Origin of the sequence: [Eubacterium] eligens ATCC 27750 (assembly GCF_000146185.1) — a bacterium.
In the GTDB taxonomy this organism is placed as follows: domain Bacteria; phylum Bacillota; class Clostridia; order Lachnospirales; family Lachnospiraceae; genus Lachnospira; species Lachnospira eligens.
Window position 1 is genome coordinate 1,048,014 of record NC_012778.1, and the last position, 57,671, is coordinate 1,105,684.

61 protein-coding genes and 1 tRNA gene (2 of these 62 cut by a window edge) are annotated in these 57,671 nt (G+C 36.3%); 3 read left to right on the forward strand and 59 right to left on the reverse strand.

Annotated elements, in window-relative coordinates:
* The 6 genes in view from coaD to der are tightly spaced (at most 42 nt apart) and all read right to left on the reverse strand, a layout consistent with a single transcriptional unit that may run on beyond the window.
* A protein-coding gene (coaD, locus tag EUBELI_RS04995; RefSeq protein WP_012739271.1) for a pantetheine-phosphate adenylyltransferase crosses the window boundary here: on the reverse strand, positions 1-343 show its 5' portion. 143 nt of this gene lie to the left of the window's left edge; 343 of the gene's 486 nt are visible here — the first part of the coding sequence; the start codon lies at positions 341-343; its stop codon lies beyond the left edge, outside the window.
* A gap of 2 nt (positions 344-345) precedes the next feature.
* Entirely contained in the window at positions 346-927 is a 582-nt protein-coding gene (gene rsmD, locus EUBELI_RS05000) for a 16S rRNA (guanine(966)-N(2))-methyltransferase RsmD (RefSeq protein WP_228003431.1), read from the reverse strand.
* A gap of 4 nt (positions 928-931) precedes the next feature.
* A complete protein-coding gene (locus EUBELI_RS05005) occupies positions 932-3,415 on the reverse strand; it encodes a LuxR C-terminal-related transcriptional regulator (protein ID WP_012739273.1) in 2,484 nt (827 codons plus the stop codon).
* 42 nt (positions 3,416-3,457) lie between these two features.
* Positions 3,458-4,468 carry an NAD(P)H-dependent glycerol-3-phosphate dehydrogenase gene (locus EUBELI_RS05010; protein WP_041688090.1) on the reverse strand — a complete coding sequence of 337 codons (1,011 nt, stop codon included), beginning with the start codon at positions 4,466-4,468 and terminating at the stop codon, positions 3,458-3,460.
* Positions 4,469-4,504: 36 nt separating this feature from the next.
* Complete coding sequence (gene plsY, locus EUBELI_RS05015) at positions 4,505-5,167, reverse strand: glycerol-3-phosphate 1-O-acyltransferase PlsY (protein ID WP_012739275.1); 663 nt, start codon at positions 5,165-5,167, stop codon at positions 4,505-4,507.
* Complete coding sequence (gene der, locus EUBELI_RS05020; RefSeq protein WP_012739276.1) at positions 5,167-6,492, reverse strand: ribosome biogenesis GTPase Der; 1,326 nt, start codon at positions 6,490-6,492, stop codon at positions 5,167-5,169. The genes plsY and der overlap by 1 nt, the downstream gene beginning before the upstream one ends.
* 139 nt (positions 6,493-6,631) lie before the next feature.
* Between der and EUBELI_RS05025 the strand changes: the two genes are divergently transcribed.
* Positions 6,632-7,465: a hypothetical protein gene (locus EUBELI_RS05025; RefSeq protein ID WP_012739277.1), complete on the forward strand. Its 834-nt coding sequence runs from the start codon at positions 6,632-6,634 to the stop codon at positions 7,463-7,465.
* Between the two features lie 52 nt (positions 7,466-7,517).
* Here the strand turns inward: EUBELI_RS05025 and pgeF are convergent, their stop codons facing one another.
* The 25 genes from pgeF to pta all read right to left on the reverse strand — a co-directional run bounded on the left by pgeF (position 7,518) and on the right by pta (position 29,207).
* Positions 7,518-8,402, reverse strand: a complete 885-nt coding sequence (pgeF, locus tag EUBELI_RS05030; RefSeq protein ID WP_012739278.1) for a peptidoglycan editing factor PgeF — start codon at positions 8,400-8,402, stop codon at positions 7,518-7,520.
* A 14-nt stretch (positions 8,403-8,416) separates the two neighbouring features.
* Positions 8,417-8,764, reverse strand: a complete 348-nt coding sequence (locus EUBELI_RS05035) for a YraN family protein (RefSeq protein WP_012739279.1) — start codon at positions 8,762-8,764, stop codon at positions 8,417-8,419.
* Entirely contained in the window at positions 8,764-9,054 is a 291-nt protein-coding gene (locus EUBELI_RS05040) for an EscU/YscU/HrcU family type III secretion system export apparatus switch protein (RefSeq protein WP_012739280.1), read from the reverse strand. Before EUBELI_RS05040 ends, EUBELI_RS05035 begins: the two co-directional genes overlap by 1 nt.
* Positions 9,055-9,081: 27 nt before the next feature.
* Entirely contained in the window at positions 9,082-10,623 is a 1,542-nt protein-coding gene (locus EUBELI_RS05045) for a flagellar hook-length control protein FliK (RefSeq protein ID WP_012739281.1), read from the reverse strand.
* Between the two features lie 10 nt (positions 10,624-10,633).
* A complete protein-coding gene (locus tag EUBELI_RS05050) occupies positions 10,634-11,290 on the reverse strand; it encodes a ribonuclease HII (protein ID WP_012739282.1) in 657 nt (218 codons plus the stop codon).
* Positions 11,291-11,310: 20 nt separating this feature from the next.
* Entirely contained in the window at positions 11,311-12,210 is a 900-nt protein-coding gene (gene ylqF / locus EUBELI_RS05055; protein ID WP_041688092.1) for a ribosome biogenesis GTPase YlqF, read from the reverse strand.
* Between the two features lie 11 nt (positions 12,211-12,221).
* The gene (lepB, locus tag EUBELI_RS05060; protein ID WP_012739284.1) at positions 12,222-12,779 is read right to left on the reverse strand and encodes a signal peptidase I; all 558 of its coding nucleotides are present in this window, start codon (positions 12,777-12,779) and stop codon (positions 12,222-12,224) included.
* A gap of 78 nt (positions 12,780-12,857) precedes the next feature.
* Positions 12,858-13,205, reverse strand: a complete 348-nt coding sequence (gene rplS, locus EUBELI_RS05065) for a 50S ribosomal protein L19 (RefSeq protein ID WP_012739285.1) — start codon at positions 13,203-13,205, stop codon at positions 12,858-12,860.
* Between the two features lie 130 nt (positions 13,206-13,335).
* The gene (gene rimM, locus EUBELI_RS05070) at positions 13,336-13,854 is read right to left on the reverse strand and encodes a ribosome maturation factor RimM (protein ID WP_012739286.1); all 519 of its coding nucleotides are present in this window, start codon (positions 13,852-13,854) and stop codon (positions 13,336-13,338) included.
* An 84-nt stretch (positions 13,855-13,938) separates the two neighbouring features.
* Positions 13,939-14,169 carry a KH domain-containing protein gene (locus EUBELI_RS05075; protein WP_012739287.1) on the reverse strand — a complete coding sequence of 77 codons (231 nt, stop codon included), beginning with the start codon at positions 14,167-14,169 and terminating at the stop codon, positions 13,939-13,941.
* Between the two features lie 23 nt (positions 14,170-14,192).
* Entirely contained in the window at positions 14,193-14,438 is a 246-nt protein-coding gene (rpsP, locus tag EUBELI_RS05080; protein ID WP_012739288.1) for a 30S ribosomal protein S16, read from the reverse strand.
* Between the two features lie 40 nt (positions 14,439-14,478).
* Positions 14,479-15,825, reverse strand: a complete 1,347-nt coding sequence (gene ffh / locus EUBELI_RS05085; protein ID WP_012739289.1) for a signal recognition particle protein — start codon at positions 15,823-15,825, stop codon at positions 14,479-14,481.
* Positions 15,826-15,836: 11 nt separating this feature from the next.
* Complete coding sequence (gene ylxM, locus EUBELI_RS05090; RefSeq protein ID WP_181990434.1) at positions 15,837-16,181, reverse strand: YlxM family DNA-binding protein; 345 nt, start codon at positions 16,179-16,181, stop codon at positions 15,837-15,839.
* A 123-nt stretch (positions 16,182-16,304) separates the two neighbouring features.
* Positions 16,305-17,555, reverse strand: coding sequence for an AI-2E family transporter (locus tag EUBELI_RS05095; protein ID WP_012739291.1), 1,251 nt, complete (start codon positions 17,553-17,555; stop codon positions 16,305-16,307).
* A gap of 26 nt (positions 17,556-17,581) precedes the next feature.
* The gene (ilvA, locus tag EUBELI_RS05100; protein WP_012739292.1) at positions 17,582-18,799 is read right to left on the reverse strand and encodes a threonine ammonia-lyase; all 1,218 of its coding nucleotides are present in this window, start codon (positions 18,797-18,799) and stop codon (positions 17,582-17,584) included.
* A gap of 31 nt (positions 18,800-18,830) precedes the next feature.
* Complete coding sequence (gene ftsY / locus EUBELI_RS05105; RefSeq protein ID WP_012739293.1) at positions 18,831-19,766, reverse strand: signal recognition particle-docking protein FtsY; 936 nt, start codon at positions 19,764-19,766, stop codon at positions 18,831-18,833.
* A 2-nt stretch (positions 19,767-19,768) separates the two neighbouring features.
* A complete protein-coding gene (gene smc, locus EUBELI_RS05110; protein WP_012739294.1) occupies positions 19,769-23,338 on the reverse strand; it encodes a chromosome segregation protein SMC in 3,570 nt (1,189 codons plus the stop codon).
* A gap of 13 nt (positions 23,339-23,351) precedes the next feature.
* Positions 23,352-24,065 (reverse strand): ribonuclease III, encoded by a 714-nt coding sequence (gene rnc, locus EUBELI_RS05115; protein WP_012739295.1) that lies wholly within the window; start codon positions 24,063-24,065, stop codon positions 23,352-23,354.
* Positions 24,066-24,167: 102 nt separating this feature from the next.
* Positions 24,168-24,401, reverse strand: coding sequence for an acyl carrier protein (acpP, locus tag EUBELI_RS05120; RefSeq protein ID WP_012739296.1), 234 nt, complete (start codon positions 24,399-24,401; stop codon positions 24,168-24,170).
* 20 nt (positions 24,402-24,421) lie between these two features.
* Positions 24,422-25,435 carry a phosphate acyltransferase PlsX gene (gene plsX / locus EUBELI_RS05125; RefSeq protein ID WP_012739297.1) on the reverse strand — a complete coding sequence of 338 codons (1,014 nt, stop codon included), beginning with the start codon at positions 25,433-25,435 and terminating at the stop codon, positions 24,422-24,424.
* Between the two features lie 75 nt (positions 25,436-25,510).
* Positions 25,511-26,032 (reverse strand): hypothetical protein, encoded by a 522-nt coding sequence (locus EUBELI_RS05130; RefSeq protein ID WP_012739298.1) that lies wholly within the window; start codon positions 26,030-26,032, stop codon positions 25,511-25,513.
* A 111-nt stretch (positions 26,033-26,143) separates the two neighbouring features.
* Complete coding sequence (rpmF, locus tag EUBELI_RS05135; RefSeq protein ID WP_022098626.1) at positions 26,144-26,323, reverse strand: 50S ribosomal protein L32; 180 nt, start codon at positions 26,321-26,323, stop codon at positions 26,144-26,146.
* 3 nt (positions 26,324-26,326) lie between these two features.
* On the reverse strand, positions 26,327-26,851 hold the full coding sequence (locus tag EUBELI_RS05140; protein ID WP_012739299.1) for a YceD family protein: 525 nt from the start codon (positions 26,849-26,851) through the stop codon (positions 26,327-26,329).
* A 133-nt stretch (positions 26,852-26,984) separates the two neighbouring features.
* Positions 26,985-28,184, reverse strand: a complete 1,200-nt coding sequence (locus EUBELI_RS05145; protein WP_022098628.1) for an acetate/propionate family kinase — start codon at positions 28,182-28,184, stop codon at positions 26,985-26,987.
* A gap of 27 nt (positions 28,185-28,211) precedes the next feature.
* On the reverse strand, positions 28,212-29,207 hold the full coding sequence (pta, locus tag EUBELI_RS05150; RefSeq protein WP_012739301.1) for a phosphate acetyltransferase: 996 nt from the start codon (positions 29,205-29,207) through the stop codon (positions 28,212-28,214).
* Between the two features lie 207 nt (positions 29,208-29,414).
* On the opposite strand from pta, the gene EUBELI_RS05155 reads away from it, so the two are divergent.
* Positions 29,415-30,626: a nucleotidyltransferase gene (locus tag EUBELI_RS05155; protein ID WP_012739302.1), complete on the forward strand. Its 1,212-nt coding sequence runs from the start codon at positions 29,415-29,417 to the stop codon at positions 30,624-30,626.
* Between the two features lie 58 nt (positions 30,627-30,684).
* Here EUBELI_RS05155 and EUBELI_RS05160 read toward each other — a convergent pair whose 3' ends face one another.
* From EUBELI_RS05160 to EUBELI_RS05190, 7 genes are read right to left on the reverse strand one after another with little or no spacing between them, the layout of a single operon-like run.
* Complete coding sequence (locus EUBELI_RS05160; protein WP_012739303.1) at positions 30,685-32,049, reverse strand: PFL family protein; 1,365 nt, start codon at positions 32,047-32,049, stop codon at positions 30,685-30,687.
* A 23-nt stretch (positions 32,050-32,072) separates the two neighbouring features.
* A complete protein-coding gene (locus tag EUBELI_RS05165; RefSeq protein WP_012739304.1) occupies positions 32,073-32,345 on the reverse strand; it encodes an ACT domain-containing protein in 273 nt (90 codons plus the stop codon).
* A gap of 33 nt (positions 32,346-32,378) precedes the next feature.
* A complete protein-coding gene (locus EUBELI_RS05170; protein WP_012739305.1) occupies positions 32,379-33,188 on the reverse strand; it encodes an MBL fold metallo-hydrolase in 810 nt (269 codons plus the stop codon).
* A gap of 2 nt (positions 33,189-33,190) precedes the next feature.
* Entirely contained in the window at positions 33,191-35,245 is a 2,055-nt protein-coding gene (locus EUBELI_RS05175) for a cell division FtsA domain-containing protein (RefSeq protein ID WP_012739306.1), read from the reverse strand.
* A 38-nt stretch (positions 35,246-35,283) separates the two neighbouring features.
* On the reverse strand, positions 35,284-35,874 hold the full coding sequence (gene coaE / locus EUBELI_RS05180) for a dephospho-CoA kinase (RefSeq protein ID WP_012739307.1): 591 nt from the start codon (positions 35,872-35,874) through the stop codon (positions 35,284-35,286).
* Complete coding sequence (gene polA / locus EUBELI_RS05185) at positions 35,874-38,558, reverse strand: DNA polymerase I (protein WP_012739308.1); 2,685 nt, start codon at positions 38,556-38,558, stop codon at positions 35,874-35,876. The genes coaE and polA overlap by 1 nt, the downstream gene beginning before the upstream one ends.
* 15 nt (positions 38,559-38,573) lie before the next feature.
* Positions 38,574-38,942: a zf-HC2 domain-containing protein gene (locus EUBELI_RS05190; protein WP_041688094.1), complete on the reverse strand. Its 369-nt coding sequence runs from the start codon at positions 38,940-38,942 to the stop codon at positions 38,574-38,576.
* Positions 38,943-39,059: 117 nt separating this feature from the next.
* Here EUBELI_RS05190 and EUBELI_RS05195 point away from each other — a divergent pair.
* Positions 39,060-39,142: transfer RNA gene (locus tag EUBELI_RS05195), tRNA-Leu, on the forward strand.
* An 80-nt stretch (positions 39,143-39,222) separates the two neighbouring features.
* Here EUBELI_RS05195 and glgA read toward each other — a convergent pair.
* The 21 genes from glgA to spoIIIAC all read right to left on the reverse strand — a co-directional run.
* Positions 39,223-40,659, reverse strand: coding sequence for a glycogen synthase GlgA (glgA, locus tag EUBELI_RS05200; RefSeq protein WP_012739310.1), 1,437 nt, complete (start codon positions 40,657-40,659; stop codon positions 39,223-39,225).
* 111 nt (positions 40,660-40,770) lie between these two features.
* Positions 40,771-41,820 carry a C40 family peptidase gene (locus EUBELI_RS05205; RefSeq protein ID WP_012739311.1) on the reverse strand — a complete coding sequence of 350 codons (1,050 nt, stop codon included), beginning with the start codon at positions 41,818-41,820 and terminating at the stop codon, positions 40,771-40,773.
* Between the two features lie 124 nt (positions 41,821-41,944).
* Positions 41,945-42,730 carry a sporulation transcription factor Spo0A gene (gene spo0A, locus EUBELI_RS05210; protein ID WP_041688096.1) on the reverse strand — a complete coding sequence of 262 codons (786 nt, stop codon included), beginning with the start codon at positions 42,728-42,730 and terminating at the stop codon, positions 41,945-41,947.
* Between the two features lie 152 nt (positions 42,731-42,882).
* Positions 42,883-44,232: a sodium-dependent transporter gene (locus EUBELI_RS05215; protein ID WP_012739313.1), complete on the reverse strand. Its 1,350-nt coding sequence runs from the start codon at positions 44,230-44,232 to the stop codon at positions 42,883-42,885.
* 18 nt (positions 44,233-44,250) lie between these two features.
* A complete protein-coding gene (gene spoIVB / locus EUBELI_RS05220; RefSeq protein ID WP_012739314.1) occupies positions 44,251-45,501 on the reverse strand; it encodes a SpoIVB peptidase in 1,251 nt (416 codons plus the stop codon).
* An 86-nt stretch (positions 45,502-45,587) separates the two neighbouring features.
* The gene (recN, locus tag EUBELI_RS05225) at positions 45,588-47,261 is read right to left on the reverse strand and encodes a DNA repair protein RecN (protein ID WP_012739315.1); all 1,674 of its coding nucleotides are present in this window, start codon (positions 47,259-47,261) and stop codon (positions 45,588-45,590) included.
* Positions 47,262-47,284: 23 nt separating this feature from the next.
* On the reverse strand, positions 47,285-47,740 hold the full coding sequence (gene argR, locus EUBELI_RS05230) for an arginine repressor (protein ID WP_012739316.1): 456 nt from the start codon (positions 47,738-47,740) through the stop codon (positions 47,285-47,287).
* Positions 47,741-47,752: 12 nt separating this feature from the next.
* Positions 47,753-48,634 carry an NAD(+)/NADH kinase gene (locus tag EUBELI_RS05235; RefSeq protein WP_012739317.1) on the reverse strand — a complete coding sequence of 294 codons (882 nt, stop codon included), beginning with the start codon at positions 48,632-48,634 and terminating at the stop codon, positions 47,753-47,755.
* A 40-nt stretch (positions 48,635-48,674) separates the two neighbouring features.
* A complete protein-coding gene (locus EUBELI_RS05240; RefSeq protein WP_012739318.1) occupies positions 48,675-49,478 on the reverse strand; it encodes a TlyA family RNA methyltransferase in 804 nt (267 codons plus the stop codon).
* Positions 49,471-51,360 (reverse strand): 1-deoxy-D-xylulose-5-phosphate synthase, encoded by a 1,890-nt coding sequence (gene dxs / locus EUBELI_RS05245; protein WP_012739319.1) that lies wholly within the window; start codon positions 51,358-51,360, stop codon positions 49,471-49,473. The genes EUBELI_RS05240 and dxs overlap by 8 nt, the downstream gene beginning before the upstream one ends.
* 12 nt (positions 51,361-51,372) lie before the next feature.
* Positions 51,373-52,266: a polyprenyl synthetase family protein gene (locus EUBELI_RS05250; protein ID WP_012739320.1), complete on the reverse strand. Its 894-nt coding sequence runs from the start codon at positions 52,264-52,266 to the stop codon at positions 51,373-51,375.
* The gene (gene xseB / locus EUBELI_RS05255; RefSeq protein ID WP_012739321.1) at positions 52,259-52,459 is read right to left on the reverse strand and encodes an exodeoxyribonuclease VII small subunit; all 201 of its coding nucleotides are present in this window, start codon (positions 52,457-52,459) and stop codon (positions 52,259-52,261) included. The genes EUBELI_RS05250 and xseB overlap by 8 nt, the downstream gene beginning before the upstream one ends.
* Positions 52,444-53,655, reverse strand: a complete 1,212-nt coding sequence (xseA, locus tag EUBELI_RS05260; RefSeq protein ID WP_012739322.1) for an exodeoxyribonuclease VII large subunit — start codon at positions 53,653-53,655, stop codon at positions 52,444-52,446. The genes xseB and xseA overlap by 16 nt, the downstream gene beginning before the upstream one ends.
* Before the next feature lie 30 nt (positions 53,656-53,685).
* Complete coding sequence (nusB, locus tag EUBELI_RS05265) at positions 53,686-54,108, reverse strand: transcription antitermination factor NusB (RefSeq protein WP_022098648.1); 423 nt, start codon at positions 54,106-54,108, stop codon at positions 53,686-53,688.
* Positions 54,109-54,124: 16 nt separating this feature from the next.
* Positions 54,125-54,511, reverse strand: coding sequence for an Asp23/Gls24 family envelope stress response protein (locus EUBELI_RS05270; protein WP_041688098.1), 387 nt, complete (start codon positions 54,509-54,511; stop codon positions 54,125-54,127).
* 57 nt (positions 54,512-54,568) lie between these two features.
* On the reverse strand, positions 54,569-55,156 hold the full coding sequence (locus EUBELI_RS05275) for a SpoIIIAH-like family protein (protein WP_022098650.1): 588 nt from the start codon (positions 55,154-55,156) through the stop codon (positions 54,569-54,571).
* Between the two features lie 17 nt (positions 55,157-55,173).
* Positions 55,174-55,581, reverse strand: coding sequence for a hypothetical protein (locus EUBELI_RS05280; RefSeq protein WP_012739326.1), 408 nt, complete (start codon positions 55,579-55,581; stop codon positions 55,174-55,176).
* Positions 55,574-56,083: a stage III sporulation protein AF gene (locus tag EUBELI_RS05285; protein WP_012739327.1), complete on the reverse strand. Its 510-nt coding sequence runs from the start codon at positions 56,081-56,083 to the stop codon at positions 55,574-55,576. Before EUBELI_RS05285 ends, EUBELI_RS05280 begins: the two co-directional genes overlap by 8 nt.
* Positions 56,084-56,098: 15 nt before the next feature.
* The gene (locus tag EUBELI_RS05290) at positions 56,099-57,196 is read right to left on the reverse strand and encodes a stage III sporulation protein AE (RefSeq protein ID WP_012739328.1); all 1,098 of its coding nucleotides are present in this window, start codon (positions 57,194-57,196) and stop codon (positions 56,099-56,101) included.
* 20 nt (positions 57,197-57,216) lie between these two features.
* Entirely contained in the window at positions 57,217-57,606 is a 390-nt protein-coding gene (locus EUBELI_RS05295; protein WP_147345962.1) for a SpoIIIAC/SpoIIIAD family protein, read from the reverse strand.
* 6 nt (positions 57,607-57,612) lie between these two features.
* A protein-coding gene (spoIIIAC, locus tag EUBELI_RS05300; RefSeq protein WP_012739330.1) for a stage III sporulation protein AC crosses the window boundary here: on the reverse strand, positions 57,613-57,671 show its end. 136 nt of this gene lie beyond the right edge of the window; only the last 59 of its 195 coding nucleotides appear in the window; the start codon falls outside the window, past its right edge — the gene reads right to left on this strand; the stop codon is at positions 57,613-57,615.

Genomic DNA, 57,671 nt, shown 5'->3' on the forward strand with positions numbered 1-57,671 from the left:
TAGTGTCAATTCCAGGAGCTGCAACTCTGTTTGTCTGTGACATGGCAAGTTCATATTCAAAATCAGTAACAGCTCTTAATCCCCTTATAATAACAGATACATTATGTTCTGCAGCGAAATCAACCAAAAGACCACTGAAGCTTAATACTTCAACATTAGACAAGTCCTTAGTGACTTCCCTTAACATATTAACACGCTCTTCTACTGAAAACAATGGTGTTTTGGTACTGTTATTAAGTACACCAACTATTAAATGATCGACAAGACTTGCTGAACGCCTTATTATATCCAAATGTCCTAATGTTACCGGGTCAAAGCTTCCTGGATAAATTGCTTTCTTCACAGTTATTCACTCTCCTTTAGTCTTATAAATATGTGCTTGTTTGTTTTATAATTTTTGACTTTTATTGTCTCAAAACCACACTCATTAATATAATCTAAAGGAACATGCAGAGCTTCCTCTATTATGATTATTGTATATTTATCAATTATATCTGAATGTGATAATGCATTTAAAACATCATATTCGTAATCTTTCCCATATGGAGGATCCATAAATATAATGTCAAATACTCCTTTTCCTGCAAGTCTGTTTATAGCTGATAAAACATCCTGTTCCATTATAACAGCTTTTGAATCAAGCTTTGTAAATGCAAGATTGTCTTTAATAACAGCTAATGCTGCTCTTGCATTTTCGACGAGAACGGCTTCTTTAGCACCGCGGCTTAATGCTTCAATGCCAATAGCACCGCTTCCTGCGTATAAATCAAGAAATCTACATCCAGCAATATCTGACTGTAACATATTAAAAAGAGTTTCTTTAATTCTATCTGTAGTAGGTCTTGTGTTGTCCCCCTCTGCTGCTTTAAGAGGCAGACTGCGGGCTGTACCGGCTATTACTCTCATATTAATAATTCCTTTTCCTATATTCTTATTCGAAAAAATTCTTTAATTCAGCGCGTGAATTGATTTGCAGCTTATTAAATATAACCTTCATATTAGATTTGACAGTGCTTTCTGCAATGAATAACTGAGCTGCAATTTCTTTGTTAGAAAGCCGTTGCGCTGCAAGCTTGGCAACATCAGCTTCTCTTACTGTAAGTCCATAATCAGCAAGTACATGACCTGCTTTTTTTATGCTTTTAATACCCTTTTCATAATTTTTTGAAATTTTTACTATGTGTTTTATAAAGCTTGAAAAATCACGGCTTACAACTGTTTCTGCAATAAGATCAGATATTAAGCTGTAATTATGTACGAAAGGCATATATATATTGTCCGGCTCGGCAAGTTTTATTGCTTCTAATAAAAACTTATGTGCTTTTTCAGTTTCACCTGTTTGATAGTTAGCAACAGCAAGATATATATATGTGTAAATCTGTGGTAGAACATATGAAAAAAGGTTGTTCAGCCCTAATAACTGTCCGCTTATTCCTAAGAAATGATGATATTCACCATTAAGAATAAGGTATTTACCAAACAGTACATTTACAAAGCTGAGTGAATAAAAACTGACAGTATCTTCAATTTTTTTCTGATCTTTAAGCCATGCGGCAATTTCATCCTGATGTTCTATATTACTGAGCATACATGCATTACATATATCTGCAAGCTTGACAAGAGAACCGGTTTTATTATCATCTTTTCTTGCAGCCTGTTCAATTTTGTTCATGTTTTCTTTATATTGATCGTTAAGACCTCTGTATAAAGAGATATTTGCTAAAATATAACAGGCTGCAATATATATACCATACTGGTTACGGCTGTCAGCCATATAGATTGTTTTCTGGCATAATATTTCAGCACTGTCAAAATCGCCTCTATTATATAAAGCATCTGCTTTCATAACAGCTTCAAAGCCTTTTCCATGCCCATTTGTTATGCGGTAATAATCAGGCGCACACTTCTCTAATGCATTTATCTCTTCATCAAGTGCACCAGCCTGTCTGTGATATAACATCATAACCGAAGGGCACTCAAAATTAAACGGAAAACCATTGGCAATTATATTAACAGGTGATTTTGAAAGAGTCGGAATAATATTGAACGCCTCTCTCATTTTATTAAAATCATTATATCCCGTATATGCTTTAATATATTGGAGCTCTGCAAGATATAAAATTTTCTGGCTCTCATTAAGAATCGAATCATTGTTAATGTCATTGCCTATATCTGAAAGAAGTGTTTCAACCATATGCTTTTCATTAAATAAAAGCATAGAAAAACATATTATAATTGAAAATGTGTACTGACCATTCTTTTCGACATTCCAGTAATGGTTGGCAATATCAGAAAAAACATCCTTATTCTGTTTGATAACAAAAGGATATATATGCACAAAATCGCAAGTGCACTGATATATTTCACTATATTCCTTAGACTGACTGAAAAGTTTCATTGCCTCAAAATAATTGCCAGCCTCAAGATTAGTTCTTGCAGCACGCAGAGTAATATTTCTTAATTCTTTAGCAGGCTTTTCTTTGAGCATCTGTTCAATAAATCTTTTGAACATAGGATTAAAACTGTATTTTCGAGTATGCTCATTATAATCAACAAATGCAATACCATTAAGCATATCAAGACATTCTTTTTCTTTTAACAGTGTCTGTTTAATACATTGGTTTAATGTGAAAGAACTGAATACACCCATATCTGACAAAAATTCTCTTTCATCATGGTTTAATTCCAGCCATATATTATTTTCAATGAATGTATTGCATTTATCGTTTACAAATTCTACCATTCCATTCTTATGAGCTTCCGCACATAAATGTACAACATAAGGCCATCCTGATGTTGTTTCATATATTGTTTTGGCAGTTTCTTTATCAAGAATAACTTCATTAAGACGGAAATAATCTTCTATATCTTCAAGAGAAAATGAGAGTTCATTTTTTCCAATGCCTAATGCTTCATCCTTTGATATCAGGTTAATTATATTCTGGCTTGTGATTTTCCTTAATATAAATATATACTTAAAACCAATAGCAGTTGATGAATATGAAGATGCAAATATTTTACATATATTATCATCCAGTATATTATCAAAATTATCAATTATAAGCAGAGCTGAAGATTTGTCAGAATTCATAATTGAAAGGATATTAATAATCGCATTTACATCTTCCGGAGAATCAGGAAAGCCTATTTTCTTAAAGGATTCAGCAAAAGATGGGTTAAGAATCTTTATTGCATTGCATAAGTTCTCCCAGAATATATCCCGCGAACTATCTGCATCTATCCAAAGAACGGTGTAACCTGAATAATTCTTAAAAAAAGTTTTGCAGACTTTGGATTTTCCGTAGCCTGTTGGTGCATATATAAAACTATATCTGTACATCTCAAAACGGCCAAGTGATTCTTTCAGACTGTTGGATATATATGCCCTGTTAGTTAAATTACGGATATGAGCCATTGGTATCCCCCTCTTTTAATCAGGCTCAGATAAAACTGATTATTATTTCCATTCAGAATTATCTATTTCAATTTTCTTGTCTCTTAACATAAGTTCTTTAACAGCTTCAGCAGCAGGCTTGTCTTCAAAAAGCACCTTATTAACCTGCTCTACAATCGGCATCTCAATATTATATTTCTTAGAAAGTTCTAACGCTGCCTTTGCAGAGAACACACCTTCTACTACCATCTGCACTTCTTTCATAGCCTCGTCTTTGGTGTATCCTTTACCTATGAGGATTCCTGCACGTCTGTTACGGCTGTGCATACTTGCACATGTAACGATTAAGTCACCAATACCTGAAAGACCAGCAAAAGTATGAGGATTAGCTCCCATCGCAACACCAAGTCTTGTTATCTCAGCATTACCCCTTGTTATAAGAGCAGCTTTAGTATTATCACCATAGCCAAGCCCATCCGCAATACCTGCAGCAAGCGCGATAACATTCTTTAATGCACCACCTATGCATATTCCAAGCATATCAGGACTTGTATATACCCTGAATACATCACTCATAAAAATGTTCTGTAAATATTCAGCGGTTGCCTTTTCATGTGCACCTATGACACATGTTGTAGGAATACCACGGCTTACCTCTTCAGCGTGGCTTGGTCCTGATAAAACAGCAACCTTGGCACAAGGAATCTCCTCTTCTACAATCTGGCAGAGTGTTAATAAAGTATGCTCCTCAACACCTTTTGCCACATTTACAATAATCTGTCCTTCCTTTACGAAAGGTGCAATCAGCTTTGCAGTAGAACGTGTATAAGGAGATGCAACTGCAAGTACAAGTACATCTGCACTGTTAATTACATTCTCTGTATCTCCTGAAATAGTAATACTATCAGGAATCTTTACACCCGGAAGGCATCTTTTATGTTCTCTTTCAGTCTGAAGCATGTCAACTTCATCCTTTAAAACTGACCATACTGTTACATTGTGTCCGTTGTTATTAAGAAGTAAAGCCAGACCTAAGCCCCAGCTTCCTGCTCCTAAAACACTTACATTTGCCATAATTATACTCCAATCTGCGCATAAGCGCATCAAAAATTAATTCTTTTTTTCACCGATTTTTCGTTCTGTTCCCTGAACCAGTCTTACAATATTACTGCGGTGTCTGATAAATGCAAGCGCTGCAAGAGCGAAAACAATAACAGTACCTTCAACAAGGTCTGTTCCATTTAATGGAAGCCAGCCTAAGAATCCCCATATAAGAAATTCTACAAAAAACATTGCCATGCCTATAAGTGAGGCCAGTGAAACATAACGGCTTATCCTGGCTACAAGTGCAAAAAAGACAATACCAAAAACTGTAAACATGAAACAGTATTTAGGGAAAAGCATAAGACTTATAACAACACCTGAAGATGCTGCTATTCCCTTTCCACCCTTAAACTTAAGGTAGAACGGAAAATTATGTCCAAGCACGATTCCAAGTCCACAATACAGAAACAGAAGCATTTCCGGAATTGCAGTATGTGGTACTATAAGAAAATGTATCAATATATCAGCAATAACTGCTTTAAATGCATCTAAAAGATAAGTTGCAATTCCGGCTTTCTTGCCAAGAGTTCTCATAACATTGGTAGTTCCCGCATTGCCACTGCCATAATCCCTGATGTCAATCTTATTGAACTTTCCCATCCAGTATCCTGCCTGAATGAGTGCTCCGGCAAAATATCCATATATAAGAACACCTATTTTAAATAACATTACTCTTTCTCCTTACGTTCTCTGTTGATGAATCTGATAGATGTACCTCTGAATCCAAAGGATTCTCTTATTCTGTTTTCTATATATCTTGTATAAGAAAAATGTGTGAGTGCTACATCATTAACAAACATAACAAATGTCGGTGGTTTTACCGAAACCTGAGTCATGTAATAGATTTTAAGTCTCTTACCCTTATCTGAAGGTGGCTGCTTCATTGCAACTGCTTCTGTAAGAATTTCATTAAGCACACCGGTAGGAATACGCATAGTCTGTGCATCAACAATGTGATCAACTAATTCATATATTTTATTAAGTCTCTGACCTGTCTTGGCAGAAACAAATATAATCTCAGCATATGACATAAATGCAAGAGTATCTTTAATCTTATTCGTAAACTCATAGATAGTCTTGTCATTCTTCTCTATATCATCCCATTTGTTAACAGCAATAATAATACCCTTGCCTCTTTCATGCGCTATTCCGGCTATCTTGGCATCCTGCTCTGTAACACCTTCCGTAGCATCAATAACAAGAATTGCAATATCAGCTCTTTCAACTGCTGCAACAGTTCTTATGATACTAAAACGCTCCAGATCTTCTTTAATCTTACTCTTACGGCGTAGTCCCGCTGTATCAATAAATACATATTCTTTACCATTATATTTGATAGCTGTGTCAATAGCATCTCTTGTTGTACCGGCAATATCAGATACAATAACTCTGTTCTTGCCTACAAGCTTATTGATTATAGATGACTTACCAACATTAGGCTTACCTATTATAGCCACCTTAGGTCTGTCATCTTCTTTATCAGTATCTGAACCCTCTGGGAAATGACTTACCACTTCATCAAGTACTTCACCAAAACCTAACTTATTAACGGCTGATATAGGAAATGGTTCTCCAATTCCAAGATTATAGAATTCATATACATCAGGCATCATCTTCTCAAAGCTGTCAACTTTATTGACAACAAGAATAACAGGCTTGTGTGAGCGTCTTAACATATCAGCAACCTTAGAATCTGAATCTACAAGTCCCTGCTTAACATCAGTCATAAATATAATTACATCCGCAGTTTCAATGGCAATCTCAGCCTGTTCACGCATCTGCGAAAGGATAATATCACCTGTATCCGGCTCTATACCACCGGTATCTATAAGTGTAAAATTGTGGTTTAACCAGCTTACCTCTGCATAAATTCTGTCTCTTGTAACACCCGGTGTATCTTTAACTATTGAAATCTGTTGTCCGCACAGACTGTTGAATAATGTTGATTTTCCAACATTAGGTCTTCCGACAACAGCAACTATTGGTTTACTCATAATTCCTCCTTGCTCTTATAGCAAATTTACAAAAAATTAATACACGCAATCTATAATATAATATCAGTTTAATTGCTTTTTGTAAAGCACTGTGATATCATACAGAATATTGATTTTAAGCACTTTAGGAGGTGTTTTTGTGAAATTATCACGCAAAAAATTAACATTTATTCCGGTATTGGTTCTTATATCGGCAATTATTTTTCCATCTTTTACTGCACTGGCAGCAGATACATCTTATAAGTTCTCTGCAATTGATTTAAAATTAAAAGTTCCTGAGGAACTGATATGCTTTACGCAGACAACAACAGGCAATAATGCATATCTTAAGGATATTGGCGCACAGGATGCCAATGAAGTACAGAACTCAATGAAAGCATCTAATATATATCTTGAAGCATTTTCAAAAGATATTTCTTACGAAATTGCTGTTGTCGGAATGAAAGCAGGCGCATCACTTTCCAACCTTGATGAACTGGATGAGAATCAGTTAAGTGGCATGTTCCTGCAATATATTGACTCAGAGAATGCCAAGCAGGAAGATGGCCTGACAGAGACAATGACAGGCAAGGCTATAGATATAATTAACGACCGTCCATATTTCAGGACAGAGGTTACATCTGTATCAGACGAAAAGCAGACAATTTATACAAGAAAATACTACACTGTAGCACGCGGATATATATATATGTATTCTCTTCAGTCGAAGGATAATGAAATCACTGATGAGATGATTAATAACATCAGATATATAATCAATTCAGCCCAGTATACAAGTGTTAAAAAATCTGTATTTGAAAATGGTGTATTTACAGAGACTTTATCGACAATACTTACAGCAGCTATTCCTATCGCAATACTTGCAGCAATATATCTGCTTATAACCAGGGTTGGCAAAAAAGGCCGGGCAAAGCTTTCTTCTGAGGAAGCTGAATTAAGAGCCAGATACAAACAGGAACATAACAAAAAATAAAAAAAGCCAGAACAGATTATCATCAAAACATCTGTTCTGGCTTTTTAATATATTATCTGCATATACTCATGAATCCACACAAAACGCCACGTTTTCCATGTGAAGCCCTGTGTGAAAAGAGCCAGTCACTGTTACAGCTTGTGCATATGTCAGATATACCTATGTTATCAGGTTTTATTCCGGCATGAATCATATTAAAATAATTAGCTGCCTGAAGATTAAGCTGGTATTTATCTCCTGTCGTATGATAAAGTATCATACAGATTTCATTCTGGCTGTAAGCACTTCTGAACTTTTCTGCAACTGATTCATCAACCTCATAACAGTCCTGACATATTGATGGTCCTATGAATGCATGAATATCCTCTGGCTTTGCCCCATAAGTTCTGTTCATAAGCTGTACCGTTTCATGTGTTATATCTGCAACCGTTCCACGCCATCCTGAATGTGATGCACCTATGCATCTGTTTACAGGATCAATAAAATATACAGGTACACAGTCTGCAAAATATGTAATAAGACACAGACCGGCTTCATTAGTTACAAGTCCGTCAACATTATCAAAATCTCTTGCTCTTGTAAGTCCCATTCCTGCCATATTATAATCAACAGCAATCACATTGGTAGTATGTGTCTGTTTTGTACAAACACAGTTTTCAGGCTTAATATTCATTGTATCTAGAAATAACTCATAATTCTTATATACATTTTCATAATCATCGCCCCTGTCAAAAGAAAAGTTCATGCTTGAATATATCCCTTTGCTCACTCCACCATCTCTTGTTGAAAAATGAAGAGTGACCCAGTCAAATTCATCAAATGGTGTAAACTCAATATAAGGAATTCCATTCTTCTGTGATATTCTTGTGGAATTATTAACCACAGCTCCTTTTAATCCTTCATAAAGTGTTCCTGTATCAATATATTTAATGTTCATGATTATAATCCTTATTAAAATGCATTTTTAATATGTGTTACTGTTTCGCCATCTATTCCTATGACATCAAAACGGCATGGTATATCACAGCTTTTATATCTTGTTGTTATATAGAATTGTGCAACCCGCCTTATTATCTGCTGCTTTCTGTAATTTACAGCTTCGACTGCATATCCATATTTGTTATTACTTCTGTATTTGACCTCTACAAATACAATATAATTATCTTTCTTTGCGATAATATCTATCTCACCTGTTTTATTGCGGAAATTCCGTTCAAGAACAGTATACCCATTATCAACAAGATATCTGGCAGCAAGCTGTTCTTTATCTGCGCCGGTAGCTCTTTTATTAACAGCCATTATTTACCCACTTTCCCTTTAATCTTATCGCATTCATCTACAAATACAAGAATTTCTGCAACTACGGTATATAGTTCTGGAGGAATCATTTCTCCTATTTCAAGTTTTGATAAAGTATCAGCAAGCTTAGAATCCGCATATATAGGAACATCAGCCTCTCCGGCCTTTTCAATAATTGATTCAGCAATATATCCACGTCCTGTTGCAAGTATCTTTGGTGCCTGTTCCCCCGGAGTGTATTCAAGTGCAACAGCTATTTTAGGCTTATCATCATTATTTTTTTTCTCCATATGCTGCTCCTTCTTTAGATAAAGCTGTCATGCTTTTGCATCGAATATGTATTGTCCACCTGCAGCTGGTCTTGCCTCTGCTTCTATAAAATCCTTAACAAAATCAAGACGGTCTGAAGAATCAGCTGCTACCTTCATTTCAAAATGTGTATTATATCCAAGTTTTTCAAGGCGGGCATTAAGTCTGTCTATATGCTGATACACAAAATCAAGCAGTTCTTCTGTCTCGAGAACAAAATTAGTTGATACATTGTTACCCCCAGACAGATTGACATATATATCCATTGATTTAAGATTATCCATATCCAGATGAAGCATTGCGCTTATGTTATCTGTTTTTCCGGTAAGATTCTTTTTATTAGTGAATACATACAGTTCCCCATTACCTTCACTTTCCGAGAATTTAAGCGGCATCTGAAAATATGTCATATTCTTATTAAGATCATTCATGAAATCAATATTACTTTTTATGTCAGAAAGACTCTTCGAAAGTTCAGGAGCTGAATTGCCTGCTGATTTCAGTGAATTTTCAATATTTACCACATTTTTTCTTATACGCTTATAATATGAGCTTACAGCTTCCTCCCCTTCCTGTATATCCTTAGGAGTAAGCTTCATTGTATCATTAATTACAGCATGAAGAATCTCTCTGAAACTTCCTGAATTGATAATTTTCTGAAAATTATGAGAATTAAGACTATTATTTTCAACAAGCTGGTTAATAAGTTCCTTCACAGAAGTTTCTGCGATATCATTATTAAGTTTCACTCCTGAATCAGACAGCATATTATTTAATTCATCAATTGTCTGTTGCGATAGGACATCGCCAGCGGCTGATGAACTGACTTCTTCCCCATCAAGCCCCTCATACATGCCTGTAATAACATTTTGAAAATCCATAATATCCTGATTGTTCTTTAACAGGTCATTAACTATGCCATTCTCCATATCTGACAAGAGATTTTCAATATGTCCGTTAAACTGAACATACATCTGGAACTCGCGGATATTCTGTTCATTAACAGGAATCTCAAGTCTCATAAGATTGGCAACGGTATTAAGTGAGGCTTCTGGAAATTTCATGGAATATTTAACCATATTCCCTAATGTCTGTGCATCAACCGGCATGCCAAGTCCCAAAAGTTCTTTGACAATATTAATATTATCATCAGTAGCACCGAGACCTGCAGCCTCCAATGCTTTATCAATAAGAACTGCCTGCTGTTCATTAGCTAAAAACGGTTTGATTGAAATTTTATTATCAGAGTTATCCTCCACCATAAAAGTCACATTCTGTCCGATATTAATTAAAGCACCCTGCATAAGCTTAGCCTGAATCTGTGCTCCATTGTTCATTGTAATATATGCATTATTCCCATTTAACTGACTGACATACCCTGTAAATGTGTCACCTGACATAAGAGAATTTAATATTTTAATGCCAGCAGCCTGTGCAGCATTATTGCTTCCAGACGGTTCATGTGATACATTTTCCGACACATTAACATCTGTGGTCTGGCTGCCTGATGATATATTATTTTTGAAAAAATCGGACATATTAATATTCATATACGTTCACCTATATAAAATTCTTAATAAATGTTCTTCTGTGTATAGGACATGGACCGTACTCTTTTATTGCTTCAATATGAACTTTAGTTCCATAACCTTTGTGCCTGGCAAATCCATATTCCGGATACAAAGAATCATATTCGGTCATAAGTCTGTCCCTTGTTACTTTCGCAAGAATACTTGCAGATGCAATTGACAGACTCTTGGCATCACCTTTAATAATTGGAATCTGTTTAATGTCTATTCCTGGAATTGTAACTGCATCATTAAGAAGTATATCGGGTTTTACAGATAATTTATTAACTGCTTCGTGCATTGCTTCATAAGTTGCCTGCAATATATTAATCTCATCAATTCTTTCAGGAGATACAATTCCAATTCCGTATGAAAGTGCTTCTTCTTTTATAACATCAAAAAGTTCATCTCTTTTTTTCTCACTTAATTTCTTGGAATCATTTACATAAAGAATCCTTTTTCCTTTAGGAAGAATTACTGCACCTGCAACAACAGGACCTGCAAGCGGTCCTCTTCCAGCCTCATCTATTCCACATATATAAGAAAATGTATCATACATTTCTTCATATTCACGCATAGCTTCAATACGCTGTTTCTCAGCCTCCAGCTTTGCTGCTTTTTTAAGTTCACGTTCCTCTTTAAGTGTCATAGCTTTCCTTTCCGGTATCTTTAAGGTCTTTCAAGTGAGATTGTACCAATCTTTCCTTCTCTGAAATCATCAAGAATACATGCAGCACATTTTTCATAATCAATATCTGAGCCTTTCTTAATACAGCCACGTTTTCTGGCAATATGTTCCATAATACAGAGTGCAGCAGCATTTTCAGGATTCATCATTGTTTCAGTATCAACATTATCAAATATATCTTCTGTTATATCATAACGGCTATAAAGCTGCGGCTGATAATTCTTCTTAAGAAACTTTATAGTTTCTAATGCAAGCTCCTCAATATTAAGAATCTGGTCATTAATTGAACCAATCATCGCAAGTCTTTCACCGACATTTCTGTCTTCTATCTTAGGCCAGAGTATACCCGGTGTGTCAAGCAGCTCAACACTTCCATTAATTCTTATCCATTGCTTTCCTTTTGTAACACCCGGCTTATTACCTGTCTTGGCACTCTTTCTTCCGGTGAATGAATTAATAAATGTTGATTTACCAACATTAGGTATTCCAACAATCATAGCTTTGATGGAACGGTTCTTAATTCCTCTTGCTCTGTCTCTTTCAATCTTAGCAGAACATGCAACAGTTATAAGATTATTAACTGCACGGTTGCTTACATTGAGTCTTGAGTTAAGCTTGAGGCAGTAAAAGCCTTTATCTTTAAAATATGTTATCCATTCATCCGTTACTGTGTCATCTGCAAGGTCCGATTTATTCAATAATACAATACGTGCCTTATTTTTAGCCAGCTTATCAATATCCGGATTACGGCTGCTTAACGGTATTCTTGCATCCACAATCTCAATAACAAGATCAACAAGCTTTATATCTTCTTCCATCATTCTTCTGGCCTTAGTCATATGACCAGGATACCAGTTAATGGCTCTTTTCTTCTCTTCCATATATATCTCCATTATTTAACAAAACCAAATGAATCAAACGGTTCTATTACCATCCATACTTTTCCTACAACATTCTTACGTTTAACCATTCCAACACTGGCAAAACGGCTATCCTCACTATTATTACGATTATCTCCAAGTACAAAGTATTCATCATCAGCAAGTTTATAAGGATTGGCAGCTACACCTGGAGTAAGTATTGTCGTATCAACATAATCATCAAGCTGTACATCATTAATATATACCCTGCCATCCTTTATCTGGACTGTTTCCCCTGGAAGTCCAACTACTCTCTTTATGTATATCTTAGAGGAATCAACAGAATCCTGTTCGAAAGCTATACAGTCAAATCGCTTAGGTCCATTAAATGCATATGATATTCTGTTTATAAGAACAGTGTTATCATTAGACAGCGTTTCCTCCATAGAATTACCAACAACTGTAGAACGGCAGCATATGAATGTAACCAGAACATAAGCAAGTACTATTACAACACATACATCTGCTATATATTTGCATATATTAAGCAATGTAGTATTTTCCTGATATCTTCTCTGAAAAAATCTCATAATATTCCGACCTTTCCTGTCGCTTATATATAAGTAAAGGGACATTTTTTCAAATGTCCCTTACCGTGAATAACAAAATTATCTAACTAATTCCTTAACCTTAGCAGCCTTACCTGTTCTCTGTCTTAAGTAGTTAAGCTTAGCTCTTCTAGCCTTACCGCGTCTTACAACTTCAACCTTCTCAACGATAGGTGAATGTAATGGCCATGTCTTCTCAACGCCAACGCCGTTAGAAATCTTTCTTACTGTAAATGTAGCTCTGACGCCAGTTCCCTGCTTCTTTAATACTGTTCCCTCGAAAACCTGGATTCTTTCACGGTTTCCTTCCTTAATCTTAGCTGATACTCTTACAGTATCACCAACTCTGAACTCAGGAGCCTGAGCCTTAAGCTGAGCATCTTCGATGTTCTTAATAATTGTATTCATGTGTGACCTCCTTAATATTATGATGTTCTTAATACAGGTTCTGTAACAGAGGACCATCCCTTTTTCTCACAACTTGTTTAGATTATCATAATCAAGCAAATAATGCAAGACTAAAAATACATTTTCTTTATTATTTATTAATATCCAGAAGCCCTGGTAAGATATGGACTGTTATAGTCTTCTTATCAAGGTCATGATCTAATATACACTGGTCAATAACCGGTATTAAATAGCTTTCGCCATTATCTGCCTCTACTTCATATACATTGTTAGCGCCTGTCTCTAATACATCTTTTAGTACGCCCAAATGCTTTCCTTCATCTGTTATAACATCAAGTCCGATAAGATCGCATATAAAATACTCTCCCGGCTCAAGTTTAACAGCATCTTCTCTTGAAACGAGCAAGTCACATTTTGTGTATTTCTCTATATCATTGATGTCATCAAACTCTTTAAACTTAAGTATTACGAACTGCTTAAAGAATTTAACTGAAGATACAGTGACAGCTACCTGTTCTCTTTTTCCATCGATAACACATTTCTTAAGTTTTTTAAAACGAAGAGGATCATCTGTTGTAGGAAAGACCTTAACTTCACCTCTGATTCCGTGGGTCGATGTAATGACCCCTACTCTTAACATATCTTCCACTTAAATTCTCCATTCTGGCATAAATGTATATATAAATAACAAAACAGACAGCCCCGAAAGGCTGCCTTAGACAGTAGTGTTTGCTTAATTATCTATTTCAACAATCACTTTCTTGTCGCTCTTAGAAGCTGCAGCTGAAACAACTGCTCTTATTGACTTGGCAATTCTACCAGACTTGCCGATAACCTTGCCCATATCCGAAGGAGCAACCTTAAGATTGACTACAAGAGCCTTATCTTTTTCAGTTTCTGTTACTACAACCTCATCCGGATTATCAACTAGTGCCTTAGCGATAATTTCCACTAATTCTTTCATAGCCAATTACACCTCCACTAGTCTTATTTTTCGATACCAGCCATCTTGAAAAGCTTTCCAACAACCTCTGTAGGCTGAGCTCCGTTTGATAACCACTTCTTAGCAGCCTCAGCATCAATATTGAGCTTGCAAGGATCGTAATTAGGATCATAAGTACCGATTTCATCGATGAATCTACCATTTCTTGGAGATCTTGAGTCTGCTACGATAATTCTATAGAAAGGATTTTTCTTCTCACCTAATCTCTTTAATCTAATCTTTACTGCCATTACATTCACCTCCTGTATTATTCTTAAAAATTAATCTATGTTAAAAAGGTAACTTGAAACGTCCCTTTTTAGCACCTTTCATCATTCCCGGCATCTGCTTCATCATCTTCTTCATCTGTTCAAACTGCTTTACAAGTCTGTTAACATCAGCAATATCAACACCTGCACCTCTTGCAATTCTGTTCTTCCTTGAAGGATTAAGTATGTCCGGATTACTTCTTTCTGCCTTAGTCATTGAATATATGATAGATTCGGTTCTTCTCATATTCTTCTCTGCTTCATCATCATCGATTGAAACATTCTTCATCTGACCCGACAGTCCTGGCATCATGCTCATAATTGAACTGATACCACCCATATTCTTAATCTGTCCCATATACTCAAGAAAGTCATTAAAATCAAATTCTGCTTTCTTAAGCTTTTCTTCCATAGCTTTTGCTTTATCAGCATCAAGCTGTGCTTCAGCCTTCTCAATAAGGGTAAGGACATCTCCCATACCAAGTATTCTTGATGCCATACGGTCTGGATAAAACTGTTCAAGATCTGAAAGCTTTTCCCCCATACCAACATAAAGAATTGGCTTTCCGGTAACTGCCTTAATTGAAAGTGCAGCACCACCTCTTGTATCACCATCTAACTTAGTAAGGATAACTCCGTCAATGCCAACCTTCTCGTTAAATGATGAAGCAACATTAACAGCATCCTGACCTGTCATGGAGTCAACTACAAGAATTGTCTGGTCAACTGATACATTAGCTTTAATGTCTATAAGCTCATTCATCATGTCTTCATCAACATGAAGTCGTCCTGCTGTATCAAGAATAACTGTATTAAAATCATTATTCTTAGCATGGGCTATAGCAGCTTTGGCAATATCAACAGGCTTCTGGTTAGTTCCCATAGAGAATACTTCAACGCCCTGTTTATTACCATTAATAGTAAGCTGTTCAATGGCTGCTGGTCTGTATACATCACAGGCAACTAAAAGAGGTTTTCTTCCCTTCGCCTTGAATTTACCAGCAAGCTTTGCTGTAGTAGTTGTCTTACCAGCACCCTGAAGACCTGCCATCATGATAACAGTAATCTCAGAGCCAGGTTTCAAGGCAATCTCAGTTGTCTCAGATCCCATAAGAGATACCATCTCTTCATTAACAATCTTGATAACCATCTGACCAGGTGTAAGACTTGACATAACATCCTGACCAATTGCTCTTTCTTCTACAGACTTGATAAACTGCTTAACCACCTTAAAGTTAACATCAGCTTCAAGCAGGGCAAGCTTAACTTCCTTAAGAGCAGCCTTAACATCAGCTTCTGATAAACGGCCCTTACCACGAAGATTCTTAAAAATATTCTGCAATTTCTCTGATAAACTATCGAATGCCATAATATCTCTCCTTAAAATTCTTCAAGAATCTCATTGGATAACTTCTTGATTTCATGAATATCAGATATATCCTGACTTTCCATGTAATCATCAACTAAAGAATCAATCTTAGATACCTTGTCCTTGGTTTCAAGGAACTTCTGTATAAGATGAAGCTTAGCTTCGTATCCATCAAGTGTCTTCGTAACTCTCTTAATCAGATCATGTACTCCCTGTCTTGATATACCATATTCATCGGCAATCTCACTGAGAGATAAATCATTGTAGATAGCATCTTCATATATCTTCTTCTGATGGTCGTTAAGTAACTCTCCATAAAAATCATATAAAAGATTCTGTTCAACAATTCTTTCCATAATACCTGCCACAAACTTAAATATCATATAAGCCATGATTGACTCATAAGCCTTGAGTATAATATCAGATATCAAAAAAAGTGTCAAGCATTTTTACTTGACACTTTTGAAAAATTTATTAAATCAGCTTTCAAGCCTCTTTTCACGTTCATTAGGAGGATATTCCATTTCATATTCTTCGCTTAAATTCTCCATTCCGTTAATCTTCAGTCTCTTAAACACCCATTTCTTAATAAGATGATATATAACTGCAAATATAGGAACTCCTAAAAGCATCCCTGCAAATCCCCATATATCACCAAAGAGGAGTATTGCAAACAATACCCAGAAACTTGAGATTCCTGTAGTATTACCAAGAATTTTAGGCCCGATAATATTACCGTCAATCTGCTGTAATATAAAATTAAATATTACAAAGAACAGGCACTGTGCAGGATTGACAATAAGACATAATAAAGCTCCAATAAACCATGCTATGTACCAGCCAAAGAAAGGAATAACATTAAATATTCCAACAATGAATGCAATAAGAATCTCACTCATCATCTCTTTGCCAGGATTACATATTGTAAATATCTTAAGTGATATAAAACATATAAGTGCTATTACAAAGGCATCAAGGATTTTGCCATTAACAAAGCCGCTGAACACCTTATCAGTATACTTAATCTCTTCCATAACGCTGGCAGCACGTTCTTTCTTGAATATACTATAGACAACCATCTCTCCCTGCTTTGCAAGCTTTTTTCTTGCTGTAAGAAGATACGCTGCAACAATAAATCCGATAAGAACATTAAAAAGTACAACAATAATATTAACTACACCAGTTGAAACACCGGTAGCAATTCCCTGTGCATATCCAAGAAACTCGTTACCAAGCCAGTCATTAATAAATGTATATGTTTTATCAATAATATTCTCTGAATATTTCATAAGAGTTTCATTCTCGTTAAGAAACTTCTGTACAAAATCAATAACTTTATTGACATTATCAGGAATAATCTGGATAAGACGTACAACACTGTTTACAAGATTAGGAATAATAACAATAATCATAAAATATATGAACAGAATTGCTATAAGAAGCCCTGTAAACACACTAAGATTATTGGACAGGCTTTTCTTTTTTTTCTCATTCTTAATAAACTTAAATACCTTATTATATATATTATCGAAGAAATTACATATTGGACATATTACATATGCTAATGCCCCGCCAATTATAAAAGGCATAAGAGTTCTGCATATATGCGAAAATGCTTTGTGGATGGCATCAATTCTGAATAATGCAAAAAAAAGCAATAGGGACAGCGCAGCTGCCCCAAATAATGCCATTGTAACTCCTGCATATCTTTTGAAAGAATATTTCTTCATAGATTTCCCTCTGCTGAAGATAGTGATTAAATGTTTACTTTAACAATTCTAGGTCTTAAACCTGCTGCTTCAAGCTTGTCAACAATCTCATCCTTGTGTTCATGTCCGAAAGCTTCAATTGTAATTCTAAGCTCAACAGTTGCTTTTCTGTTAATGCTTACGAACTGGTTATGTTCAAGCTTGATTACATTACCGTTAGCTTCTGCAATAATAGAAGCAACTCTTACAAGTTCACCCGGCTTATCTGGAAGAAGTACAGAAACAGTGAAGATTCTGCTTCTCTGTACAAGTCCCTGCTGAACAACAGATGACATTGTAATAACATCCATATTACCACCAGAAAGAATTGAAACAATCTTCTTATCCTTAACATCAAGCTGCTTTAATGCTGCAACTGTAAGAAGACCTGAATTCTCAACAATCATCTTATGATTCTCTACCATATCAAGGAATGCAACTATTAAATCTTCATCAGGAACTGTAATAATATCATCAAGATTCTTCTGAAGATATGGGAATAACTTGCTTCCTGGAGTCTTAACAGCTGTACCGTCTGCAATTGTACTTACAGTAGGAAGAGTTACAACCTTTCCAGCCTTAAGAGATTCCTGAAGACAGTTAGCACCGGAAGGCTCAACACCAATAACCTTGATATTAGGATTAAGGAGTTTTGCAAGTGTAGATACACCTGTTGCAAGTCCGCCACCACCAATAGGAACAAGAATATAATCAACAGTTGGAAGCTCTTTAATAATCTCCATTGCGATAGAACCCTGACCTGTTGCAACATCTAAATCATCAAATGGGTGAACAAATGTAAGTCCTTTCTCCTTGGCAAGCTTCATTGCATATTCACATGCTTCATCATAAACATTACCGTAAAGAATAACCTCTGCACCGTATCCCTTAGTTCTGTTTACCTTGATAAGTGGTGTTGTTGTAGGCATAACTACTGTTGCCTTAACCCCATATTTCTTAGCTGCAAATGCAACACCCTGTGCATGATTTCCGGCAGAAGCTGTAATAAGTCCCTTCTGTCTTGCTTCCTCTGACATCGTACTAATCTTGTAATATGCACCTCTTACCTTATAAGCACCTGTGTACTGCATATTCTCTGGCTTAAGGTATACTCTGTTACCAGTCTGGCTGCTGAAATACTCACTATATACCAGATTAGTAGGAAGTGTTGCTTCCTTAACCTTCTCGGCAGCTTCCTCGAAACTTTTCAATGTTAATTCTTCCATTACACTTAATCTCCCATCTTAATTTATTAACTTATCTATCTTCATCAGAGCCGTTATCTACATCGAATAATGCATTAACAAATGTGTCTGAATCAAACTTCTGTAAATCTTCGACTTTCTCACCAACTCCAATATATTTAACAGGAATACCAAATTCTGCCTGTATAGCAACGGCAATTCCCCCTTTGGCAGTTCCATCCATCTTAGTAAGAATAATACCTGTGATATTAGTTACATCATTAAACTCTCTAAGCTGAGAAAGGGCGTTCTGACCAGTTGTTGCGTCAAGAACGATAAGATTTTCCCTGTATGCATCAGAATACTCTCTTTCTATAACTCTGTCAATCTTACGAAGCTCTTCCATAAGATTCTTCTTATTCTGAAGACGTCCAGCTGTATCACATAAAAGAACATCTGCCTTTCTTGCTTTACATGCAGCGATTGAATCATATATAACGGCAGCTGGATCAGAACCCTCACTCTGTGCAATAATATCAGCACCAGTTCTGTTAGACCATTCTGTAAGCTGCTCTATAGCCGCAGCTCTGAAAGTATCGGCTGCAGCCATAATAACCTTCTTGTTTTGTGCTTTAAGAAGACCGGCAAGTTTGCCTACAGATGTAGTTTTTCCTACACCATTAACGCCGATAAGCATAACAATGGATTTGCGATTCTCAAATTCATATGCATTTTCGCCGAGATTCATCTTTTCCTTAATGCTGTCAATAAGAAGCTGCTTGCAGTCAGCAGGATTCTTAATCTTATTTTCTTTAACCTTATTCTTAAGGTCGTCAAGAATCTCTTCAGTTGCAACAACACCTATATCACCCATAATAAGGGTTTCTTCAAGCTCATCATAGAAATCGTCATCAATTGACGAAAATCCTGAGAAAACAGAATCAATTCCGGAAACAATATTATCTCTTGTCTTGGTTAAACCTTCTTTTAATTTACTGAAAAATCCCATATTTACTCCTTCTTCTTGTCAAGGTCATTAGCTATAAGGTCTACAGAAACAAGTGCAGATACACCCTTCTCCTGCATAGTTATACCATAGAGTCTGTCAGCTGCAGCCATTGTTCCTCGTCTGTGAGTGATAACAATAAACTGTGTATGCTTTGTAAGCTTGTGAAGATAATTAGCATATCTTCCTACATTAGAATCATCAAGTGCGGCCTCAATTTCATCAAGCAGACAGAATGGTGAAGGTTTAAGGTTCTGAATAGCAAAAAGAAGTGCGATTGCAGTAAGTGCCTTTTCACCACCGGATAACTGCATCATGTTCTGTAGCTTCTTTCCTGGCGGCTGTGAAATAATAACAATTCCTGCCTCAAGAATATCTTCACCTTCAACAAGTTCTATTGTGCCTCGTCCGCCACCGAACAATTCCTTGAATACCTTGTCGAATTCAACCTTAATTTCTTCAAACTTCTCTTTAAACTGAATTCTCATACCATTATCAAGCTCATCAATAACCAGTACCAGAGCCTCTTCAGCCTTAATCATATCATCATGCTGTGTCTTTAAGAAGTTGTATCGTTCGCTTACTTCCTTATATTCTTCAATAGCATTGACATTAACAACACCAAGCTTTTTAATATTGGCTTTCAGAATGTTAATCTGCTTCTTAATATCAGATATATCAGTAAGCTCTTCACTTCTTAATTCAGCAGCATAGCTGTATGTAAGCTCATATTCATTCCACATGTAATCTACTATAGAGTCATTCTCTTCTTCTAACTTTTCCTGCTGGTTATGCAGACGCATACTTTCTTTTTCAAGAAGAACAATCTGTTCATTAATCTTTTCACGTTTATCAAAGAATGTCTTATGGCTTGCATTAATAATATCTCTATCCTTGCGGAGAGCTGTAATCTTAGTATTGCAGTCTTCTATCTGATTCTTCGCTTTATGAATATCACTTCTTAACTTTTCAATCTGTGCATTCTTATCTTCAACTTCTGATGATAAAGATTCTTTTCTCTGTCTTATATCAGCTTCTTCTGATTCAAGAGCAGCAATTTCAGAATTGATTCTTATAATATTTTCCTGAATAAATGCTGTCTTCTGCTCTACCGAACTGAATCTTATCTTAAGATTCTCAATATCATCATTAGCCTTATCAAGTTCAGCCTTCTTTGCTTCAAGCTGTTTGTTAAGATTCTCAATTTCTTTTCTTGAGCTTTCATTCTGTATATCAAGCGCACTTAAGCTTCCGCTTACCTGATTCTTATTCTCATCAATCTCCTTAATCTGTCTGTCAATCTCAGTAGTTTCAGCCTTATCTTTATCATATATAATTCTGATTTCAGATAACTTCTGCTTTGCCTGATTAAGATTCATCTGCTCTGTGTTAACAGCTAAAGACACCTCTCTGTTAGCTTTGTTATCTGCGTCAATAAGCTCTCTTATAGACGCTATCTTAGCTCTGTTATCTGCAATCTTAGTTTTAAGCTCAGTTGATGATTTACTGAGTTCTGACACAGATTTCTTAAGTTCTTCAATCTCTCTTCTTCTACCAAGAAGATTACTTGAATTCTTAAATGCACCACCGGTCATTGAACCGCCCGGATTGAGCTGTTCACCCTCAAGAGTTACAATTCTTAAGCTATACTTGTATTTCTTGGCAATAAGGAGCGCATTATCAATATTATCAACAACAAGAATTCTGCCAAGAAGATACTTAGCTAAGTTCTCATATTCAAAAGAAACTCTTACAAGATTGCTTGCAATTCCTATAACACCATTTTCTTTAATACATGGCTCTTTCTCAAGAGTATTTCTTCCTGATATTGCATTAAGTGGTAAAAATGTAGCTCGTCCAAGCTTATTCTGCTTAAGATATGCAATCAGCTCCTTAGCAGTAGATTCCTTATCAGTAACAATATTCTGTATTGTTCCGCCTAATGCTGTCTCAATAGCTGTTTCATACTTTCTTTCAACCTTTACAATATCTGCAATAACACCAAGAATTCCGGAATTGCTGTCCTTTAATTCCATAATCTTACGGATACTGTTGCCATAACCGTCATATCTTTCAGTAATGTTAATGAGAGATTCAAGCCTTGATTTTTCTCTGTGATAATTCTGTACAATCTTATCGTGCTGTGCATTAAGGTCAGCATTTTCATTCTTAATTGCTGTTACCTTATCATTATTGGTTGCAATTCTTTCAGCTATTTCCAAAGCATTTTTTTGTGCAGCTTCTAATCTTGCACCGATATCATTAATCTTAATGTTCTGTTCAGCTTCATCACTCTTATCTTTAATAAGATGACTGTTAAGCTCAGCTTTTCTTATATTAAGCTGCTCAAGCATGGTTGCAAACTTCTGATTCTCAGCATTAATAGAAGACTTGGCATTAAGTCTGTCATAGATATCATTCTGACGGCTTTCAATCTGATCTGACACTCCGTCAATATCCTGCTTTATAACATCAGCAGCATTCTGTTTTGCTTTAAGATTATTCTCGAACTCTTCTACAGATGTTGAAAGTTCTTCAAGCTGTTTCTTAAAATCAGCTACATTGGTCTGCTTTGCAGCTTTATCTTTATCAATAGCTGTAATTCTATCACTGTAATGCTTTTCGTTATCAGTGAATCTGTTAATCTGCTCTGTGATAACATTAATCTCACCATTAAGTCTCTGGCTTTCAAGCTCAGTGTTTGACAAAAGTGAATTAACATTCTCAATGTCGGAATTCACCTTAGAAAGCTGTTCCTCAGCTTCTTCATATTCAGCCTTGGTACTCTCATACTCAGCTCTTGAATTGGAAAGGTCTTCATCAGCAATGCCAATCTTTCCTATCAGTTCTTCAAGATCTTTGCTTATCCTGTCTGATTCCAAAAGAAATGCATTAACATCATATTTCTTTAAATCAGCTTTATATTCAAGATATTCCTTGGCCTTTTCAGACTGGACCTGTAATGGTCCGACCTGTTTTTCAAGCTCTGATAAAATATCATTAACACGGACAAGATTAGCCCGCTCATTTTCAAGTTTCTTGATTGCAGTAGCTTTTCTTCTCTTGAACTTAACAATTCCAGCGGCTTCATCAAAAAGCTCTCGCCTTTCATCAGGCTTTCCAGAAAGAATCTTATCAATCTGTCCCTGTCCGATAATAGAATATCCTTCCTTACCAATACCGGTATCATAAAACATTTCTGTTACATCTTTTAATCGGCATGAGTTACCATTGATAAGATATTCACTCTCACCTGAACGGTATACTCTTCTTGATACTGTAACTTCATCGTAATCAACCGGAAGTGCATGGTCGCTGTTATCAAGTGTTATAGATACAAATGCGAAACCAACCGGCTTTCTGTTCTCAGTTCCTGCAAATATAACATCTTCCATCTTAGAACCACGAAGCTGCTTGGCACTCTGTTCGCCTAAAACCCAGCGCACAGCATCGGCGACATTACTTTTACCTGAACCATTAGGTCCTACAATACCTGTAATACCATTATGAAAGTCAAATACTATCTTATTAGCAAATGACTTAAATCCCTGTACTTCTATACTTTTTAAATACATAACCCCTCACTTATTATTTCTTATCAGAGTTGATATCGTAGCCTTTATTCTTAAGCTCGATAAGTGCAGCATATGCCGCATTCTGAGATGCTGATTTCTTAGTATGGCCTGTTCCTTTAATATTAAAAAGCCCGTCAACTACAGCAGCTACAACGAATTGTTTGTTATGTTCAGGACCTTCTTCACCGATGAATTCATAATCAACTTCTTTTCCAAGTCCCTGAATAACTTCCTGTAATATAGTCTTGCTATCAAAAAAGAGTTTCTTATTGTCAAGGTCATTAAGAATGAACTTATTAACAAATTCTTTTGCATTAGCAAAACCACCATCAAGATAGATGGCTCCTATAACAGCTTCACAGGCATCTGATACGATAGAATCCCTGCTTCTTCCTCCGGTAAGCTCTTCTCCTTTACCGAGTCTTATAAATGTATCAAGCTTAATAGCTCTTGCACATAAAGCAAGTGTAGGCTCACATACAATGCTGGCACGAAGTCTTGTCATCTTTCCTTCAGCCATCTCAGCGTGATTCTTATATATATAATCACTTGATGAAAGTTCAAGAACAGCATCACCTAAAAATTCCATTCTTTCATTATCACAGCAATTTCCTTTTTTCTGCTCATTGGCATAAGAACTGTGAGTAAGAGCAACTTCAAGTAGACTTATATCTTTGAAATCATAACCAATAGTCTGCATAAACACAGATAAATTTTTATTATGCATAATACACCTTTCTGCGAACTTTTGAAAACAAGAGCATAAGGAACAAATTATGCAAGAATATTTGCTCCTTATGCTCTTAGTTTTCATCACAATCTGTATGGTTTATTTATTAGTTGCGTTCTGAATCTGAACAACCGCATCATTAACTGTTACAATTGATTCAGCTGCATCATCAGGAATCTGGATATCGAATTCATCTTCAATTCCCATGATAATCTGAAATACATCTAATGAATCTGCTCCAAGATCATCAACAAATGTTGTCTCTGGAGTAATCTTTGATTTATCAATGTTAAGTACATCTGCAATAATATTCTGTAACTTCTCGAATTCCATAATATCTATCCTTTCAATCTTTAATTATGCTGCTCTGGAATCTGACTGAGCGCCTCAATAATTTTATCATTTATATTCATTTTTGTAAATGTTACACACTGAATTAATGAATTCTTAACCTCTTTAGCTTTAGCATTTCCATGAGTCTTGACAACAAGACCGTTAAGACCGATAAGAGGAGCGCCACCGTGTTCTGAAGCATCCATTGACTTAAGCTGTGTCTTTAATGACTTCTTGATAAGAAGTGCGCCAATCTTAGTCTTTAATGATGAAATCATAACGCCCTTAATCTTTCCAAGTATCATCTTGGCTTCTCCTTCGTAAAGCTTTAAGATACAGTTTCCAACAAATGCATCGCATACAATGATATCTGCATAGCTGTTAGGAATCTCTCTTGCTTCAATACTTCCTATAAAATTAATGTTAGGACACTCTTTAAGCATTGGATATGTTTCTTTGACAAGTGAATTACCCTTTTCTTCCTCAAGTCCGACATTGACAATTGCAACTCTTGGATTCTTAATTCCAACAACATTCTCCATGTATATAGAACCCATAACAGCCCACTGTACAAGCATAGTTGCTCTTGCATCTACATTAGCACCACTGTCAACAAGCAGTGAAACACCATCCTTAGTAGGGATAAGTGCTGCCATTGGTGGTCTGTCAACTCCGCGGAGTCTTCCAACTATAGTCTGACCACCAACAAGGATTGCTCCTGAGCTTCCGGCAGATACGAATGCATCAGCTTCTTTATTCTTAACCATATACATTGCTTTAACAAGAGATGACTCTTTCTTTCTTCTTATAGCCATAACAGGAGGTTCACCTGTTTCAATTACATCATCAGCATTAACAATCTCTATTCTTGATGAATCATACTGCTGTCCGTTAAGACATTCTTTAATCTTATCTTCCTTACCTACAAGATATACAAAGCAGTCCTTATCAGCAGCAACAGCCTGTACTGCTCCTTTGACAATCTCTGCTGGTGCATTATCTCCACCCATAGCGTCAAGTGCGATTTTTACCATAAATTAAACTCCATTTCATATTAATCATTAAAATACTATTGTAAAATATACTACGAATATCAAATTAACGCAACCTTAAGCATTTTTAAATAAATCATTAAGATATTCAGTAATCTGAACTCTGATATCATCATAATCAGACGGATGCATCATATAACCATATGCAACGATAGAATCCTTGTCATAATATATATTAAGATTAAACCACCACGCAACATCAGAAGTTATTGAATCATCTGTTTTATTATAATCTTTATAAGTGACTATATTAGTTTCATGCAAAAGATAATAGAAAAATCCATTGGCATTATTATCAGATATCACTTTTGTTCCATTTACATGGGCATTCTGTCCGCTGACAGACAGTTGCCAGCTTCCATCCGCATTCTGCTTAAGATTATAACTTAAAGATAACACATTATCAGCATAATCATTGTATGTAAAACTAAGACCTTTGCCATAAGCATCATCTATCTGTGCCTGAGTCTCCTGAGTTTCTGTTGAATCTACAGTTGTACTTTTTGCACCGCACCCCTGTAATGGGATAATACATAATTCTAATATAAACATAAATGCGAGTATTTTATTCACTTTCATAATCAAAAGCCTTCCCTTTATCAAAATCCCACATATTATAACACATTTCTTTATAAAACAAAACAAGCTGCCCCAATGGGACAGCCTGTTAAAATACATTTTAATAAACAATTAGTCAACAGAGATGATTTCTTTCTTGTTATAAGAACCACAAGACTTGCATACTCTATGAGGCATCATTAAAGCGCCACACTTTGAGCACTTTACAAGATTTGGAGCAGCCATCTTCCAGTTTGCTCTTCTCTTATCTCTTCTTGCCTTTGAAGATTTATTCTTTGGACAAATTGACATATGTTACACCTCCTTAAAATTCTTTAAAATATCTTTGAAAACAGACATTCTTGGATCCAGGGACTCTCGGTCACAGCCACACTCTGAAACATTCAGGTTGTGTCCGCATATAGAACATAGCCCCTTGCAATCAGGGGTACATAATGTCTTACCCGGCATGGATATAAGTATTTCGCCGAAAACTAATCTGTCCACGTCGAGTTCGTATCCACCAATATAGTCTTTTTCTTCCTTTGCTTCTTCTCCGGCAGCATTGTCTGAGAAATCAACGATTTCATTAACACTGTACTCTACTTTCGTAGGAACAGACTCTAAACATCTGTCACATGGAATATCAAGAACAACAAAGCTCTCAGCTTTAATCTCAAGCTTATTCTTAGCAATTCTGGTAATGCAAAGTTCAAACTCTGGCTTCTCAAGTATACTATACTTAGCGATTCCAGTGTCAAAGCTATCTGATTCAATTGAAACCTTTTCTATTCTTTCATCCTGTGAACCGGATAAAAGCTCTCTTAAATCAATTAGCATAATTGTCTCCAATTCATACTATTATGCATAGGAAAAGCATGCGCTAATCCACACCTTGTCAATTATACGCATGCTCCCTGTCTTTGTCAACAACAAATTCACTTAAATTCAATATTTTTCGCGAATATGTCAATTATTTTACTAATGCTAATGTTTCTCTTGCGATTGCAAGCTCTTCATTAGTAGGAATTACGCAAAGCTTAACCTTAGATTCTGGTGTAGAGATAATTCCTTCTACTCCACAAGCCTTCTCGCTTGCAGCTTCATCAAGTTCAACACCAAGGTATCCAAGATATTTAGCTACCATTGGACGAAGCCATGCAGCATTCTCACCAACACCAGCTGTAAATGTAATGGCATCAACACCGTTCATAGCTGCTGTATAAGCACCAATATACTTAGCTACTCTGTAAGCATAAGCTTCAAGTGTAACCTTAGCAATTTCGTTACCGTCGTTAGCTGCAGCATTAAGATCTCTGAAATCACTTGAGATTCCGCCTGACATACCAAGTACACCAGACTTCTTGTTAAGGATATTGAGCATCTCGCTTATTGTAAGGTTCTCATGGTTGCATAAGAACTCTAAGATAGCCGGATCAAGGTCACCAGAACGTGTTCCCATGATAAGTCCTTCAAGTGGAGTAAGACCCATAGAAGTATCTACACACTTACCACCAACAGAAGCTGAGATTGAAGCACCGTTACCAAGGTGGCATACGATAACCTTAGCTGTCTTAGGATCAAGGTTAGCAAACTTGATTGTCTCTTTAGAAACAAAGCTGTGGCTTGTTCCGTGGAAACCATATCTTCTTACGCCGTACTTCTCATAGTATTCACGAGGAATAGCATAGAGATAAGCCTTTGGCTCCATTGTTCCACCAAATGCTGTATCCCATACAGCTACATTTGGCTTGCCTGGCATAGCTGCCTCAACGGCTTCAATACCGATAAGGTTAGCTGGGTTATGTAAAGGACCAAGGTCGAAGCACTCTCTTACAACCTTCTTAACATCCTCTGTTACAAGACAAGACTCGATATACTTCTCACCTGCGTGAAGTACTCTGTGTCCTACTGCTGCAATCTCATCTGTAGACTTGATTACGCCATGCTCAGCATCCTGAAGAGCATCAAGTACAAGCTTAACTGCGATATTGTGATCCTTCATAGGAGTCTCAACAACATACTTATCCTTTCCAGTTGGCTTATGTGTAAGAACAGAACCTTCAATACCGATTCTCTCTACAAGACCTTTTGCGATTACGCTCTCATCATCCATGTTAATAAGCTGATACTTAAGAGATGAGCTTCCACAGTTTAATACTAAAATATTCATTACAAAAATTCTCCTTAAAAATGTTAATTATGCATTCTGAGCCTGAACTGCTGTCATAGCTACTACACCAACGATATCGTCAGCAAAGCATCCTCTTGAAAGATCGTTAACCGGCATAGAAAGTCCCTGAAGAACAGGACCATAAGCTCCAGCCTTAGCAAGTCTCTGAACAAGCTTATAACCAATGTTACCAGCTTCAAGGTTAGGGAATACAAGTGTATTAGCCTTACCAGCTACTGGGCTCTCAGGTGCCTTAAGTGCAGCAACTTCTGGAACTAAAGCAGCATCTAACTGAAGCTCACCATCAACAGTGATATCTGGGTACTTTTCTTTTGCAATCTTAACAGCATCAGCAACCATAGTTACTCTGTCATGCTTAGCACTTCCGTATGAAGAGAAGCTAAGCATAGCAACCTTAGCGTCCTTTCCTACAAAGCTCTTGAATGAATCTGAAGAAAGCTTAGCAACCTCAGCAAGCTTCTCTGAATCATAATCTGGGCTTACAGCACAGTCAGCGAATACAAAAAGACCGTTCTCACCGAATTCACAGTCTGGAACTTCCATAAGGAAGAAACCTGAAACTGAGCTGATACCTGGCTTAGTCTTTAATAACTGAAGAGCTGGACGGATTGTGTTACCTGTTGAGTGGCATGCACCAGATACTGCTCCATCAGCATCTCCACATTTACACATAAGGCATGCATAGTACATGTAATCCTTCTCCATCTGTTCCTTAGCCATCTCAGGTGTAACACCCTTCTTGCTTCTTAACTCAACGAATTTATCAATATACTTCTGCTTATTAGGATCGTTAAATGGATCTACGATTGTGGCGCCAGAAATGTCATAGCCCTTACCATACTTCTCGATCTCTTCAGGAGTACCAATGATAACTAAATTAGCAATGCCTTCCTTTAAAATCTTCTCAGCAGCTTCATAAGTTCTCTTATCCATAGACTCTGGTAATACGATAGTCTTCTTGTCTGCCTTTGCTCTTTCTTTAATTGTGTCAATAAATGCCATGATTAATGACTCCTCCTTATAAAAAAGTAAATTTTCAGTAAAAATACTGAACTCTGACAAAAATTATATACCAATTTTTAGTCGAAAACAAGGTCGTCTGGCACTTAAAAATGTTTTAAAAACGATACATTGACTAAATTCAGCAATATTTTTGACATAAATGTACGATTTCAGTAAAATATAATAAAAACATAAAGGAGACACTACATGAAAGCATGCGGAATTGTTGCAGAATATAACCCATTACACACAGGACATGTATATCAGATGAATAAAACAAGACAGATTTCGCAGGCTGACTGTATTATCGTTGTTATGAGCGGCAATTTTGTGCAGCGTGGTGAACCGGCAGTAATTGATAAGTATGCAAGAACAAGTGCTGCATTAAAAGCTGGTGCTGATATCGTTGTTGAACTACCTGTATACTACGCATTATCAAGTGCAGAGAATTTTGCTAAAGGTGCAGTTCTTACACTTAATGAAATGAAAGCCGCTTCAATCTGTTTTGGTGCTGAAACTGATAATGCAGATTGTCTGGCAAAGATAAGCCGTACTATAATATCAGAATCGCCTGAATATAAGGCAATTCTTAACAAAGCTCTTGCAGAGGGGCTCTCATACCCTGCGGCAAGACAGACTGCTCTTCTGGAATATCTGCCTGAATGTAAGGACATAATTACAGGTTCTAATAACATTCTTGCAATTGAATATATAAAAGCAATTCTTTACAACAACCTTAACATGACATATTATCCAGTGCTTCGTGAAGGTGCTGGCTACAATGACGACTCAGATACCGCTGAATATGCAAGTGCATTTGGAATAAGAAAAATGCTTATGTCAGATGAACATGACAAATTAAAAACATACCTTACTGCCGGTATGTATGAAGAAATCAGCAATTCAAAGAGTTGTCCTTTATTTCCTGATGATTTCAGTAATATATTTAATCATAAAATGTTATTTATTAAGCAGATATGTAACATTAATAATACAGACTTTGCTGAAAAGCTTGCTGAATATGAAGATATCAGTCCGGACATCGCAAACAGATTTGTAGCTGCATTTACAGGAAGAGACAATATCACAGAATTTGCAATGAAAGTTAAATCAAAAAATATAGTATATTCAAGAATATGCCGCTGTATCATGCATATAATTCTTGAAATAAGGAAATCAATGTCCGATTCATACAATAATATACCATATATAAGATTACTGGGATTTAATAAAACCGGACAACAGTATCTTGGAAGCATCAAGAAAGAACTTGATGTGCCTTTCATTACCAAGGCTGCTGATTATAAAAAAGAACTTATATTTGACTTTGCATGTTCTGACATATATGCACAGGCTGTATATGAAAAGTATGGGTATGTAATGAAGAATGAATTACAACAGAATATAATAAGAATATAAAAAAACACTGGCTGAACCAATCATATGATTCATCCGGTGTTTTTTTCTTAATTCTTAATTAGTTCTTAAAGCTGTGGATTGGTGCAGGAATTCTTCCTACTCTGTTCACGAATGCAGAACAGTCAAATTTATTAACAGGCATAATAGGTGCATAACCTAAGAGTCCGCCAAATTCTACTGTCTCTCCAACGCCCTTTCCTACAACAGGAATAACTCTTACAGCTGTTGTCTTCTGGTTTACCATGCCAATAGCTGCTTCATCAGCAATAATCCCTGAAATTGTTGTTGCAGGTGTGTCACCTGGAATAGCTATCATATCAAGACCAACTGAGCATACACATGTCATGGCTTCAAGCTTTTCAATTGTAAGTGAACCTTCATTAACCGCGTCAATCATTCCCTGATCCTCTGATACAGGGATGAATGCTCCACTAAGTCCGCCTACATAAGAAGATGCCATAACACCGCCCTTCTTAACCTGATCATTAAGCATTGCAAGTGCAGCTGTAGTACCAGGTGCTCCGGCTCTCTCAAGTCCGATTTCTTCAAGAATCTCTGCTACTGAATCTCCAACAGCAGGAGTTGGTGCAAGTGAAAGGTCAATAATACCAAAAGGTACACCGAGTCTCTTAGAAGCCTCCTGTGCAACAAGCTGTCCAACTCTTGTAATCTTAAATGCTGTCTTCTTGATAGTTTCGCAAAGAACCTCAAAACTCTTTCCTCTTACACTCTCAAGTGCGTATTTAACAACACCAGGACCGCTGACACCAACATTTATAATTGCATCATCTTCTGTAACACCGTGGAATGCACCAGCCATGAAAGGATTATCATCAGGGGCATTACATAACACAACAAGCTTGGCACATCCTAAAGAATCTTTATCCTTAGTAAGTTCTGCTGTCTCTTTAACTATCTCGCCCATAAGTCTTACTGCATCCATGTTAATACCAGTCTTTGTTGAACCGACATTAACAGAACTGCATATAAGCTCTGTCTGTGCAAGTGCCTGTGGAATTGATCTTATTAAAAGTTCATCACTCTTAGTCATACCTTTTGATACAACTGCTGAATAACCACCAATGAAATTAACACCAACAGTATGAGCCGCTTTATCAAGAGTTTTCGCAATAGTAACATAATCCTCAGGTGTCTTACATGCAGAAGAACCAACAAGAGAAATAGGTGTAATTGATATTCTCTTATTAACAATAGGAACACCGAATTCTTTTGCAATCTCTTCTCCGGTTGAAACTAAATCCTTAGCAAGAGTTGTGATTTTGTTATATATTTTCTCATTAACCTCAGCTAAATCAGGACCAGCACAGTCAAGAAGATTAATACCCATAGTAATAGTTCTTACATCAAGGTTCTCTTTCTCGACCATTTTGTTAGTCTCTGTAACTTCCATAATATTAATCATAGTATTTAAGTCTCCTCACTTTCTTAGATACGGTGCATCATGTCAAATATTTCTTCACGCTGGCATTTAATTACAACACCAATATCTTCGCCAAGCTTATTAAGATCTTCATTAACATTGTCAAAATTCTTTATAGAACCAGACATATCAACAATCATCATCATATTAAAATATCCTGAAACAATAGTCTGTGAGATATCAAGGATATTAACCTTTGTATCAGCAAGATAAGTACATACTCTGGCAATAATACCAACAGTATCTTTTCCTACAACAGTAATTACACATTTTTTCATAGCTTTCCTCTTTCTGCACCTTGTAAGCGCCTGTTATATTTCGCAAATACCTGATAAAACATCACGCTTTGCAACCTCTATATCAAAATCCGAAGATTTGAATGAGTTATCTGACATATCAATTTCTAACTTCACCGTCTCATAAGCAAGTTTATCATAGTTATTCTCTTTGCTTAAATGACCAAGATATATTTTCTTAAGCTTATCATGAAGCAGGGAATTGACAAGCTGTCCAGATGTCTCATTAGAGAGATGTCCTTTATTACCTAATATTCTTTTCTTAAGATAAAAAGGATAAGGACCAACCTGTAACATATTGATATCATGATTAGCCTCAACAAGCATAATATCAGATTCTGTCAGATTATCAACCACATAATCATCAAAATACCCTAAATCAGTTACAACCGATGCTTTTTTTATGCCATCTGCACATTTTTGAGTAAATGTATACGCAACCGGTTCGTTAGCATCATGTGATATACGGAATGGATGGACTGTTACATCTCCAATTGAAATATCTTCATCCGCATTTATCTTATTAAATATTCCATCTGGAATATTACCAAGTGATGAAATCTGTTCAATTCCATCTATTGTACCAGAAGTTGAATAGATTGGGATTCCATCTTTTCTTGATATAACACCAAGCCCTTTTGTATGGTCAATATGTTCATGTGTTACAAATATTGCATCAATATCTTTAAGGCTTAAACCTGCCGTATTAAGTCCTTCTTCAATTCTCTTTCTGCTTATTCCAGCATCAAAAAGAACATGTGTGTCCTCTGTACCAAGATAAATACAGTTACCACTGCTTCCACTGGCAATCGGCATCATTCTCATAATTATTTATCCTCCCAGCGAAGCTCTATAACATCACCATCATTAAGTGGCGATGAATAATCAGCATCATTTCCGTTATGTAAGAATACAAGATTTCCCCTTACCATTGTAAGATCAAATGGATAGAACTGGAACAGGTCAACAACTATATAATTAGTTTTGCCTGATAAAACAACTCTCTGTCCATTAACTATAATAGTTATATTAACCGGCTGTTTAACCGGTTCTTCTGATGAACTATCATCAACTTCTTCTGCTTCCTGCAGCTTTTCTGATGCCATAATGTTCTCATTATATTCCTCTAATGAAGATGTTCTTACCGTAAAGTTCTCATATACTTTAGTATTCTTATCTGCTGGTTCATTATTAACAGTTACATTAAGTGTCTTATAATCCAAGTCAAGAAACTCAAAAAGCTGTGCAACAGTATAGAAATTCTCCATACGGATTTTATCGCCATCATTAATATCATAGAACTCTGACTTTAACTCTCCATTGACATATGCAAATCTTGGGCAGACGATAGTTTTATCATTTACTATAAATGTTATCTGGGAATTAAACTCTTCAAGCTGTCCTATTGTTATGCTTGCCGGTTCTCCTACTGTAGATTCTGTTACAACTATTATATCATTCTGTTCTATCGGAGTATGAAGATTAGCCGGTCTTCCATTAAGCGTAACAACTGCACCTTCCCCGGCACTTCCCCTTACAAGTCTTGACTTTCCATTAACAGTAAAGTTAATCTCTGCTCCTCTTCTTGGGAAAAGCTTTTCATTAGGGAAGCCAATCTGCATAACAGCATCTACAACTGTAAGATTACTTGTATCATAGAGCTTTATTCGTTCTTTATTAACAGTAACAAATACAAAATTGTTCTTTTGCGTATAATAATTAGTGCATATACCGACAGGAGTTACATATAATGAATCCTTCTTGAAATTGTCAACCTGAAAATCAACTGATGTAAGTACTTCTTCACCTCTTACTGCTACTCTCTGGTGCGGTATTCCAAGACAATCAGCCACTCTTTCTGTATAACCTGGTATCTTGCCACCACCTCCGACAACAAACACAGCATTTACAGGCTTACCGCCATTAAGCTCAATAATCTTTTCTGCAACATCCTTTGCCATCGCATCCACAACATCAGCTGCTGCATTTCTTATTTCAAGTGCATCTACCTTCTGCGTGATACCCATTATATCTTTAAATGTTACAAGCCCTTTTTTCTTAGAGCTTGCAGACATTTTAATCTTTTCAGCAGTATTAAAATCAACAAGGTAAGTTTTTGCGATGCACTCTGTTATCTCATCACCTGCGCAAGGTATCATGCCGTATGCAATTATACAGCCATCCTTTGTAAGACAGATATCTGATGTTCCTGCACCTACATCTACAAGCCCTATGTTAAGAAGCCTGTACTGCTCAGGAATTGCTATATTCATGGCTGCTATAGGCTCTAATGTAAGACTTTCAACATTAAGTCCGGCATATTCAACAGCCTCATAAAGTCCATCAACTACCTCTTCCGGCAAAAATGTAGCAATAAGTTCAACTGAAATCTTAGAAGCCTTATGCCCCTCAAGATTATTAATATCATAGCCGTTAAGCTGATATCTTATAGGGGTGTTTCCGACACAATAAAATCTTGCTTTATCTTCTTTTTCGTTAATCTTATTATGTGCATTCTCAACCGCCAGAAGATTAAGTGAATAGATATGTTCCTGCGTAACCCGTGTTTCCTCTTCAAATTCATACTCAGCAGACGAATTAATAGTTTTAAGAACTCGTCCAGCAGCAGCTATGCATACTTCTGAAAGTTCCCTTCCAAGCTGGTTTTCAAGAGAATTCTTAACTTTTCTGATTGTATCGCCAACTTTATAGATATCATGAATCTGACCATCAAGCATTGCTCTGGTCTCATGCTTCTGCTCAGCCATTGCAATAACCTTAAAACGGTTTCTTTCCATGTATCCAACAACACCGACAATACTTCTTGTTCCTATATCAAGACCAAAAACAAGGGTCTCTTTTCTTGACTGTGTATTATCCATACCCTACCTCTAGAATAAACAAATTATGTATAAATGTATCATATTCCAAGCATAATCTCAAGCTGGGCGCGTGTTTTTTCTATATCTGCGCCATTATCAATCACTTTATCTGCATGCTTTCTGAACTCAGCATCAGATAGCTGGCTTTTAAATATGTCTGATATCTTTTCATCAGAATAGCCTCTTGAAGCAGCAAGTCTTTTTCTTCTCTCATCTTCCGAAACATATATATACCATATCTCATCCATGAATATATCATAGTGATCTTCAATAAGCAGTGCTGCCTCAACAAAACAGTAATCAACATCACCTGCTATCTTATGATTATTAATCTGATTAATAATCTCTTGTTTTACAAGAGGATGAATTATGCTGTTAAGAACGATTCTCTTATTAGGGTTCTTAAATATAATATCTGCGAGAAGAGGTCTGTTTATCTCTCCATTCTCTCCTACAATCTGCTCCCCGAATATATCAACGACCTTTTTAAATCCAATATTGCCTGATTGGTATATATTTCTTGCAACAAGGTCTGCCTGTATAATGTCGCAGGAACACATTTCTTTAAGGAGTGCAAGAACAGAAGATTTTCCTGCTCCTACACCACCTGTGATTCCAATAACTTTCATCAGTGTGCCTCCAGCCAGTCTTTTCCTTCCTTTAAATCTACCTCAAGAGGTACCTTAAGGCTTACTGCATTCTTCATTCCATCAAGCATAATCTGCTTTACAGTATCAACCTCATCCTCTGCCGTCTCAACAAGAAGCTCATCATGAACCTGCAATATGAGTCTTGACCTGAGATTATGCTCCTTAAGTGCATTATATACATTAATCATTGCCAGCTTGATAATATCGGCTGCAGTTCCCTGAATTGGTGCATTCATGGCAACTCTCTCTCCAAAAGAACGCTGCATGAAATTAGAAGATTTAATCTCAGGAATTTCTCTTCTTCTGTTATACATTGTAAGTGAATATCCTTTTTCTTTGGCATCACTTACGAGTCCGTCTATAAATGTCTTGATAGTCGGATAGCTTGCAAAATATCTTTCAATATATTCTTTAGCTTCTTTCCTTGAAATACTAAGATCCTGGCTTAATCCAAACGAACTCATTCCATAGATAATGCCGAAATTAACTGCCTTGGCATTTCTTCTCTGTTCATCAGTAACCTCTTCGAGCGGTACGCCAAAGACTTGTGCCGCCGTTGCTCTGTGGATATCTGCTGATGAATTATACGCCTCAATGAGCTTCTCATCCCCTGACATATGAGCAAGTATTCTTAACTCTATCTGAGAGTAATCGGCATCCAAAAATACAAAGCCATCCTTTGGAACAAATACCTTTCTTATAGCCTTACCCATCTCCATTCTTATAGGAATATTCTGAAGATTAGGCTCTGTACTGCTTATTCTTCCAGTTGCAGTTATTGTCTGGTTAAATGTACCATGAATCCTTCCATCTTCTGATATATACTGTGTAAGTCCGTCAGCATAAGTTGATTTAAGCTTTGCTAATTGTCTGTATTCAAGAATCTTACTTACAACCGGATAATCAGGTGCAAGCTTTTCAAGTACGTCTGCAGCTGTTGAATAACCACTCTTTGTCTTCTTTCCGTTAGGCATTCCAAGCCTTTCAAAAAGTATAACACCAAGCTGCTTTGGTGAATTGATATTGAACTCTTCGCCTGCTGCTTCATATATCTCTTTCTCAAGGACTGAAATCTTAGTTCCAAGTACCTTTGAATAATCTACAAGTGCCTGTTTATCAACACTTATGCCCTGTTGCTGCATTTCAAAAAGAACAAATATAAGAGGCATTTCTATAGTTTCAAACAGCTCATACATATTCTCACTCTTTAACTGTTCTGTAATTTTATCAGCACATTTGTAATAAGCATATGATGAAAGACATGCATACTTAATAAGATTGTCTTCCGCTTCATTTACTGCCTTATTAATTGACAATTTACCCAGAAGTTCTGTTTTTGAAGGATATGTTAATGATAAAAACTCTCTTCCAAGACTTTCATAATCATAACTTTCGTTACTTGGATGAAGCAGATATGCCGCAATTGCAGTATCAATAAATGCTTTTTCTGAAACAAGCGGATAGCCATTTATCTTGTCTTTTTCAAATATATCAAGATAATCTTTAATATTGGCAGATGCTATATTTCTGTTAGAAGCCACGCTTACAACATCTGACAGACGGTCTGCAAGATAACTCTCTGTAACAAAACCCGATACCGGGATATAATATATTTCTGTATCTGAAAGTGTTATTCCAACTGCAATCAGTTCATTTTCTCTTACAATAGAAAGTCCGATTTTTTCAATCCCACCTGCTATATCCACCGCTTTGTTAAATACATTTTCAACATCAGCAAAATCAGATATCTTCTTGAAATATTCATAACATTCAGGGTCTTTAGCAATTATATCTGTATTCTCAAACTTCTTTAGCATATTTTTAAAATTATACTTTTTAAAAAGTTCATATGAATTCTCATTAAAGAAATCACCTGCTTTAGAATCTTCAACTTTATAATCAATCGGAACATCGATTTTAATCTCTGACAAGAATCTGCTCATCTTAATCTGCTCGACATTCTCAGTTATTGATATTTTTGCTTTAGGCGGCTTCAACTCGCAAAGATGTTCAAAAACATTATCAAGACTATGATATTTCTGAATAATAGCCGACGCTGTCTTAGGTCCTACTCCCGGTGCTCCCGGTATATTATCAGATGTATCGCCCATAAGTGCTTTAACATCTATAAATTCATGAGGAGTAACTCCATACAGATTAAATACATCTGATGGATAATAATCTTCAACCTCTGTTACGCCTTTCTTTGTCTTCGGTATTCTTATCTTAATATGCTCATCTGCAAGCTGAAGTAAATCTCTGTCACCTGAAACAATTGATACATCTATTCCTTTCGCAGCACTTTCCTTCGCAATTGTACCTAGAATATCATCAGCTTCGTATCCCTCCTGCTCGACAACTGTAATATTCATTGCTTTAAGCAGCTCCTTCATAAGAGGAACCTGCTGCTTTAGTTCTGGCTGCATAGGCTTTCTTGTTCCTTTATATCCATCAAACACCTTATGTCTGAATGTCGGTGCAGATAAATCAAATGCAACCGTAATATAGTCAGGCTTTTCTTCATCAAGAAATTTAAATAAAATATTAAGAAAGCCATACATTGCATTGGTATGTATGCCTTCTGCATTAGTAAGGTCAGGAACTCCGTAAAATGCCCTATTTAATATGCTGTGTCCATCTATTAATATAAGTTTTTCACTCATAACAATCTCCCATCTTTAAAAGAATTTAATAATGATAAGAAGCAAGGCTGTAAGAATCATAACTGTAGAAACAAAAATATATCTTACTCTGGTAAAATGAGTCCACTGTCTTAAAAATAAACATTTATCTTCACTATCTTTTAATTTCTGTTCAACCAGCCCTGTAAAATCAAATGCATCTAAGTACTGACTATATCTGCAATTCTTAATTTCCTTTTCATTATCATCATCTAATCCATATGAAATTATATAATATATCTCCATCTCTTCACGACAGTCTGCACATTTAAGAATATGATTGGTAAATGCTTCTTCATCTTTAAGTGACAGATTTCCATGTTCAAAGCTTTCTATCCTGCTCTGGATTTCCTTACAGTTATCCATAAACGCCTCCATAAAAGGATTATAATACAATAATAAAATAATATTCGAAATTTATTATGTACGCAAGTATTCTTTACTTGATTTTTAAGATTTATTATGATAAACTATCAAAGTCGCGCAGGTGTGGCGGAATGGCAGACGCAGCAGACTCAAAATCTGCCGGTGGTAACATCGTGCGGGTTCAAGTCCCGCCACCTGCATTAAAAAAGGAAGTTGCTTTTATCGCAGCTTCCTTTTTCTTTTATAGAAAATCACCGTTAAATGCAAAACTGTCACTTAATTAAAGTGAATTATAAAGTTCTTCATACTTTCTAGCTGAACTGTTCCATGAGAAGTCTGTCTTCATTCCCCTGTCAACAATCTTATTCCACTCTCTCTTATGATTGTAATATACATCCTTAGCATAATTAACAATACCAAGCATCTCATGTGCATTATAATTAGCAAAAGAAAATCCTGTTCCCTTACCTTCATATTCGTTATATGGCTCTACAGTATCCTTAAGGCCACCCGTTTCTCTTACTATAGGAACTGTTCCATATCTAAGGCTCATAAGCTGTGAAAGTCCACAAGGTTCAAATAATGACGGCATAAGGAATGCATCACAGGCTGCATATATCTTATGTGACATATCTTCTGAATAATATATATTAGCTGATACTCTGTCATTATATTTCCAGTCATAATGTCTGAACATATTCTCATATCTCTCTTCACCGGTACCAAGAACAACAAACTGTACATCTTCTGCACAGAGCTGATCCATAACATATGCTACAAGATCAAGTCCCTTCTGGTCTGTAAGTCTCGATACAAGCCCAATCATAAACTTACCCTTATCCTCTGTAAGTCCAAGTTCCTTCTGAAGTGCAACCTTGTTCTTCCACTTTTCTTTTCTGAAAGTTACCTGATTATAGTTGTTGGGAATTCTCTTATCTGTCTCTGGATTATATTCATCATAATCAATACCATTAACAATACCTGATAAAACATTAGATCTTGCTCTCATAAGTCCATCAAGATTCTCGCCATAAAACGGTGTCTTTATCTCTTCTGCATAAGTCTCACTTACAGTTGTAACCCTGTCAGCATATACGATACCACCTTTTAAGTAATTAGCATCATCATAGGCTTCAAGCTTATCTGATGTAAAATATTCATCTGGAAGTCCTGTAATATCCTTAACTTTCTTAAGATCCCATATGCCCTGGAACTTAAGATTATGTATAGTCATAATAGACTTGATACCCTGATAAAACTCTCCCTGAGAAAATCTTTCCTTAAGATATACAGGAATAAGACCTGTCTGCCAGTCATTACAATGAATTATATCTGGTCTGAAGCCAAGCACAGGAAGGGCTGAAAGTGCAGCCTTGCTAAAGAATGCAAACTTCTCAATATCCTCATGAATCCAACTGTATGGCTTATTACCACCAAAATAGAATTCATTATCAATAAAGTAAAATGTCACACCATTCCACTCTAATTCAAAAACACCTACATATTGTGTTCTCCAGGCAAGATCTATGTAAAAATGTGTCTTATAAACCATCTTTTCACGATACTCCCAAGGTATACATGTATACTTAGGTATCATTACTCTTACATCAAACTTAGTCTTGTCAAAATACTTAGGAAGTGAACCTGCAACGTCAGCAAGTCCGCCTGTCTTAATAAATGGTACAGCCTCTGATGCAATCAACAATACATTTTTCATACATTAGTCCTCATTTCTTCTTAATTATAATCCCATACTCTTCATGCATTTATAAAAAAATAAGTGCAGTCCCTGTAAAACTGCACTCATTATATCACATATATTAGAATATTACCAGTAACGTCTTATGGCAATTACGCTCATACCTATTGAATTAACACCAACAAGCCTTACTGAACCACCTGGAACATTAGCATGAATCATCTGTCCTCCACCTACATATATTCCAACATGTCCCGGATAACATATAACATCACCAGGCTGTGCATTGGCAAGTCCGTTAACCGCTGTACCACCATATGCCTGGGCACTTGATGATCTTGAAATACTAATTCCATACTGTCTGAACAGATATGAAGTAAATCCTGAGCAGTCAAAACCTGATGGTGAACTTCCGCCGCTTACATATGGAACTCCAAGAAGTGAATATGCTAAAGAAACCACCCCATTAGCTACAGAAGAATCTCCTTTAGCCGGTGTTGCTATATTCTGCTGTATTGAAACGGCTGCTGCTGCCAGACGTTCCTGTTCTTTCTTCGCTGCAACTTCGGCAGCTTTCTTAACAGCGGATTCAAGCTGGCTGCTCACATCATCTGCTTTAGCCTGTGTTTCTTGAATTGTACTGTAAAGAAGAGCCTGTTTCTCAGTCAACTGAGCCTGCGCCTCATCAAGTTCTTTTTTATCATTTTCCAGACTGGTTTTAAGATCTTGAATTTCTTTAGCTGTGTTAGCCATTTCATCAAGTTTATTCCGGTCATAATTATATACTTCCTGCATATAAACAGCTTTATTAAGCATTGTACTCATATCTGATGAAGTAAGAAACACCTCTGCTAAAGATACAGACTGATCTTCATACATATACTTAATACGAAGCTTCATATCATCATACTGTGCAGCCTGAACCTTTTCAGCTTCTTTAAGTTTAACATTGGCAGCATCAATTTCATCAGATTTATTAGCCATCTTGAGTTCCAAATCATCCATCTGCTGTAACAGATAAGCCCACTGGTTCTGAAGGTCATCAAGTTCCTGTTCTGTCTGTTTCTTCTGCTGCTTTAATTTATCAACATCATCTGCATAAACTGCAAATACTGTCGATACCGTTATAGTTGATGTCAATAAAATAGCTGCAAAACCTTTAAAAATTCTCCTACGCATATATACCTCAATTAAAATTATTACAAAATTGTTAAAAATCGTTTACGATTTTGTAATTATAATATATAAAACACGATATTTCAAGGCTTTACAACTAATTATATGTGAAAAATGTGTGTGTTATTTATTTAATATTATACTGGATACGGATTTTATCTGATATCAGAGCAATAAATTCCGAATTAGTAGGCTTACCTTTTCCACAATTAATTGTGTACCCAAATAAATCATTCAGCGTATCTGTATTTCCGCGGTTCCATGCTACTTCAATAGCATGTCTTATTGCTCTTTCTACGCGACTTGAAGTTGTTTCATATTTTCTTGCTATAGTTGGATAAAGCACCTTCGTTACGCTATTTATCACTTCTGCATTCTTTACTGAAAGAGTAATAGAATCTCTAAGATACTGATATCCCTTTATATGTGCAGGGATTCCTATGTCGTGTATTATATTGGTTATATCTGTTTCCAGATTTCGATCTGTAATAGATACCGGCTCTTTCGGAATTGATTTAACATTTGTCTTGTTATGCTGATTTCTTATGTATCGTATTCTGTTGACCAGTACCTCATTGTCAAAAGGTTTCATTATGTAATATGCTGCTCCCATATTAAATGCATCCTCAGTTACACTATCTCTTCCAACAGCACTTATTACAATAAAGTCCGGCTTAGAATTTATTGATTTATCCTCTCTTACTTTTTCCATAACAGTAATACCGTCAATTCCCGGCATAATCAGATCCAATAAAACAACATCAGGATTGCTTTCATGAATTATCTTAACAGTGTCAGCTCCGTTATCTGCAATTCCTACAACTGTCATGTCCTCTTCTTCATCAATAACATTTTTTAGTGCTTCCAGAATATTCTGATTATCATCTGCAATAGCTATTTTCGTCCTCTCCATTGATCCAAGCCCTTTCATATTGTGAAAATTAATTATTCCGACACATCTTAACTTCACAACAACTAGTATAGTTTTAACAGCAGCAGTCCGCAAGCACTTTTTATCGCAAGATATCGCAGCATTCGACAAAATTCGACACATATTTATGATTATTAAATCAAACCATCAATAATAATGAATAAAATAACCAGAGGCAGGATATATTTAAGATAAAACTTAAAAATCTTAGGCATGCCAATACCCTTTCCTGTATTAACTTCATTCATATAATTATCATATCCCCAGCCATGCTTAGTCGTACAGAAAAGAAGTATAACAAGGCTTCCTATAGGGAGAATAAGGCTGCTTACAAGGAAATCTTCCAGATCAAGCACATTAGTTCCAGCACCAAGCGGTGTAAATCCACTTAATACATTGAAGCCAAGAATGCATGGAATACTCATGATAATTATAATAAACAGGTTAATTACACCTGCTTTCTTACGGTTCCATCCAAAAGCTTCCATATTGCATGCAATAATATTCTCCAGAACAGCAATAACTGTGGATAATGCCGCAAATGTCATAAAAAGAAAAAACATTGTGCCCCAGAATCTTCCACCTGACATATGTTCGAACACCTTTGGAAGTGTGACAAATATAAGGCTTGGACCACTGTCTGTTGGTATATTATATGACATACATGCTGGAAATATGATAACTCCTGACATAATTGCAACAAATGTGTCAAGTAATGTAATCTGTATTCCCTCTCCTACAAGCGCACGTTCTTTCCCAATATAACTTCCAAATATCATCATTGAACCCATTCCTACACTTAAAGTAAAGAAAGCCTGCCTCATTGCCTCAATAATAATATTTCCAAGGCCAACCTCTTTTATCTTATCCATATCAGGAACAAGAAAATATTGCATTCCTTTTCCGGCACCATCAAGTGTAAGACTGTGGATAGCAAGAACAACAATAAGTCCAAGAAGAATAAGCATCATATATTTTGTAATCTTCTCAACACCATTCTGAAGTCCCATACTGCAAACAATAACCGCAATAAGAACTATTACTGCCATCCACACAAACATTATCCATGGATTAGCAGTTACATCAGCAAACATCTGTGAACTGTCAGTGTTTTTAGTAATATCACCAGTTACATACTTGATAAAATATCCTAACATCCATCCTGAAACAGTAGTATAGAAGAATAAAAGTATATAATTGCCTATCATTCCAAGATATCCATGAATATGCCACTTCTGTCCAGGTTGCTCCAATTCATGATATGCCCTTATTATACTGCTTTTAGAAGCTCTTCCCATTGCAAGTTCCATTGATAGTACAGGAATTCCAAACATAAGAAGGAACAACATATATAATAAAACAAATATTCCACCTCCGTTATTGCCTGCAACATATGGAAAACGCCATACATTTCCAATTCCGATTGCGCAGCCTGCACTTATAAGTATGAATCCAAGTCTGCTGCCAAATTTCTCTCTTTCCATCGTATCATAATCCTTTTCTTAATTAGTTTCTTTTTCGTCTTTATCAAGCATTCTATCAATAAATATACCATATCCGCAAGTAGAATCATCTACAAATACATGTGTGACAGCCCCAATTATCTTTCCATTCTGAATAATCGGGCTCCCACTCATCCCCTGTACAATTCCATTAGTCAGCTTGAGAAGCTCTCCTGATGTCACCTTAAATGTTATATTCTTAGAATCGCCATACTTTAAATCTGTTATATCAATTTCATAATCATGAAAACTGCCATTGTTATAAAACCTCACATATGCTGTTCCTTTTGAAGCTTCATATGACCCGGCTGCTTTCATCAGTTCTGGTGAATACTCCTTATATAAAGAGTACGCATTTTCACCATATATGCCTTTATCAGTATTACGGCTTATACTTCCTATGTTGTCCTCTCTATAATCAATCGTACCAAGAAGCTCTCCAGGCTCTCCATTTTTTCCGGGTACAATAGACAGAATTCTTGTTCTGTATATCATGCCATCTCTTATATCAAGCACATTCCCTGTTTCGTTATCCGATATTCCATGTCCTAATGCTGCAAATGTGCCATCTTCACACACATAAGTAACAGTTCCAACACCCTGTGTATCATCTTTAACCCAGATTCCAAGTTTGTATTCCCCTGCAACATTTTTCACAGGTATAATCTGCTCTTCAATTTCCTGACCATCCCGCCTGACGGTTATGTCCATACTATTTCCCGCCGATTCTGACACCGCCTGTAAAAGCTGTTCTTTCGTATCTGTCTGAGAGCCATTAACTTTAATTATATAATCACCTTTATTAATCTTTCCTTTGGCAGGAACAACATTTTGCCCGTCATATGTGCATATTGTTTCTGTATTAACAACATATACTCCATTACATTTAAGATATATACCGACCTGAAAACCTCCGGAATAAATGTATTTTTCATCGACTACCTCCATATGTGTCCTTGCGACAGAAAGCAGTCCAAAAAGCTTATAATCCACATAATACTGACCGGTATTTCCCGACTGAATTGTAACCTGCTTTCCAAAATCAATATTATCGGCACATATATTATTACTGCTGTCATATACAGTACCAACAACAGGTATGTCCATAGAAAAAACAGCCTTATCCTGCTTATATATATATAGCTTATCTGGAATCTTTTTCTTAATTGAATTACAGTATATATAAGCTCCAAAACCTATGCAAAATGCCAGAACCCCGGCATAAATTAACCCTTTTTTAAAATTCTTCATATCAATCCACCATCCTTCTAAGATTAGTATTGACCAATGAAATACTTTTAAAAAAGGGTATTACTGTAAATTCAGTTAAAATGTATTTAATTATTTTTTGCCGTCTGTGCCATATTCTTAAGTTCTTTTGCATTAGACACAACTGCATCTGTAATACTTGAACCGCCAAGCATTCTTGCTAACTCACCTATACTTTCATCATATGAAAGCTTTGTTATGTTACTTATTGTCCGATTATCTTTAGTAGACTTCTCAATAACATAGTGATTATCAGCCATTGCCGCAATCTGAGGCAGATGGGTAATGCATATTATCTGATGAGTTTTTGAGAGTGTATTTAACTTCTCTGCAACAAGCTGTGCCGTCTTTCCGCTGATTCCTGCATCAATCTCATCAAATATCAGTGTTTTGGATACATCTGTCTCTGCCATTACACTTTTAATAGCAAGCATGATTCTTGACAATTCTCCACCTGATGCAATCTTTGCAAGAGGCTTCATATCTTCACCCGGATTAGTTGATATCATAAACCTGACATTGTCAGTTCCGGTTGAATCAGGATTTTTCTCTTCAAATTCAGCTTCAAATCTTACATCAAGAAAATTAAGCTGTTTTAAGGCATTTATTATATCCTGCGAAAAATTTAGTGCTGTTTTCTTTCTCTGGCTGCTTAAAAGAAAAGCTGCATTCATAAGTTTTTTATAAGTTCTATCATATTCAGCTTTTCTTGCAGCAACAACTTCATCATAATTCTCATATTCAGATAACTTCTGTTTCTTATTATCAAGAACAGATAATATATCTTCAATCGACTTGCCATATTTCATCTTAAGAGAATTAATCATATCAAGTCTTTCTTCAAGTGTATTGAATTCAGACTGGTCAAATGTAAAATCATCCATATAAGATGAAAGGTTATGAGCCACATCTGATATAAGATTCTCAATATCAGCTAGAATATCACAGTCATCTTTCAAAGATTCATCATATTCGCTTGCAGCTATCATATTCTTTAATGCAGCTCCTGCCATATCACTAAGATTATTGTCACCTTCTGAAAGCAGCATCGACACCTCAGAAAGATTTCCTGCAATCTTCTGGAAGTTACTCATTCTCCGGTAATCAGCTTCAATCTGTTCATCTTCTCCAGGTTTTAAAGCAGCTGATTCAAGCTCATTGATTTCATATTGAAGAAAAGCCATCTCTTTAATCCTTGATTCATCATCACCAGAAAGACTTTCATATGCTTTTTTGCATATAGTATATTCCTTATAGCATTCTTTATACGAATCAAGAAGTGGATTAATACTGTTATCATAATCATCAATTACAGACAAATGATTACTCTCATCCATAAGCAGCTGGTTATCATGTTGTCCGTGAATATCAATCAGTTCATGTGCAAGAACTCTTGTCTGGGCTGATGTAAAAGACTGTCCGTTAACCTTAATCTGCGAACGATTTGCCATAATTTTCCTCGAAATAACAAGTTCACCGTCATCGCATGATATAACCCCCAGTTCTTTGATTCGTTCAATCTTATCTTCTGGTATTGCAAATGTTATCTCTGAAAGTCCATATTCACATCCTGACCTTATAAAATCAGGTGATGTCTTGCTTCCTAATGCAGCATTAATAGAACCGAGAATAATAGATTTACCTGCACCGGTTTCACCAGAAAGTATATTAAGTCCTTCATCAAAATCAATATTCTCTTCTTCTATAAGTGCAAGATTCTTAACATGTAAATTAACTAACATATCCTGCCTTTCAATTCTGTCTATTAATTGTTCTTAATAAGTTTCTTAATCTTGTTCATAACAAGCAAAGTATCATTAACTGTCCTTACTGCACACATGATAGTATCATCTCCTGCAATAGAACCTACAATCTCATTCCATTCCAGTGCATCTATTGCTGCACATACAGCCATTGCCATTCCAGGTGCAGTCTTAATTACAAGAATATTCTGTGCCATATCCATTGATACAAAGCCTTCTTTAAGAACCGTTAAAAATTTATCACTTGCAACAGGTTTGTCCTTTGTAAGTGTTGCATACCTTGTTCTCTTACCATCCACAGAAACTTTTGACAGATTAAGTTCTCTTATATCTCTTGAAACAGTAGCCTGCGTAACATTATAGCCTTCATCGTTCAGAATCTTTGCCAGCTCCTCCTGTGTTCCAACTTCGTATCTGTCAATTACTTCTAATATCTTTTTATGTCTGTCTGTTTTCATAATTATCCCCAACTACATTTTGTTCCTTATTCTCTCTAAGAATGAAATTCTGCTTGTCTTGACAAATCTTGATATACGCTCTGACTGCGTAATAACAATTCTGTCTCCCGTTACAACTTCACAGAAGCTTTCTCCATCAAATGTGGCAACTCTTGCGCTGTCATTCTTAAGAGAACCCGTCATTCTTCCTGATGAGCTTTTATTATCCTTCATCTCAATCATAATCTCATCATCAGCAGCAAATATAATACTTCTCTGATTAAGTGAATGCGGACATATAGGTGTCACCATTATAAGTCTTGCTGTCGGCTGTATTATAGGTCCTCCTGCTGACAGACTGTACGCTGTCGATCCTGTTGCGGTCGAAACAATTACCCCGTCAGCCGAATATGTATTAAGATACTCGCCATTGACATATATATCAAAATCAATAATTCTTAAAGCACCATTTCTGTTAATTACAACATCATTAAGTGCCATATCAGAAAAAATGCGTTCTTCACCGCGATATATACATCCATCAAGCATCATGCGTCTGTCAATCTCATAATCGTCTCTAAGAAGACTCTCTAATGTCTCCTCAAAGCTTGACATATCTGTGTCTGTAAGATAACCAAGAGTTCCGATGTTAACGCCTATAAAAGGAATATCCTTCTCAGACAACTCCCTTGATGCCTGAATAAGTGTACCATCACCTCCAAGAACAATAACACATTCAGTATTATTAGGAACCAGTCTTACATCACTGTATGAACCTGTTTTATTAAATGCCTTTTCCTGTTCTATCTGGCATACACATTCAGCTCCTTTTGAGCGTAAAAAATGTGCAATCTTTCTTGTATTAACACCATCTGGATCTTTAAACCTGTTAGTAACAATATAAAAATATTTCATGCTGAACCTCATTTAGTATACGAAAAGAATTAAATATATATTACAATACTTCGTGAGCTTTTTCAACTACATTTTCTACAACAAATGGAATTTCCTTTATCTGTGGTTCTGCAATTTTCTGCAAATGCAACAGATACTCAATATTCCCCTCAGGTCCCTTAACAGGACTGAACTCAAGATTAAGGATTTCAAATCCTATTGACATTGCATAATCAATAACCTTATTGATTACTTCTATATGCACATCTTTATCTCTTACAACGCCATGCTTTCCTACCTTCTCACGTCCTGCCTCAAACTGTGGCTTGATAAGACACACTATCTGGCCATCATCTGTAAGAAGATTTCTTACTGGAGTAAGTACCTTAGTAAGTGAGATAAATGATACATCTATACTTGAAAACTGTATTCTGTCCGCAACATCATCAGGGGTTACATAACGGATATTAGTTTTTTCCATGCATACAACTCTCTCATCATTGCGCAACTTCCAGTCAAGCTGTCCATGTCCTACATCGACAGCATAGACTTTAATTGCACCGTTCTGAAGCATGCAATCAGTGAATCCACCCGTTGATGAACCTACATCCATACATATCTTGCCTTCAAGCGTCACATCAAAATTCTGCATAGCTTTCTCAAGCTTAAGACCACCACGGCTAACATACTTAAGAGTTGTTCCGCGGACCTCTATCACTGCAGTGTCAGGAAATGACTGACCTGCCTTGTCTTCCTTCTGTCCGTCAACATATACATTGCCAGACATAATAATAGCTTTTGCCTTCTCTCTTGAAGTCGCAAGCCCTTTATTAACTAATAAAACATCTAATCTTTCTTTACTCATTTCTCTTGTCCTTATTCAATACATTTGCCCATCTGTTAAGCACCTTCGCAATAATACTGTCTCTGTCAACACCTGATTCCCGTCGCAGAATATCAACATTGCCATGTTCAACATAATCATCTGGCAGTGCAATATTAAGTACATCTATGTCATTGCATGTATCATCATAATATTGACAGACCGCTTCACCAAAGCCACCTGACAAAACATTTTCTTCCATAGTAACTATAAGTCTGTGAGACTCTGATAATCTGTCCAACATATCGGTATCAACCGGCTTAATAAAACGCTCATTGACAATTGTTATATTATAACCCTTTTCTTTAAGCTTTTCTCTGACTGCCTGTGCCGTAATAAGCATATTGCCTGCTGCAACAAATGCAATGTCAGACTCTTCAATAATCATCTCGGCTTTTCCGTACCGGATTGGTGCATTATGCTCTTCAAGACCATCATACGCCTGACCTCTTGGATATCTTATTGCAACCGGGGAATTAAAGTTAAGCAGAGCGAATTCAAGCATTGCTGAAAGTTCACTGCCATTCTTAGGTGCCATAACAGTCATGTTTGGAATTGAAGTCAGAAATGAAAGGTCGAATATACCCTGATGTGTCTCACCATCACTTCCAACAAGCCCTGCCCTGTCAATTGCAAATACCACATGAAGATGCTGGATACATACATCGTGAAGTATCTGGTCATAAGCTCTTTGTAAAAATGAAGAATACACAGCAAATACAGGTTTAAGACCACCTGCTGCCATTCCAGCCGAAAACGTAACAGCATGCTCTTCTGCGATTCCGACATCAAAAAATCTGTCAGGAAACCATTTAGAGAATTTATTAAGTCCTGTTCCATCAGGCATTGCTGCAGTAACCGCAACAATTGACTTATCCTTTTTGGCAAGCTGGCATATTTTTTCCGAAAATACATCAGAATAAGTCGGCTTATCAGATGATTTCAATTCTTTTCCTGTTACAATATCAAATGGTCCTATTCCATGAAACTTAGCCGGATTACGCTCTGCAGGTTTATATCCATGTCCTTTATGTGTTACAACATGGATGATAACTGCACCGTTAATTCGTTTAGCAACATGAAACACCTTAATAAGCTTCTCAATATCATGTCCATTAACTGGGCCAAGATAAGATATTCCCATACATTCAAACATTTGTCCTGGAAGTATTATCTGCTTAAGATTACTCTTGGTTTTCTTGATTCTTTCTACAATATGGTCTCCACCCGGAAGCTTATACAGAGTATTAGTCACATTTTCCTTAAGGTCATAATATGAATCTGATGACCTTATATTACTAAGCATATGTGGTACACCGCCAACATTCTTGGCTATTGACATAGTATTATCATTTAACACAATAATAAAATTAGTCTTAAGTGAAGAAGCATTATTAAGTGCCTCATAGGCCATTCCGCCAGTAAGCGCACCATCTCCTATAACAGAGACAACATTGTAATGCTCATTTTTTAAATCTCTTGCCTTGACAAGACCAAGTCCTGCCGATATTGAAGTCGAACTGTGTCCTGTGTCAAATGCATCAAAATGACTTTCATTTCTCTTAGGAAATCCGCTCATTCCGCCAAATTTTCTTAACTGGTCAAACTGGTTCTTTCTTCCTGTAAGAATCTTATGGGTATATGACTGGTGTCCAACATCCCATATAAGCTTGTCCTGCGGCAGATTAAATGCCAGATGAAGTGCCATTGTAAGCTCAACCACACCAAGATTAGATGCCAGATGTCCACCTGTCTTACTAATCTTTTCTATAAGAAATCCACGGATTTCATCCGCAAGCTGATTATATTCAATTGGAGATAATTGTTTAATATCATTCGGTTTATTTATCTTTTCAAGAATCATAATGCACCTGCTTTATTTGTTTCTGTGTATAAGGTTAAGAACAAGCTCCTCTAAGAATTCATTCTTTCCAACACTTTTAATTATATCTAAAGCCTCATCAGACATAGACTCTACATCTGCCTCAGCTTTTTCCATTCCATATAAAGTAACATATGTTGTTTTATTGTTCTTTTCATCTGAAAATACAGGCTTTCCAAGCTCTTCTAAAGAACTTGTGACATCAAGGATATCGTCTCTTATCTGGAATGCAAATCCTATAAGTGATGCTGCCCTGCATAACTTGTCAGCAGTCTCATCATCACAACCTGCAAGATATGCTCCGGCAAGAAATGCTGCTTCAATCAGTGCACCTGTTTTTAATCTGAATATAAAATCAAGCTGTTCTTCTGATAAAGTCCTGCCTGTAAGTTCTACATCAACAGCCTGTCCGCCTACCATGCCTTTTATTCCTGCTTTTCTTGCAATAACCTCCATTGCTTTGGCTTTTGTTTCTATATCACCTTCACCTGATACAAGCGCTTCAGCCATAATCTCATAAGCAAGATTAAGAAGTCCGTCTCCTGCAAGTATTCCGAAATCTTCTCCGAATACCTTATGTGTTGTAAGTCTTCCTCTTCTGTAATCATCATTATCCATTGCAGGAAGATCATCATGCACAAGTGAGTATGAATGAATACATTCCAGTGCTGCCATAAACGGATAGACAACCTGACAGTCATTGCCGCCACAAAGTTTATATACTTCAAGCATAAGCATCGGCCTTACTCTCTTGCCGCCTGCATTAACACTGTAATTCATGGATTCTCTTATCTTCTTATCAAGTCCTGTTTCCTCAGGAAGATATCTTAATATTATATCATTAATAAAAACTACTTCCTGTTCCAATTCATTCTTAAAATCACTCATCGTCCTGTTCTCCATCATCATTCAAAACTATGATTTGTTTCTCAACCTTGTCAAGCTGGTTATTACAGCTTTCGACAAGCTTCATCCCCTCCTGATACATTTTAAATGATGCATCAAGTGTTGTGTCTGATTTTTCCATCTGTGCAATTATTTCTTCAAGTCTTTTAAATGACTGTTCTAATGTTTTTGCCATGCTTCCCCTACCTCAATAACCTTAGATCTGATGCTTCCATCTTTAAGATAAACTGTAATCTCGTCATCTGACGACACCTGACCGGCTGATACAATTCTGTTACCTTCAGAATTCTCAATATAGCCATAGCCCATATCAAGCTTTTTCAAAGGACTTAACCCCTCAAGTTTCGAAGCATACAGACGAAGTCTGTTTCTATTTTCAGCCGCACATCTTTTTATTAACATGTTCAGCTTATCTTCTATATTCATAAGCCGCTGTCTTTTATCATATATCTGATTGACAGGGTTAAGATATTCCATCTGTAGCTTTAATCTTTCCAGATAGTCTCTTTTTGCAGACAACGAATACATCATCTGCTGCTTTAACCGTCTTTCATATTCATATATCCTGTTTTCAACAGCCGCTACCTCTGTAACAGCAAGCTCTGCCGCAGCAGAAGGTGTGGGTGCTCTCATATCAGCTACAAAATCAGTGAGTGTAAAATCTGTCTCATGTCCTACTGCTGATATTACTGGTGTTGAAGCGTTAAACACAGCCTCTACAACCTCAGGTTCATTAAAAGCCCATAAATCTTCTATTGAACCGCCGCCTCGTCCTACTATAATACAGTCAAGCCCCATCTTATCAAGTCTGGTAATTCCGCTTACAATTGACTGCTTTGCATGTTCTCCCTGAACATATGCAGGATAAAGTACAATCTGGATATAAGGGTTACGCCTTTTGGAAATGTTCATAATATCCTGAACTGCTGCACCTGTCTTGGATGTTACAACACCTAATTTCCTGGTAAATGCAGGAAGCGGTCTTTTATACTCTTTAGCAAAGTAGCCCATATCTTCATAATACTGCTTAAGCTGTTCATACTTCTGATACAGTTCGCCAATACCTTCTTGCTGTACAGTATTGGCATACAGCTGGTATTTACCGGCAGCGTCAAATACATCTACTCTTCCTGAAACAACAACAGACATTCCATCTTTTAACTTAAAGCTAAGCCTTGCAGCCTGACTTGCAAACATAATGACAGAAAGTGCCGCATCAGCATCCTTTAAAGTAAAATAAATATGACCGGAGGTATGATACTTGCAATTAGATATCTCCCCCTTAACAGAAACCGAGTTAAGCAGAAAATCCTGCTTAAACATATTCTTAATATAGGAATTCACCTGCTTTACAGTATATACTCCAGCCATATATCCTCACTTTACATGCAAAAAACTGCATTACTCTTTAATTAACTTGCCTAATACACCATTAACAAAAGCTGCTGTGCTGTCAGCCGAGCCATACTTCTTGGCAAGCTCAACAGCTTCATTGAGTGCTACATTAGTAGGAATATCCTCATCATAAAGCATCTCATACACAGCAAGTCTCATAATAGAAAGCTCTGTCTTTCCTAGACGGCTTGTTGGCCATCCCTCAGATACAGAATCGATTTTCTCATCAAGCTCAGGTATAAGCTCTGCTATTGCTAATGTCTTATCCTTGATGTAATTATATTCTTCTTCCTTAAGATGTGAAGCATCTACCATATCTGCATCTGCAAAATACAGATTAATCTGCTCTTCATACTCATCTTTGTTATCGATAAAAGGAGCTCTGAATAATAACTTAAAAATATGCTCCCTCATTGTAGATCTTGTCATCTTTTAACTCCTGAATTTAATTTTCTACATTAACACTGGCAACCTTAATGTTGACCTCTGTAACTGAAAGTCCTGTCATTGTCTCTATTGCAGACTTAACCTTATCCTGAACCTTAGCTGAAACAGCTGGTATCTGTGTTCCATACTTAAGATTAAGTGTTATATCTACAAGGACACTTGACTCTTCAACTGTTACCTTAACACCCTTAGAAAGATTCTTCATTCCAAGCTTGCTTACGATTTCATTAGTGATATTACCGCCAAGGCTGTCAACACCTTCAACCTCTGTAGCAGCAAGACCAGCAATAATAGCTACAACTTCATCAGCCACCTTAACTTCGCCAATATTAACATTCTCATGTATAGAATAAGTTGTACCTCTATCTTCAAACTCTTTTGTCATAACCGTCCTCCATATATTCATATTTAACTCAAAGTTAAAAAGATTATAACATAAACACTAATTATTGCAAATATTTATTGTTATCTTATCCGCAGCAAAGCCAGTTTTTCTTTTAATTATATCTTCAATCTGTGCTTTATCTGTATCTGAAAGCTCTGATACATTAATAACAGCATCCACATTGGTATCAGATACTGTAACTACCGATGAATCAAAGCCTTTAGCTGATAACAAAAGTTCTATTGCCGTTTCTTTATCAGCATTGTTCTCAAGCTTTGCAAGCTGTTCAACTGCTGCTTTCTTAGCATCCTCAGCAATACCTGCATCATCAGCTATGCTTTTCAGATTCTCTATGCTTGAAGCTCTGACCTGTTCCCTGTTTAACTTAGCAGCTGCAACAGCCTCTGACTTAACTCCTGCTGATGTAAGTATAACAGTTCCCGGCTCATCTGTAAAATCTGTGTCAGCAGCCTCAGCCTCATTACTATCTGTTGACACATTGTCAGCTACAACCGCAGCTGCCTTTTCTTTATCTTTAACTTTAATTATATTATCAAGGTCACCCGCATAATTAATATACCCGGCAGCAGCTATCATTATAGCAAGTGCCGTAATTATAATATGATTCTTTTTTACTCTTTTCAAAACTGCCTCCAAAAAAATTATTCCGACATTTTCATCACTTTAATTTTATGTACAGGAACACCTAAAAGGCCATTTATCGCATCTGTGATATAAGCAACCAGATTTTTATCATCACCTCCCTCACACACTACTAATACACCTGTAACCTCTTTTGTATCATTTGTTTTTACCAGGGTCTTTACTTTGCCTACTCCATCTGTATTTTCAAGCATCTGCTGTAGTTCTTCGCCAAGATTTTTCTCATAATCTTCTGACCCTGTGGATATAACCGGACCTGTTGTATAACTTTTTGCAGATGAACTTTTAGTTGGCATTGCAATCACCATCATAAGTATCCCTGCCAGTATTACTATAAATATTTTGTCTTTCCTTGTTTTATTCAGTAATCCTGTAAAAAATGATTCATTTTTACCACCATTATCCACTTACGCCTGCCTCCCTGATATCTATCTGTTCTACAGATATTTCATACCTGCCAGCTATATCTGTTCTTAATCTGTCAATATTATCATTGCCTGCAATATTGTTTTCTTTAACATATACATTTATCATACTGACCGCCGTCATATCTGATGTGAAGCTGCATTTTACAGAAACAGTTTCCAGACCGTAAGAAGCTGCAGTGCTATTGATATCTTCACTTATAATTTTTTCAGCCATTTTCTTGTCTGAAGTATTATATAAAGCCTGTGAGACATTATCGTTCTCCTTAGAATATGTTTTAAATCCATTACTTATACCATCCGTAATCTCACTTATATCTGCATTCTTAATATTAAGCAGCGGAATTATTATCGCCATTACAAGTATCAGTTTCATTACAAATGCTATGAATTCCTTATACTTTGGTGGCACAAGCTTTAATGCAATCTCTCCTGTAATTTCAAGAATAAATATTGTTTTAAACCAGTTAATAATACCTGTCATTGCACATTACCACATTTAAACATATAGATTAATATTAGTTGCAAAGCATATAATTGCCATTGTTAGGCACATAAGAACAACTGTGACAGCAATCATATATATCATATTTTCAAGACTTCCTGACAGAACAAGAACAGCTTTGACTATACGGCTGTCTGCCACAGGTTCTAATACTGCTCCAAGAATCTGATATAACAATGCCATGACAACAAGCTTAAGAAGAGGAATTCCTATTATTACAGCCATAACAATAACCGCAGACACACCAATAGAATTCTTGACAAGCACAGCAGACCCTGCAATTGTCTTAGATACAGTCTGTGCACTGTTTCCAATGCCAGGAATCATAGAAACAGCTTTGAATAAAACGGACATTTTAAGTGAATCGCTTAATGGAAGTATCAGACTTTTTATTCCGTTAAGTCCCAGAAAAAACATAAGCATTCCTTTTACTGACAATTTTATAATCTTTGTTATAAGCTGGCACATTTTGTTGAACTTATCTTTTTCACTGAATGTATCAAACATGCCTAATATCATATATACATAATTACATCTCATAAGAACATTTTTCACGAGGACATTAACTATGTACATAAGAAAAAGAATTATCTCATAATATGCTGCAGCACTTGATGCCCCACACGAATATGCAACTGCCGGAAAAAACACCGGGCAGAGTGCCTTGTATATATCAACCGACATCTGAACACATTCATAGCCTGTCCTTGCTGCATTAATAAACACCGCAACTATCAGCGTCATAAGAATGAATGATATAAAAAGCATCGCTGAATCAGATGCATTTTTATCAAGCACAGTAAGAAACATTGCGCATATAGATAAAAGTAATATCTGTATCAGAACTGTTCTGTTAGAAATAATTGCCTCGGTAACTGTTTCGGTAAAGTTAAAGCCTATATCCGTATCCGAACTGGCAACCGACCTGACAAGTTCTTTAAAAGATGTCCCCTTCCAGCCATAATCATCAAGCGTACTGTCTATGCCACTGTAATCAGCTTCATCTATCAGTGAATCATAATTAACTGTATCCTCATCCTGTGCATATATATATGTTTTCTGTATGATGAGCGCCGCCAGAAACGCTATCATAAAGGCAATTATTTTCTTAGTCAGACAATCCCCTCTGAAACCATTTCAAAAAGAGTTACTATAACCGGTATGCATAAACCCGCAACAGAAATCCTGGCGTATATTTCCATAGCTGACGCAAGTGCTGCAAATCCATTTTCTTTACATATATTTGATGATATTTCTGTTACATACGATATACCTATAACTTTGACTATCAGCTTTATATATTCCTGATTAATACCGGCAGTAAACATATTGATTCTTGTGTACACGGATATAAGCCCGTTAAATACAAGCATTGCTGTTCCTACACACAGAACAACTGACACAAAAGTCCCCATTGAAGAGCCTGTACTTTTCAAAACCAGAGCAAGAATCACACCTGTAACTGCACACACCGAAAGCGACAACACATTAATATGTACCACCCCCTATCACAATTCAAAAAGCTTTTTCATGGTAGTAAACAATTCAAGTATATAAGGTAATATCC

Bases quoted from the DNA above. Each gene is read 5' to 3' on its own strand.
- EUBELI_RS05005 (WP_012739273.1), bottom strand. From the start codon at position 3,415: ATGGCTCATATCCGTAATTTAACTAACAGGGCATATATATCCAACAGT.
- EUBELI_RS05010 (WP_041688090.1), bottom strand. From the start codon at position 4,468: ATGGCAAATGTAAGTGTTTTAGGAGCAGGAAGCTGGGGCTTAGGTCTG.
- plsY (WP_012739275.1), bottom strand. From the start codon at position 5,167: ATGTTATTTAAAATAGGTGTTCTTATATATGGATATTTTGCCGGAGCA.
- der (WP_012739276.1), bottom strand. From the start codon at position 6,492: ATGAGTAAACCAATAGTTGCTGTTGTCGGAAGACCTAATGTTGGAAAA.
- pgeF (WP_012739278.1), bottom strand. From the start codon at position 8,402: ATGAACATTAAATATATTGATACAGGAACACTTTATGAAGGATTAAAA.
- EUBELI_RS05035 (WP_012739279.1), bottom strand. From the start codon at position 8,764: ATGGCTGTTAATAAAAGAGCTACCGGCGCAGATAAAGAACAGCTTGCT.
- EUBELI_RS05040 (WP_012739280.1), bottom strand. From the start codon at position 9,054: ATGGAGAAAAAAAATAATGATGATAAGCCTAAAATAGCTGTTGCACTT.
- EUBELI_RS05045 (WP_012739281.1), bottom strand. From the start codon at position 10,623: ATGAATATTAATATGTCCGATTTTTTCAAAAATAATATATCATCAGGC.
- EUBELI_RS05050 (WP_012739282.1), bottom strand. From the start codon at position 11,290: ATGACACTTAAAGAGGAACGTGAACTTAAAAAAGCAGCAAAGCTGGAG.
- ylqF (WP_041688092.1), bottom strand. From the start codon at position 12,210: ATGGAAGAGAAGAAAAGAGCCATTAACTGGTATCCTGGTCATATGACT.
- lepB (WP_012739284.1), bottom strand. From the start codon at position 12,779: ATGAGATTTTTTCAGAGAAGATATCAGGAAAATACTACATTGCTTAAT.
- rplS (WP_012739285.1), bottom strand. From the start codon at position 13,205: ATGAATACAATTATTAAGAACATCGAAGATGCTCAGCTTAAGGCTCAG.
- EUBELI_RS05075 (WP_012739287.1), bottom strand. From the start codon at position 14,169: ATGAAAGAATTAGTGGAAATTATCGCTAAGGCACTAGTTGATAATCCG.
- rpsP (WP_012739288.1), bottom strand. From the start codon at position 14,438: ATGGCAGTAAAGATTAGATTAAAGAGATTAGGTGAGAAGAAAAATCCT.
- ffh (WP_012739289.1), bottom strand. From the start codon at position 15,825: ATGGCATTCGATAGTTTATCAGAGAAATTGCAGAATATTTTTAAGAAT.
- ylxM (WP_181990434.1), bottom strand. From the start codon at position 16,181: ATGGAAAGAATTGTTGAACAGAATCTTTTATATGATTTTTATGGAGAG.
- EUBELI_RS05095 (WP_012739291.1), bottom strand. From the start codon at position 17,555: ATGAAGAAATATTCTTTCAAAAGATATGCAGGAGTTACAATGGCATTA.
- ilvA (WP_012739292.1), bottom strand. From the start codon at position 18,799: ATGGAAGAATTAACATTGAAAAGTTTCGAGGAAGCTGCCGAGAAGGTT.
- ftsY (WP_012739293.1), bottom strand. From the start codon at position 19,766: ATGGGATTTTTCAGTAAATTAAAAGAAGGTTTAACCAAGACAAGAGAT.
- smc (WP_012739294.1), bottom strand. From the start codon at position 23,338: ATGTATTTAAAAAGTATAGAAGTACAGGGATTTAAGTCATTTGCTAAT.
- rnc (WP_012739295.1), bottom strand. From the start codon at position 24,065: ATGCATAATAAAAATTTATCTGTGTTTATGCAGACTATTGGTTATGAT.
- acpP (WP_012739296.1), bottom strand. From the start codon at position 24,401: ATGGAATTCGAGAAGTTACAGAATATTATTGCAGATGTACTTAACATT.
- plsX (WP_012739297.1), bottom strand. From the start codon at position 25,435: ATGGTAAAAATCGCACTTGACGCTATGGGTGGAGATAATGCACCAGCA.
- EUBELI_RS05130 (WP_012739298.1), bottom strand. From the start codon at position 26,032: ATGAAAGTGAATAAAATACTCGCATTTATGTTTATATTAGAATTATGT.
- rpmF (WP_022098626.1), bottom strand. From the start codon at position 26,323: ATGTCAATTTGTCCAAAGAATAAATCTTCAAAGGCAAGAAGAGATAAG.
- EUBELI_RS05140 (WP_012739299.1), bottom strand. From the start codon at position 26,851: ATGCTAATTGATTTAAGAGAGCTTTTATCCGGTTCACAGGATGAAAGA.
- EUBELI_RS05145 (WP_022098628.1), bottom strand. From the start codon at position 28,184: ATGAATATTTTAGTATTAAACTGTGGAAGCTCATCTCTTAAGTATCAG.
- pta (WP_012739301.1), bottom strand. From the start codon at position 29,207: ATGGCATTTATTGACACAATTAAAGAAAGAGCAAAGGCAGACAAGAAG.
- EUBELI_RS05155 (WP_012739302.1), top strand. From the start codon at position 29,415: ATGAAAGCATGCGGAATTGTTGCAGAATATAACCCATTACACACAGGA.
- EUBELI_RS05160 (WP_012739303.1), bottom strand. From the start codon at position 32,049: ATGATTAATATTATGGAAGTTACAGAGACTAACAAAATGGTCGAGAAA.
- EUBELI_RS05165 (WP_012739304.1), bottom strand. From the start codon at position 32,345: ATGAAAAAATGTGTAATTACTGTTGTAGGAAAAGATACTGTTGGTATT.
- EUBELI_RS05170 (WP_012739305.1), bottom strand. From the start codon at position 33,188: ATGAGAATGATGCCGATTGCCAGTGGAAGCAGTGGTAACTGTATTTAT.
- EUBELI_RS05175 (WP_012739306.1), bottom strand. From the start codon at position 35,245: ATGGATAATACACAGTCAAGAAAAGAGACCCTTGTTTTTGGTCTTGAT.
- coaE (WP_012739307.1), bottom strand. From the start codon at position 35,874: ATGAAAGTTATTGGAATCACAGGTGGTGTAGGAGCAGGAAAATCTTCT.
- polA (WP_012739308.1), bottom strand. From the start codon at position 38,558: ATGAGTGAAAAACTTATATTAATAGATGGACACAGCATATTAAATAGG.
- EUBELI_RS05190 (WP_041688094.1), bottom strand. From the start codon at position 38,942: ATGGATAACTGTAAGGAAATCCAGAGCAGGATAGAAAGCTTTGAACAT.
- glgA (WP_012739310.1), bottom strand. From the start codon at position 40,659: ATGAAAAATGTATTGTTGATTGCATCAGAGGCTGTACCATTTATTAAG.
- EUBELI_RS05205 (WP_012739311.1), bottom strand. From the start codon at position 41,820: ATGCGTAGGAGAATTTTTAAAGGTTTTGCAGCTATTTTATTGACATCA.
- spo0A (WP_041688096.1), bottom strand. From the start codon at position 42,730: ATGGAGAGGACGAAAATAGCTATTGCAGATGATAATCAGAATATTCTG.
- EUBELI_RS05215 (WP_012739313.1), bottom strand. From the start codon at position 44,232: ATGGAAAGAGAGAAATTTGGCAGCAGACTTGGATTCATACTTATAAGT.
- spoIVB (WP_012739314.1), bottom strand. From the start codon at position 45,501: ATGAAGAATTTTAAAAAAGGGTTAATTTATGCCGGGGTTCTGGCATTT.
- recN (WP_012739315.1), bottom strand. From the start codon at position 47,261: ATGTTAGTTAATTTACATGTTAAGAATCTTGCACTTATAGAAGAAGAG.
- argR (WP_012739316.1), bottom strand. From the start codon at position 47,740: ATGAAAACAGACAGACATAAAAAGATATTAGAAGTAATTGACAGATAC.
- EUBELI_RS05235 (WP_012739317.1), bottom strand. From the start codon at position 48,634: ATGAAATATTTTTATATTGTTACTAACAGGTTTAAAGATCCAGATGGT.
- EUBELI_RS05240 (WP_012739318.1), bottom strand. From the start codon at position 49,478: ATGAGTAAAGAAAGATTAGATGTTTTATTAGTTAATAAAGGGCTTGCG.
- dxs (WP_012739319.1), bottom strand. From the start codon at position 51,360: ATGATTCTTGAAAAGATAAATAAACCGAATGATATTAAACAATTATCT.
- EUBELI_RS05250 (WP_012739320.1), bottom strand. From the start codon at position 52,266: ATGAGTGATTTTAAGAATGAATTGGAACAGGAAGTAGTTTTTATTAAT.
- xseB (WP_012739321.1), bottom strand. From the start codon at position 52,459: ATGGCAAAAACATTAGAACAGTCATTTAAAAGACTTGAAGAAATAATT.
- xseA (WP_012739322.1), bottom strand. From the start codon at position 53,655: ATGGCTGGAGTATATACTGTAAAGCAGGTGAATTCCTATATTAAGAAT.
- nusB (WP_022098648.1), bottom strand. From the start codon at position 54,108: ATGACAAGATCTACAATGAGGGAGCATATTTTTAAGTTATTATTCAGA.
- EUBELI_RS05270 (WP_041688098.1), bottom strand. From the start codon at position 54,511: ATGACAAAAGAGTTTGAAGATAGAGGTACAACTTATTCTATACATGAG.
- EUBELI_RS05285 (WP_012739327.1), bottom strand. From the start codon at position 56,083: ATGACAGGTATTATTAACTGGTTTAAAACAATATTTATTCTTGAAATT.
- EUBELI_RS05290 (WP_012739328.1), bottom strand. From the start codon at position 57,196: ATGATAGCGTTTCTGGCGGCGCTCATCATACAGAAAACATATATATAT.